Source organism: Staphylococcus arlettae, from assembly GCF_025560845.1.
In the GTDB taxonomy this organism is placed as follows: Bacteria; Bacillota; Bacilli; order Staphylococcales; family Staphylococcaceae; genus Staphylococcus; species Staphylococcus arlettae.
Genome location: NZ_CP094803.1, coordinates 461371 through 519041, shown reverse-complemented (window position 1 = coordinate 519041; position 57671 = coordinate 461371). Strand labels below are relative to the sequence as shown.

The window sequence follows — 57671 nt, the reverse complement described above, 5'->3', positions numbered from 1 at the left end:
GACAGATTTTATTAGCTCATGGGGATATTTAGCCATTACTATTTTAATATTGCTAGAAAATGTTTTACCATTTATCCCTTCTGAAATTATTTTAACTTTTGCAGGTTTAATGACAGTTAAATCAGAGCTTTCTCTGTCATTGTTATTTATTATTTCTACACTTGCCTCATTTGTTGGTCTACTCATTTTATACTTTATAAGTAGATTAGTATCTGAAGCATGGTTATATCGCTTTGTAGATAACTACGGAAAGTGGTTAAAATTGAAAGGTAAAGATGTGGAAAAAGCAAATCAATGGTTTACCAAATACGGTGCTTGGGCAGTATTTATTTGTAGATTTATACCAGTCTTACGCGTCTTAATTACCATTCCAGCTGGCATTAATAAGATGAATGTAGTTAAATTTATTACATTATCCCTTATAGGTACAACGATTTGGAACCTTGTTTTAATTTACTTAGGCAAAATGTTAAGTGGCAGTTGGGATGAATTAATGAATGGATTACATACTTATTCATATGTTATGTACATTATCATTATTATTACAGTAATCTCCATTATCTTTACCTTTTACAAAAAGCGTAATACCGAAAACACAAAAAATTAAAAAAAGCGTGTTAGCCTTTACTGGCTAACACGCTTTTTTATCTTTCTTCTAGGATAAAGCCCCTTTTGCTATCCTAGACACGATCTATTTTTATATTTCTCCCATTGTTTAACAGTGATTTAACCCCTTAAATGCACTGTTATAAAATACAAGACACCTTATGAATCAGCATAAGTTCACGTATCTTTTATTTAGCTTTTTTTACTTCATCACTTACTTCTTTTAATTCTGTTGCAACATCTAAATCAGGTTTTTTCGTGAACATACTCACCACAATTGTAACAATCAAACTTGCTAAGAAACCAGGTATAATTTCGTATAGATTAAAGAAATCATTTGTTGCACCAAGTGGCTTAACAAAAACAATCCATAATACTACAACGACAGCTCCTGATAACATACCTGACACTGCACCAGAACGACTCAAACCTTTCCAATATAATGATAGTAAAACTAGTGGTCCAAATGCTGCACCGAAACCAGCCCATGCATTACCAACCAGATTTAAAATTGTATCATTTGGTGACCATGCAATTACTATAGACACAATTGATACTAAGATAACAGACATTCTACCTACAAACACAAATTCTTTTTCATGTTCTTTTGCTGCTTCTTCACCACGGATTAACTTGTAGAAATCTTCGGTTAAAGAGCTAGATGTAACAAGTAATTGAGAAGAAATCGTACTCATGATTGCCGCCAAAATAGCTGCTAATAGGAATCCTCCTACTAATGGATGGAATAAAACTTGGCTCATTAGAATAAATAATGTTTCCGGATCTTGTAGTTCAACATTTTGTTGATTAATAAATGTAATCCCTACTAAACCAACCCCTACAGCACCTAACAAACTAATAGTCATCCAGCCAATCCCAAAGCGTCTAGCTGTAACAATTTGTTTTACAGATTTAATCGACATAAAGCGTACAATGATATGTGGTTGACCAAAATATCCTAGTCCCCATGCAAAAAACGAAATAATACCAATCACTGTAGTACCTTTAAATAAATCTAAATTGGTAGGCTTAAGTTCGGCTGCTTGAGACAATGTGTCTAAACCATTTAGTTGCATCATTGTTACGATTGGTACCATAACCATAGCGATTAACATAATTACCCCTTGGAAAAAGTCTGTTAATGATACAGCCAAATAACCACCAAAGAATGTATAAGCAATAACAATTACTGCAACTAAAATCAAACCATAATGATAATTTAAACCAAATGCACTATCAAATAACTTTCCGCCAGAAACCATACCTGCATGTGCGTATAACGTAAAGAATATAACTATGATAGTACCAGAAATAATTTTAATTACATTTGCTTTATCATTTAAACGATTTTTGAAAAAGTCAGGTAATGTAATCGCATCGCCAGCTTTTTCAGTATATACACGTAATCTAGGCGCTACTACAATATAATTTATGTATGCTCCGAGCGTTAGGCCAATTGCAAGCCATGCTGCTGAAAGCCCAGTAGTATAAACTTCTCCAGGTAGTCCCATAATCATCCAACCACTCATATCTGATGCTCCTGCAGATAAAGCAGTCACATATGGTCCAATACTTCTTCCCCCAAGCATATACTCACTAATATTGCCAGTTGCTTTTTTATAACCATAATATCCTATTATCAGAAGAATAATAAAATACAAGGCAAGCATAATATAGGTCTGCCAATCAGGATTAACCTGACTCGACAAAGTAGTTCCCAATGTTAGCATGATAATAACTCCCTTAATTCATAATTTTGTTACATGCATTTATTATACAAAAATATCGATAATTTTAAAGTGCTTTTTGCAAATTCTTGTGTAAATTTTTATTACTAACGCATCTGACAACGCTATAAACATTGATATAACAGCATTTATAACCCACAATAATAAAATGTGTATTTATACACTAATGGTGTTTAATAACTTTTTTGTAAATATGAAATTTACTTTTTTATAAAAAGTTATATGTAAATACACGATTTTTTATATTTGAGTAACATCAGATGATTAAGCTTTAACTACTCATTTGAATCACATTTATCCACTAACTCATACTAAATATTAAAAGCAGTTCATTTTTTAGAAAATATTAATTATTCATCATATAATGGTAGAGTAGAAAATAAAATAATGTAGACATAGTGTAAGCGTTTTACAAACATGTTAAAATAATTACAATAATACAACTGGAGTGACAAATTCATATGAGAAAAGCGTCAGAACAAAGTGTAAGAAGTAGGTATTTAGATTTATTGTCTGAGCGATTTCAGACAAAAGCTGCATTAGCTACGGAAATTATTAACTTAGAATCTATTTTAGAGTTACCTAAAGGAACAGAACATTTTGTCAGTGACTTGCATGGCGAATTCCATGCGTTCCAACATGTGTTAAGAAATGGCTCAGGCAATGTTCGATCTAAAATTAATGATATCTTTCAAGATACATTAACACGCAAAGAGATTAATGATTTTGCTGCGTTAGTATATTATCCTGAAGAAAAATTAAAACTTATCAAAAATAGCTTTAATTCCAAAAGTGAATTAAATGAATGGTATATCACAGCCATCAGCCGTTTAATCAAGCTCATTACATACGCATCTTCCAAATATACACGCACCAAGTTAAGAAAATCATTACCTAAAAATTACGTGTTTATTATTGAAGAGTTACTATATAAAAGTAATAAATACAACAACAAAAAATCATATTACGATACGTTAATTAACCAAATTATTGAGTTAGAACAATCAGATGATTTAATTATTGGGTTATCATTCACAGTGCAACATTTAGTCGTTGATCACTTACATGTTGTTGGAGATATTTATGATCGTGGACCAGAACCAGATAAAATTATGGAAACATTGATTAACTACCCTTCTGTAGACGTACAATGGGGTAATCATGATGTGCTATGGATGGGTGCTTACGCAGGATCTAAAGTTTGTTTAGCAAATTTACTACGTATTTGTGCGCGTTACGATAACTTGAACATTATCGAAGATGCGTACGGCATCAATTTACGACCTTTACTAACTTTAGCTGAAAAATACTATAGCCGGGATAATAAAGCCTTTTATCCTAAAAACAAAGTCGCTGACGGGGAACAAGCTTCACAATTAGAACTCGCACAACTAACCAAATTGCACCAAGCTATTGCGATAATCCAATTCAAATTGGAAGCACCGATTATTAAACGCCGTCCTGACTTTGAAATGGAAGAACGTCTTGTACTAGAGAGCATTGATTTTGATAAAAATACAGCAACTCTGTACGGTAAAACATATCCATTAACAAATACTTGCTTCCAAACGGTAGACCCAGAAGACCCAAATCGCTTAACAGATGAAGAAGCAGATGTAATGGATAAATTATTATTGTCAGTTCAACAATCAGAAAAACTAAAACGTCATATGACTTTCTTAATGCAAAAAGGTACGTTGTATTTACCTTATAATGGCAATTTACTAATTCATGGTTGTATTCCTGTTGATCAAGATGGAGAAATGGAAGCTATGACTATTGATGGTGTAAAACATTACGGCCGCGATTTACTCGATCATTTTGAAAACTATGTGCGTGAAGCTTTTGACCATAAAGACCGCCATGATGATTTAGCTACTGATTTAGTTTGGTATTTATGGACTGGTAAATATTCTTCATTATTTGGAAAACGTGCAATGACAACATTTGAACGTTATTTCATTGCTGATAAGGCTGCACATAAGGAAACTAAAAATCCATATTATTACTTACGTGAAGATATTGATATGTGTAAAAAAATGTTGAAAGATTTTGGTTTAAACCCTGAAACTGGACATATTATTAATGGGCATACACCTGTTAAAGAAATAGATGGTGAAAATCCAATCAAAGCTGATGGTAAGATGATTGTTATTGATGGGGGCTTCTCTAAAGCTTATCAATCGACAACCGGCATCGCAGGTTATACCTTATTGTACAATTCATTCGGTATGCAATTAGTCGCCCATCAACATTTCAATTCGAAAGATAACGTTTTATTAAATGGTGAGGATGAACTATCAACACGCCGAGTGGTCGATAAAGAATTGGAACGTAAAAAAATTAGAGATACCAATTCCGGTCAAGAATTACAAGAGAAAATCATCATTTTAAAAGAACTTATGCATGATCGATTTTTAGACTAAATAACTTCAAAATTACTATATTCAACTTATGCTACAAGCATCATTTCACTTATATTAAATAAGCCTGCAACATAAACAAACCCTTCGCAAATTAATGTGAAGGGTTTATTTTTGCATCATCAAAATTTTTTGGCAATGTTTGCCTGCATAATAACCACTATTGTTTAATCATATATTATAAGATGTTGCTATAATATTTATAATATTGGCAGTGGTTTTTGCCGGTGCAAAAAACTGCCAACAAAGTCAGAGACTTTATCAACAGTTTTAAATATAGTATAAATCCAATATGGCATCGACTTATTTTATATAAGATGATTAGTAAATAATCCAGAGATAGAAATGATTTATGTTAATCTCATTTATCAATTAGTTTATTCAACATAATAATCACAACCATTGTTTAATTTAGATCTTATAATATTGGCAGTGGTTTTTGCCGACTCCTGCGGGAATAGCACTAGCCGCAGACTACTGGCTAAGGCAGTGCCCGCGGAAAGCGTGCATAAAAAACTGCCAACAAAGTCAGAGACTTTGTCGACAGTCTAATCCTGAAACATAACACATGTTCTAGGCTTTTTCTTTATAAATTTTGGTTGTTATACGCATCTTTTAAATAACCAATAACACCGTCATTAGTTTCTAATGGTTTTGAATGATGACGTTTAAATGTAACAACACGTGAGTCACTAATATGATATAACACCATGTCATTTGGGGTTAAAGTTGCTTTTTGATTTGCAGGTATTTCTAAAATATTATATTTAGTAATGTAGTTATTAAACCATCGTGAAGTCATTTGATCATCAAATAAGATATGATTTTTAATGGGGCCTTCTACATTACGCCTTGCTTGTTCACTATTAAATGATACAGGCATCATATCTACGTTTTTCAATCCAAATTCGGGCACGAGTTCATTAAATGCTAAGCTGTTAAATACAAAGGATTGTGTCATTAATAAACAAGTATGGTATCGCGATAAATCAGAGTAAATACGATCATTACTAGATAGGAGGTTTCCTTCAAATATTTCGAAACCTAATTCTTGCGCACGTGATTTATTATTTGAAAATAAATTAAAAGTCATAACTGGTATTTGATGTTCTCGTAATTTAGCTCCTAAATGATACGCAAACTCACTTTCACCTACTATAATAACGCCTGGAGGTTCTACACTAGAGACTCTCATTAATTTACTAATTGGTAAGAAACTGAAACCATATATAACTACAGTAACAAATACTAAACCAAAAGTTACAGGTGTAATTAATTCAGCTAATGGTGCTTTTTGTTCAATAAATAGCCCTGCGAAAAATTGTGCCACTGTGAGTACCACAATCCCTCTTGGAGCCATCATTGATACCATCGCGCGTTCCCGCTTCGAAATTTCTGTATTAATAGTTGCAAATAATATAGAAATTGGACGTACAATTAAAATCATTGCTACACAAAATATAAATAGCTTCCAAGAGATTAATTGTGTTAACACCTCAAGTGTTAACGAAGATGTAATTAATATAAATACGGTCGATACCATAATGGAAGATGTACTTTCAATAAAGTGATCAGATTCCTGAAAAATCAAATCATGACGTTTCATTCGTGCCATCATCAATCCAAAAATAGTAACAGCAAGCAACCCTGACTCAGGTAATATCTCATCACAAATAGCAAATATTAATAAGATAAATATTAATTGAATCGACGGCATCAAATTTTGTGGAATCAAATCTTTTTTAATTAACCACATAAATAGATAAGAAGCAGCAAATCCAATAATAATTGCGATTAAAAAGCTCAATAAGAATTTAAATAAAATAGTTATATTAAACCCTTGTTGTACAAGGTCAAAAACATAAAATGCTCCTAATGCTATCATCGGTCCAATTGGGTCTAATATTATACTTTCCCAACGTAAAATAGAATCGACATTTTTATGCACTTTCGCTTGTTTCAATAACGGCTGAATCACAGTAGGTCCTGTGATTAAGAACAGACCACCTAGCACTAAGGAAATTACTAATGAAAAACCTAATATATAATGTAATGCCAGTGTTCCTAATATCCAAGCCAGAATCGCACCTATTGTAATAATACGTATGACAGCTTTTGATATATATTTAATTTCACGAAAGTCTAAATTACTACTACCTTCAAATAAGATAATAGCAACAGCAAGTGATACAAGTGAGCTAAAGACATCTTGCCCCAAACTCTCTTGAGGGTTTATTAATCCAAAAATTGGTCCTACTAACAAACCAACAATTGCCATAACAACTATTGATGGCCATTTGATTCTACTTGCTAACCATTGGCTAAAAATACCTAACGCAAGAAATATTACAATCACTAACATTAACGGCAAGTCTAATAACGACATAATACGTGCCTCCTCATTTTTATACGGACAAGGTGCCATATTATCAAACAATAATCTACAATGCACTCATTTAGTTTTATATGAGTTTACTTCGTAATTGCAATTTAGTAAAAGCAATTACAATCACTCTTTACCACACCTATCAATTAAAAAAACTGAAATTGTGCTATACCGTTTTAGATAAATCTACCTAAAATTTATCTATCTCGATTACACAATCTCAGTTTTCACTGTAATATATCTACTTATATTCTGTTTTATTTATTTAATACTTCTTGACCAGCAACCACACCTGACTGAGTTAATTCATGACTATTGACCCATACTGTTGTCACATCTGCACCACGAGAATTGAAGATATCAATCACTCTTTTACTTTCAGCTAAAGGTACAATCGGATCATTTTCACCCATTGATAGTAAAATTTGAGCATTACTGAAATCTTTATCTGTTGTTACTTCTATTGGATATAATGGTGCATATAACAATGCCTTCTTAAATGTTGTATTTTCGCGCAACATCATACTGATAGCAATATTAGAACCATTAGAGAATCCAACTGGAATTGCTTTACTTAAATCAAAAGCATATTTTTCAGCTGCTTCTGACAGAAATTCTAATAAACGGTCTGTACGATAATTTAAATCTTCTACATCATATTGTCCTTCTCCGTGGCGTTTAAAAAAACGGTTCATACCATTTTCAGATACTTCTCCTCGTATACTTAACACATTGTAGTCGTCATTTAGTACTTGCGCTAATGGTAATAAATCATTTTCATCACCGCCTGTGCCGTGCAGTAAGATAAATGTCGGTGCATCAGGTTGTCCTTGCTTAAAAATGTGTTCCATCGTTATCTCTCCTTTTATTATTTTAAATATTAATAGGTGGTAATAATTGCAATAATTCTTCTCTTCGTTCTTCATATTGTGGTGGTAACATTAAGTGAGTACCTAATTCATCAAATGGTTCATCTACTGTAAAACCAGGGCCATCAGTAGCAAATTCAAAAATAATATCACCATGTTCTTTCATATACACTGCATTAAAATAATTACGATCTTTAACTTCAGTTAAATGATAGCCTTTGTTACTCAACTGTTCACGCCACGCAAGTTGTGTTTCGTTTGTTGGCATAGACCAAGCTATGTGGTGTACGACACCTGTGCCCCAACGTACTCGCTTTTCTGGAGTGGTTTTGTGTACTATAACGTGATGTTGCCATTCGCCTGCAGTCGTCAAGTGTACTGATACATTGCTGTCATTGACTTCTGAAAGACCCATATCATTTGTTAATGTAGCTATAGTTTGTACCGGATTACTAGATAACATAGTGACACCATGAAAGCCTATAATGTCATGATTATCACTCGTCGTTTCACTCTCCACAAGTGCTAAAGGCAAATCATGTGTATCTTTAAACACGAGTGTTTCCTGATCAAAGAGTTGATTGCGTTTAGTCGTAATAGCATGATTATTTAAGTGCTGTTCCCAAAGATCCATAGTACCTTGGGGTATTCTAAAAGCAATAGTCTCAACTTGGCCTGCACCTACTTGACCTTTTACATGGTTTGGCCAATTGAAAAAGGTTAGTATCGTACCATTAGCTACTGAGTTATTTGAAAAATATAAATGGTAAGTCCCTGGATCATCAAAATTCACTGTTTTTTTGATTAGTTTTAAATTTAAAATATCTCTATAAAAACGAATATTCTCTTCTGGATTACCTACGATAGCTGATATATGATGAATGTGTTTAATTGCTTCCAAATCAAGCCCTCCTTTTATTTATCATGATTACGTTTAGTGTTAAATGGACGAATTTCTGATTCAATATAGTCACGTTGATTTTCTAAAAACGGTGGTAATGATAATGCTTCACCTAATGTTTCATATGGCTCGTCACCCATAAATCCTGGACCGTCTGTAGATACTTCGATCAATATATGACCAATGCGTGCATAAAGTGCTTCAAAATAAAAACGATCTACTAAACCTGAGTTACCAATACCTAATTCTGTATATTTGTCGTGCCATGCTTGAATAGCATCATGATCTTTCACTCTAAATGAAACGTGATGTACTTCACCATATCCTTGTCTAGCTTCTGGTGTTTCAGTATCTTTTCTTAAAATGACTTGTCCACCATTGCCACCTTCACCTACATTTAATAGTGCAACGTCAGTTTCTTCAACAATTGTTTGCATACCATAAACATTTTCTAAGATTTTTTTGAAATCCTCAAAATAACTTACAGTAATTTCAATAGGTCCTAATCCATAAATTGCTTTATCTGTCGGTACTGGAGCATTTTCCCAAGGTATACCAGGTGCTACACCTTTGTTATTCTCATCGGAAACTAATTGATATAATTGTCCATCCGCTTCTTCAAATGGTAGTACTTTTTTATCAAATAGACTTTGTACACCGTCGTGTTTCACACCAAATTCATCAAAACGCTGTGCATAATAACTTAATGCTTCATCATTTGGCACACGGAATGACGGTCTACTAATTGAGTTTGTACCTCCAATACCTTTAGGTACATTAGGAAAATCAAAAAATGTCATATCTGTTCCTGCGGATCCAACATCATCTGCAAAGAATGTGTGGTACGTGTATATATCATCTTGGTTTACTGTTTTCTTCACAAGTCTCATACCTAATACATCAGTAAAAAATTTATAGTTACGTTCTGCGTCATCTGTAATTGCTGTAACGTGATGAATACCTAATAATGAATTGTTTGTCATAATAAATCCTTCTTTCTTAGTTTTTATCTCGAAATCGAGATTGTTTTTGTGAAAAAATTTTGCTACCTACTTATTATTTGTAGGAGCACTTAACTTTTTGAGTGTATTTTGCAATGTTTGTAATTCTTCGTCTGTTAAGATTGAAAATGTTGATTGGATGGTCTCAGCATGTTTCGGAAAGATCTCATCCATAATGTGACGCCCTTGTTGTGTCAATGAAGCATTGATTATACGTTTATCCTGTTGATTTCTAATACGGGTCACACACCCTTTTTCCTCTAGCTTATCAACAACGTAGCTAATACTACTACTAGCTATAAGTACACGTTCTCGAATGCGTTGAATAGGTTGATCACCTTTATTATAAAGTAATTCTAGTACCGCAAATTCTGTAATATTTAATCCGTATTGCTTCACATCTTCGCGCACTATTTTTTCCAAATAATCTAAAGTTCTATTTAATCCAATAAATGCATTCATAGATGACTTTGTTCTATCCATCTCATCACCAACTTTCATTTTATTTCGAATTCGAGATAATTGTATAGTCTCTATTAAAAGAAGTCAACACTTTTGAATATAAAAAATATACTACACGTTATTAACCTGCTCATTTATCGATAAACTTCTCATTCAATAACAAATTCTTTTACACCGTTTTTGTACTTCATCACGTGGTACATATATACTGTGGAGGTGTTTAAGATGAATCAACTATTTATCAATAATGAATTTATTGCTAGCGAATCAACAGAAACGATGGATGTGGTAAATCCTGCTACCGGTCAAGTGTTTGATACCATTACTTTTGCAAACGAAAACGATGTTAATATTGCAGTCGCAAAATCACAAGAAGCACAACTAGAATGGGAAAAAGTTCCTCAACCAACACGTGCAGAACATGTTAAAATGCTCATTCCTTTATTAGAAAATAATAAAAATGAATTAGCTGAATTATACGTGAAAGAACAAGGTAAGCTTTTATCTTCAGCACTTGGTGAAATTCATAAATCCATTAAATTTATAGATTATATGTCCAGTCTAAGTATGCAAAATAAGGGTGAGGTGCTACAGAGCAATCGTGACAATGAACTGATTCACTTAACGAAAAAGCCTATCGGTGTTACTGCTGGTATAGTGCCATGGAATGCCCCGATTATGGTACTTATGCGTAAAGTCATACCGGCTATAATTACAGGTTGTTCGGTGATAATTAAACCTAGTGAAGAAACTTCTCTAATCACTCTTAAATTAGCTGAATTATTTAGACAATCTGCTATTCCTGCTGGTCTTATTCAAATTATTCCCGGAACTGGTGAAACTGTAGGTACACAGTTAGCTAAACATCCAGATATTCAACTCATTTCTCTAACTGGAAGTATCCGTGCTGGTAAATCAGTATATGAAGCTAGTGCCAGTAATGTTAAAAAAGTGAATTTGGAATTAGGTGGTAATGCCCCTGCAATCGTTACTGCAGATGCAGATTTAGATAAAGCAGTTGATTATATTGTCACTGCTCGTATTAATAATGCCGGTCAAGTTTGTACATGTCCGGAACGTATTTTTGTTCATGAACAAGTGCATGATGAATTTCTTTCTAAATTGAAAGCTAAAATGGAACAATTAACAGTTGGTGATCCATTTGATGAACAAACCGATTTAGGAGCTATTATTAACCAAAAACAATTAGATCACATTCATAATACCGTGCAACAATCTATTCAAGAAGGTGCCCAATTGGTACTTGGTGGTGAAATTTTAAATAGAGATGGCTACTACTATGCACCTACTATTTTAGATAAAGTACAACCCGAACATGCAGCTTTTACTAATGAAATTTTTGGACCAGTACTACCTATCATGACTTATGATGATTTTCATGAAGTTATTAATTTAGCTAATGATACAAATGCCGGACTGTCTTCATACATTTTTTCAGAGAATCTCCAAGAAGTGATGCGTGCATCAGAATTGCTGAAATTTGGTGAAGTGTACGCTAACTGCGAAGCAGAAGAAGCTGTTAATGGATTCCATGCAGGATGGCGAGAATCAGGCTTGGGTGGCGCTGATGGTGTTCATGGTTTTGAAGAATATTATAATACGACAGTGTCGTATATTCGTTATGATTAAAATTCCTAACTAATCCAACTACATCATAAAATATAAAAAAGCAGCAAGAACAAATATTTTGTTCCTGCTGCTTTAATTTAGTTATTCAATGCTTTGTCTAAAGAATCAATATTTTGATGCATAATAGATTGATAGCTCACATCATTATTATCCTTATCTTCTGGTGCTAATGTAGTTAAGTTGTTAAATGGTACAGGTGTAGTGTTTGTTTCTTTTTTAATCACATCGGTAATTTTCGAAGAAATGTTTTGCTCATAAAGCAAATATGGTTGTTGTGTTTCTTTTACATGCTTGATGATTTCCATTAATTCTTGTTGACTTGGATCTTCATTATTCATTCCTGTAACGCCGACCTGATTAAAATTGTAACGTCGTGCCAAATAACCTATAGAATCATGGGATATTATAACAGTGTCTCTTTTAGGATTTGTCGTAATCGTTTTTAATTGACGATCAATTTGATCAATATCTTTGTTGAGCTTACGGTAATTTTTCTCATAATACGCACTATGCTTAGGATCTTTAGCTACTAATTCATCTTTAATAGTTTTAGTAAATTGTTTATTTAATTTAGGGTCTAACCAAACATGTGGATCTTTACCTGCTTCTTCTTCATGCTCGTGTTTATGTTCATCTCCATGTTCGTGGTTGTGATCGCCAGTAGCCAATAACTCCTCATGATTAATTGCATCCGCTACAGGTAATTTCAATTGTTCGTTAGTAATAGAACTCGCAATTTTTTTCGCTACAGGGTCCATATCTTCACTAGAATAAATAAACAAGTCACTTTTCGCGATATCAATCATATTACGTTGCGTGGGCTCATAACTATGTGTATCTGCACCTGGAGGATATAAACTTTGTACATTTACATATTTTCCACCAATATCTTTGGCAAAGCTTTGAAATGCAAACACTGTAGTGTATATTTCGATTTTGTTCGAAGTACTTACTTTATACTGTTGTTTTGTATTTTGATTACATGCTGTTAAGGTGACACTAAACACTATAACCGCTATAATTAACAAAGTTTTTTTCACATTTGCGCCTCCAAAACGAAATTATTCCGTTAAAACTATAAACTTATTTTCACAATATTTCAATGAAAATTATTTATACTATGTAATCTCTATTTTTTATTATACTTATCTATGTTTTAAAATATAACTTAGTGATATAAGTATTATAAGTTAAAAAACTGGGGGTCTTAATATGACGGAAATTAAACAAGGTCATAATAAATTTTATGTCGGAGAGAACGAAGACAATCGCCAAGCAGAAATCACTTTTACAGAAGTAAGTCCTAATCAAATAGATATTGATCACACTGGTGTACCAAAAGAATTAGGCGGACAAGGACTCGGTTCAAAATTAGTGAAAGCTGTCGTCGACTATGCACGAGACAATAATTTAACTGTATCTGCAACATGTCCATTTGCACAAAATGTCATTGAAAAAAACGAAGCATATCAAGATGTATATACTAAATAACATTGCAATGCAATCATCAAGCGTCGTCGTAATTGGATAATTTAGCCGCTTAAACGCTAATTGGTTTTCAAACCATTGAACAACTACAGTAAAAAAAGGTTGGGATAATATCAATTTGAACTGCACCCAGTCAAGTAGACAAGTAAATAATTAAAAAATTGGTTAGTCTCGTTTTATGCGAGATTAGCCATTTTTAATGTAATTCTTTCATTATTAAAAAACTTTATATATTTATTTATAACTTGAAATGCTTCTTCTATACTTTCGAATTTAAACCGTTTAGAACCTCTATAAATCTCAGATTTAATAATTCCCCAAACACCTTCCATAGGACCATTATCAATACACTTTCCAACACGAGACATACTTTGTATCATCTTATGGTGATTTAACTTATTTTTAAATAATCGGGAAGTATACTGAAAACCACGATCGCTATGAAATATAATACCTTCGGTACTAGTTACAGTCTTGACTGCCTTATCAAATGTTTTAAATACGAGTTGATTGTTATTTGAATTTCCCAAATAATGACTTACGATTTTACCTGTTCCCAAATCATATATTGCACTAAGATATATTTTACTTCCATTTTCAAGTTGGAACTCAGTTACATCTGTTAGCCATTTTTTATTAGCCTCTCTTTCTTGAAACTCACGATTTAATTCGTTTTCGGCTATCGTTTGAGGAGTACAAGGCTTATAGCGCTTGCGTTTACGGCGGATAACTGCTTTTAAATTTAGTTGATTCATTAACCGATAAACACGTTTATGATTTACTTTTTTATGCAAATATAGGCGAATATAAATATAAATTCGTCTATATCCATAAATGCCTTTATATTTTTCATAAATGTGTTTGATTTCTTTTATTAATATTTTATTTTCAAATTCTTTTTGTGTGGGCTTTCGATGTAACCATTTATAATAACTTGCGCGTGAAATATTTAAAGTTTGGCATAAATGTTTAATTGGAAATTCATTTCTTAGCGCTTCAATCGTTTCATATGCTGCGATTTTTTTGCTTGTTGATTTATCATCTCTCTTTCTATTTCTTGATATTTTTTTAAGACTTTATTTTCCATTTCTAATATTTTATTTCGATCTTTTAGTTCTTGGATTTCAGCTTCTCTCTGTTCTTCTGGTGTTAATATAGATTTAGGTTTGCCTTTGCCTCTACCGTCTTGGAGGCCATCACGGCCATGTGATTTATACTTTTGTACCCATTGGTACAACTGACCGTAACTAACATCATATTTTTTAGCACAATCTTTATAACTAATTTCATTATCTAAATAGTATTCTACAATTATAAGACGTTCTTTGAATGTTGTTGTTTTACCTTTCATCGTATACACCTCTTGTTTTGGAGAATAATTGGTATTCTCTTTTCTTCCAGTATAACGATTTACCCATTTGCGTACAGTTTCATGGGCAGGAATATTATATTTAATGGCCAATTTTTTATAAGATATATCATTATCCAAATATTCCTGAACTACATTCATTTTAAATTGAAATGAATACTTATTATTTTGTGAGTTACGTATTAAAGAATATAAGCCGTTTGTTAAATACCTATTGTACATATAACGGAGATATTCTGGAGATAGATTAACATCAACTATTTCTACAATGCTTTCGAAACTCATACCATTTTCATAATTATTAAAAACTGATTGTAATAAATCTAAGTCAATTAATTTTCTAGACATAAAAATACTCCCTTCAAAGTTTTCATTTTTTTAATGTCTACTTTGAAGGGAGCATATCAATTTGTCCCAACCTTTTTTCATTTTGGCAGTAGCTGACTGTATTGAAAATGCGCTTTAAACCAAGCTTTTTTCAATGCTAGTCATCCTTGCCGGGGTGGGACGACAAAATCATTTTTCAAAATCAGATTTCTGTCCCACTCTATGTGTTATTCGAAACCTTTTTTCATAGGGCAGTAGCTGACTGCATTGAAATTGTGCTTCAAACCAAGCTTGTTTCAACGCTAGTCATCCTTGCCGGGGTGGGACGACGAAATCATTTTTTCAAAATCAGATTTCTGTCCCACTCTATGTGTTATTCGAAACCTTTTTTCATAGGGCAGTAGCTGACTGCATTGAAATTGCGCTTCAAACCAAGCTTGTTTCAACGCTAGTCATCCTTGCCGGGGTGGGACGACGAAATCATTTTTTCAAAATCGGATTTCTGTCCCACTCCATGTTTTAGTCGAAACCTTTTTCATATTGGCAGTAGCTGACTGCATTGAAAATGCGCTTCAAACCGAGCTTTTTTCAACGCTAGTCATCCTTGCCGGGGTGGGACGACGAAATCATTTTTTTCAAAATCAGATTTCTGTCCCACTCCCTTTTTGTAATTGATACATTTGATAATATATGCCTTGTTGTGAGATAAGCATATCATGTGTTCCGCGTTCTACGATTTCGCCATTATTTAAGACTAATATTTGATCTGCATCTTGAATTGTTGCTAATCTATGCGCTATAGCAATTGTTGTTCTACCTTGACGCATATGATTTAATGCAGCTTGAATTTGTTCTTCTGTTTCAGAATCAATATTAGCGGTAGCTTCATCAAGTATAAGTATTTTAGGATCAACTGCCATAGTACGAGCAAAAGCTATTAATTGCCGTTCACCACTGGAAAAAGCACTACCTTTTTCTGTCACTTTATGTTCATATTGTCCATCTAATTGCTGAATAAAGCGATCAGCTTGCACAAAAGATGCTGCAGCTTGAGCCTGTTCAAAAGTCATTTTTGGATGATACAGTTTAATATTCGATAAAATAGTGCCGTAAAATATAAAAGCATCTTGTAGTACAAGCCCAATTTTTGATTTTAATTCGTCTTTAGAAAATGATTTAAGAGATTGATTATCAATCATAATTTGACCTCTTTCAAATTCATAAAAACGCATAAACAAATTAATAATAGAACTTTTTCCTGACCCAGTATGACCGACAAGGGCAACTGTTTCACCTGGATTTACTGTAAAACTAATATGCTTAAGCACGTCTGTCTCGCCATTATAACTAAAACTGACATCTTCAAATGTCACTTTTCCTTCTGTGATTTGGTGCTCATTATTCACATCTTGCTTCGGTTCATATGTTTCATCATCTATAAGTTCAAACACACGACTCGCAGATACTATAGCTTGCTGTAACACGTTTAAATTTTGACTCACTTGATTTATAGGTTCAAAAAAACGTTCCATATATTGGATAAAAGCAAACACAACGCCTGCCGTAATTGTTGCACTAAAACTAATAATTCCAAAATAACCTAAAATCATAACCGTCGCAAAAATAGCAAGCATACTAATTGCAGGTCGTAGTAATAAACTATCTAATTTCACTGTTTTTATCATATAATCGTAATGCTCGTCATTAATTTGATTAAACTCATCATTTAATCTTTTTTGTTGATTCAATGCTTGGATCATCGTCATACCTTCAATAGATTCAGCTAACTTCGAATTTAAGTCTGACAACAATTGCCTTGATTTATTAAATAGAATAGCGGAATATTTTCGATAAATAATTAGTAAACATATAATAATTGGCATAAAGATTAATGCGTATAAAGCAAGTTGCACATCTAGGATGAACATCATAATGTAGCTAGAAATCATCATGAATACGGCCATAATTACAGTAGAAAAAACGCCGATAAACATATTAACTATTGTTTCTGTGTCATTTGTCAATCTAGAAACGATGCTTCCACCAGAAACTTTATCAAAATAGCGCATGCCTAATGACCCAAGTTTATTAAATGCATCTATTCTTAATTGCTGAATTACTTTGAAGGCTAAGTATTGAAACATATAATCATTAATATATGTAGCAATTGCGCCAATAATCTGTATCCCTATAAAAAATCCTACTAATAATATTAATTCATTTTGTGGAAAGTTGTTAGGTGTTAAAAAGTCATCAATAAAAACTTTTATTAAGTACGGTGTCAACATACTTGTAACAGTCGCTAACGTTAACATTAAAAATGCCAACGCAATAATACCTTTATATGGTGAGGTATATTTGATTAAACGAAGCACTGTTTTACCTTGATCCTTCGCTGAGAGTGAAGTTATTTTAGACATCTCCTTCATCTCCTTCCGTCAAATCATTGAGGTGTTGCGCATGTTGTTCTTGTAATGCTTGTGCAGTATAAGTATCAAAATACCATCCTTTTCGGTCTAATAATGATTGATGGGTACCACGTTCTAAGATTGTGCCACTATCCATAACAATAATTAAATCCGCATGTTTTACCGCACTCATACGGTGCGCAGTGATAATATTCGTTTTTCCTTGTCGTAACGTATGCATATTAGCTAAAATAGTTTCTTCTGTTTGTGCATCTACAGCTGATAATGAATCATCTAAAATCAACACCTCAGGATCAATAAGAAGCGCACGTGCGATAGCAATACGTTGTTTTTGTCCGCCTGATAATGATACACCTCGTTCACCTACAACAGTTTGATAGCCCTCCGTAAATTGTTGGATATCTTTGTGCACATGACTTAAGCGGCTAACTTCATGAATTTGTGAATCATTGGCTTCCATATTACCGAAAGCAATATTGTTACGGATTGAAGTAGAGAATAAAAAGTGTTCTTGAGGCACATATCCAAATTGTGCGCGTAATTGTCCTAATTGATAATGACGTAACGGTATATCGCCATATGTAATATCATTTGGTTTGTCAGTATCAAATTGTCGCAACAGTAACTTTATTAGTGTACTTTTTCCTGAACCTGTACGCCCTACAATGCCAATAGTCATGCCTGGTTGTATTGTAAAGTGTATATCGTGAAGCCCTTTCGCCTTATTTCCTGGGTAATGAAACTGCGCAATATTAAATTCAATATAACCTTGTGGCTGAGCTGTTGTACTGTAATCTGTCTCAATACTATTCGGCGTATTCAAGATTACTTCTATTCGTTCATAAGAAGCCTTTGCACGCTGTACTATATTAAAAAACAGGCCCAATGCTAATAGTGGCCACACTAGCATGCCAAGATATGTTGCAAACGTAATTAACTGTCCCAAAGTAATTTCATCATTTAGTACCATGAACGAACCAAAAGTAATTGCCAAAAACTCACTTGTACCAAATACTAACATTATCGTTGGGTCAAAAAGTGCATCAACTTTTGCAACATATAAATTCTTTCTAACCACTTCATCACTAAGCCCCTTAAAATCAGCTTGATCTTCTGTCTCATAACCAAATGTTTTAGTGACCTTAATACCCGCAACACTTTCTTGTGTTTTATCATTTAATTTACTAAATGCCGCCTGTGCTTTTTTAAAGCCATGGCTCAATAATTTTCCATAATAGCGCGTCATTATTACCATAATAGGTAGTGGTATTAACACAATTAACGTTAATTTTACACTTACGGTCAGTGCCATAGTTATAATGACCATACCACCAGTAATTAATGAATCTGCAATCATTAAAATACCAGCACCCGCTGCATTTTGGACAGCATTTATGTCGTTAGTAGCATGTGCCATTAAGTCACCTGTACGTCTATTTTGATAAAAATACGGACTCATTTCTGTATATTTACGATATAAATAACGACGCAATATGTTACCTAATTTTTGGCTCGTCCCAAAAATAGATAATCTCCAGACATATCGAGAACCATATAGCAAGAGCGCTGCCAAGACCAAAATGCTTAAATATATCATTAACATTTTGCCTGTTAGCACTTGATTGGTCATACCATCTATTGTTTTACCAATAATTTGAGGTGGTAATAATTCAATTAAAGCTATTGCAATTAACATGATTAAACCTAAGATATAGTTGAATCTTTGGGCTTTAAAAAACCATGTTAATTTTAAAAACACTCCCATTATAGTCACCCCTTTTGGTTTATATTAAATACATCTTACCATACCTTGCATTAACGATTTAAGTGTTTAATTACATACAAAAAGAGCAAATACACGACACCAACTTATTATAGTTAAATGTGTGTATTCACTCTTTTTTTCGTTTGTCTTATTCTTTGACAAAAAAGTTAAATCTAATTTTCACAACTATTGCTTTATTGCTCTTTTTTACTTTCCTCAAATACTACGACTTGTTGTCTTTTTTTATGCGTTGACGTAATTCCCTGTTCTATGGCTAAAACATGCGCTATTTTAGGGGCAGTCCACAGTACCGGCAGCATAATTATTGAGATGGGTACAGCCGTGACGACAATAAATGACTGTAAGGCGTCAATACTACCTTCTCCAATATTAATTAAAATAACAGAAATCACACCCATAATAATAACCCAAAACAAACGGATTAATTTAGGTGGATTTCCTTCACCTGTAACAGCCATTGAAATGGAATATGACATTGAATCTGCAGTTGTAATAACGAAAACAAACGTTAAAATTAATATGGCAAATACTAAAACATCACCTAAAGGCAATTGATTGGCTAATGCGATAACTGCAGCAGGTAAACCATTATCTGCTAATGGTCCACTCACCGAACCGTTATGTTGTTGTTCATAAAATAATCCACTTCCACCTAAAATGGTAAACCAAAAATGAGATACCACTGCAGCTACAACTGATACTAAGAAAAAGATTTCACGAATGGTACGTCCTCGAGATACACGTGCAACTAAAATTGCCATCAATGGTCCATAACCTATAAACCAACCAAAAAAGAATAACATCCACGCGCCAGCCCATTCGTCATCTCCTCTAAATGTGCCTATTTCAACAAAATCAGAAATATACGTTCCATAAGATGATATAAATGTATCAATAATGAAATGACCTGGACCAAATAATAATATAAATGCTCCAATAGCTAATGCTAACCAAATATTCACTGTACTTAAAAATTGAATTCCTTTATTTATACCTGTAACAGCTGAAATAGTTACTAATACCGTCAAGCCTCCTACAGCAACAATCTGTGTGACCAAATTGTCGGGTACACCTAAAATACTATGTAACCAAAAGCTAAATTGGAAGCCAAAAAATCCTATCGTTCCTATCGTTCCGGCTACAGCACCTAAAATACAAAAAACATCAGTTAAAGAACCAATTTTATTATTTTCAATCTTTGCTCCAAATACTGGATATAATAATGTACGTGGTCTCATTTTCAACCCTTTATTATAATGTGCGTACATAATTACAATACCGCTAATGGCACCGTAAACTGCCCAAGCAGTAAATCCCCATGATGTGAAGCTTTGCGCCATTGCAGCAGGAACTGCTGCTGCAGATTTATCTTTGATGCCGTCATCCATAGTTGGTGGCACATCTAAAAAGTAATACATAGGTTCTGCTGCCGCCCAAAATATCGCACCTGCACCTAAACCTGACGTGACAACAATTGCTGCCCATTTAAAGTAACTCATTTCAGGCTTATCAACATTGCCCAAACGGACCTTGCCGTATTTTGAAATAGCTATCACTAATCCTATAAAAAATGTTGCTAATAATAATAGTTGCCAAAAAGCCCCAAAATATTTAATAGAAATCTCAAAACTTTGTTGCACAAACTTTGCAGTGCCACCTGTAAAGAACGCTGACATAATTACAAAAATAACTAAAACACCAGCACTTATTAAAAATACCGGCCAATCTAACTTTTCTTTTACTAACTTAGTTTTCATTAAAGTTTCCTCGTATCCTTTATATAGATTTATCTATTTTCAAATCTTTATGCAAGTTTCTAAAATATTATCAAGCTATATAATGATGCTAACGAATTTTAATTTTAAAAGTTTCCACGTTTAAAGTGTCGCTCCTTGTATGTACACACAGACAATTAAGCCATGTTTATTTGTTAGAATAAACCTTTACTATTTTTCAATTTATACTTAAGTCGTTATCTTACCACTCTTTTTGCAATATGCCTAATTATCACTATACACAATATATTTTTTTAAAATCGAAATTTAAAAATAAAACTTACACATTGACTTAATACTTAAAATCACTTATATTTAACTTGTATCTAAAACAAATACATGTTAACCACAGGAGGTTATTATGACTTTTCATGATTCGACTGCAACGCAAGTCACTAATATCACATTAAATGTCGCAAATTTAACTAAGATGACACAATTTTATACAGAAGTACTCGGTTTAACACTTGCTAGTAAAGACGATGCACTAGCTATCCTAAATATTGGGAATTCTGGTCACACAGTAACTTTAAGAGCAATTACTGATGCTAAAAAACCTGCAATGTCAGAAGCTGGACTTTTTCATATCGCTTTTTTAGTCCCTACTAGAGCAGATTTAGCAAATTTTTTATATCATGCAGCTAGCCTAGGTATACAAGTTGGTGGTGGTGATCACTTAGTAAGTGAAGCACTCTATCTTTCTGACATTGAAGGTAATGGAATAGAAGTCTACCAAGATCGTGATGCAACTACATGGCAATGGGAAGATGACTATGTCAAAATGGATACGTTACAAGTAGATGCTGAAGATTTAGTTAACCAGCGTACTACAGAAGGCTGGCAAGGTATGCCATCACAGTCAAAATTAGGTCATTTACATCTAAAAACAGCAAATCTTGAAAGTGCACGTAATTTTTATATAACTCAGTTAGGTTTACAACATATTTCTCATTATCCTCAAGCTTTATTTATGTCAACAAACCAATATCATCATCATATTGCTGTCAATGTTTGGCAATCAACCCAACCGCGACTCGATAATGATCATAGTTTAGGCCTTTATCATATTGATATTTATAAACCAAATGCACAAAATGAAACATCAATCAGTCCTGAAGGATTCAGTGTCACAGTGCATAGCAATCGTACTACTGTCCCTGAATAAAAATTAAAATGAATTCCAGACATAAATAGCTCTGACTAAAAAATAAACGTCAATTTCTATTGAGAAGATATAGAAATTGACGTTTTTTAATTATATGAAATGCCTTTAAGATAAAAAGATGTTGTTTAACTTTTGTTTTCGAAATTTCTTATTTTTTGAATAGCCAAATATAAATTCTATCGATTTGAAACGTGTTGACGCCCAGAGGAATAGTATGCGTGAGAGACTAGGACGAATCAATGTTGTCCCAGTCTCCTCTTATTTGAAAATAGGGATTTTTATCCCATCTTCATTTTTATTCAAACCACTCGATAACATCTGCTTGTGGTTGTCTCGTTTTGGCTTTAGGTTCTGTTTCTCTATAGCCAAATGCTACCATATATGAAGGCACAAAATCATCTGCACCGATAATGTTTTCTGATTTTAATAACTCAGTAACAGCATCTAAATCAAATCCTTCAATAGGACAAGAATCAATGCCTAATAATGCTGCTGAAGTCATCATATTTCCTAAAGCAATATAAGTTTGCTTACTTGCCCAATCTACAAGAGTGCGTTCATTATCATTGATATGAAAATTTGTTTGAAAATCATCATATTTTTTCTCGACTGCAGGAATTGTCTCCGCTGCATATTGCTTAATATTACGAATGATATGTTGAACATACGGTGATTGAGACGTTACATTTTTACGTGCTAACGCTAATACAAAATGGCTAGCAGTGTCCAGTTGCCCTTGAGCACCCCAACTAATATCTCTTAATTTATTTCGTAAATCAGCATTTTGAATCACTAAAAATTTCCAAGGCTCTAATCCTAAAGAACTTGGTGATAATCTACCTGCTTCTAAAATTGTAGTAAAATCTTGTTCACTAATTTTTTTAGTTGCATCAAAACGCTTTGTTGCATGTCGAAATTGAAATGCTTCAATAATTTTATCATTCATGTCTGCCATTACTTTAGTGCCATCCTTTCAAATTAAAGATTTATTAAGTAAGTCTAGTATAAGCTAAATAATATTTCCGATAAAAGTAATCTGTTTATAAAAAAATAGAAGTAATATCGAAATGTACTGTTAACTATTTCGAATACCACTTCTATATATAGATTTTATCATTGTACTAGTGTAGTTCACGCATTATTCACCTTATATTGTCAGCATTAATACCAATGAATTGGTAATTGCTCATTACAATTCAGGCGCTAATACCGTTTCTTCAATAACTGATAACACACCTTGTTTATCATTAGACGGTGCTACAAAGTTTGCTACGTCAAATAACATCTGATCATGACTATTTTCCATAACATAGCTATGTTCAGCAAGTTCTAACATATCATAATCATTATTTGCATCACCGAAAGCCATTAGATTATCTGCAGTCAATTCCCATTTCGCTAAAAGACGTTTAAGTGCATTGCCTTTAGTCATTTCTGGAATAATAATATCAATACTGTCGTGCCCACTAGATACTATACTAATATCATCTGCAAATTTCACAGCTAAATCCTGATCTAATTGTGGATGTGTATCTCTATTAATATTCAATGCGACTTTAACATATTCATCATTTGGCAAATGAGCAAAAGAATCAATTTCTTCTAATTGACGATAATAAAAATGTGCTACTTTTTTAAAAGTTTCACTGGTATCTTTTAAAATATAGGCACTCTTTAATCCACAAACAATTAGTTCTTGCATACTACGTTCATAATGTAAGTAATGGATTAACTCCTGATAAAAATCAAAATTAAATGCACGATAATCATATAATTCTTCACCGTCGTATATAACTGCTCCATTTTCTGCGACAAAAAACATCTCTCTCTGTCCAAAAATAGAAATCAATTTAGCATATTGATTCCCACTAGCAGCAATAAATTTCACATTTCTTTGCTGTAATTGATTAAAAATATTGTTAAAACGTGCAACATCATAACTTTTGTTAGTATCTAAAAAAGTGCCATCCATATCAACCGCAATTGCTTTTATCATATTGTCCCCTCAAACTTTCAATTATGTATGTGCTTTCATTATAGCTATTTTAACGATTGTTGAAAAGTATAAGATGACAAGTTAAGCTGTTGTCACCTTATACTCACACAATAATTATACTTGTTGCGTTATTTGATTTATAAAGCTGAAATAGTCTGCGATATTATTATTGAGTTGCGCTTCATTAACATTAAAAGTGCCATACAGTGCATGTGCCCCTATAAATTTCGCACCTACAAAGCGACTCGTCGCATCTAAAGGAGCTAACAATTGTGCTAAAGTGTAGCCTACCGCACCCTCAGCGTGATAATCTTCTTCTGCACTTCCTACAGAAACTGCTGCAGCAAACTGTTTTCCTTGTAATTTATCCCCAGTTGAACCGTAAGCCCAACCATACTCTAATACTTCATCAAAATATTGTTTGAATAAAGGCGGATAACTATACCAATACAATGGAAATTGGAAAATAATAGTTTCGTATTGCTCTAACAATTGTTGCTCCGCTTCAATATCAATAACTTCATTTGGATAAATCGAATACAAATCATGTACAGTGACCTCATCACGTTGTTGCAAAGCTAATTTCCATGCTTTATTTACTTTTGACTGTGTCATATTTGGATGTGCGATAATAACTAAAGTTGACATTTTTCCCTCCTAAAAAGACTCATTTAATAAGTTAATATTAAATGAGTCAATATTATAGATACAATATATTTGTTTGAAACTACAATAATCACTACTGCTCTTTAGAATAGTCAGTATTTGTTGCATAATCTGCAATTGCCTTTTTTTGTTTCACTTTAGAAACGTAAGTAACGGCTTCATTTCTATCAAAAATAGTTAAACCAGTAATATCTTTGCCCTTGTTAGGTCGAATAAAACTAGCTAAATATGAAATAATAAACGCAATTAAAAATGAGATGATAGATACAAAGAATGGTGAATTGTCCCCACCAATATTGTTAAAAATATAAGCAAAAATAACACCAAAAATTAAACCAATAATTACGCCGAATGCGTTTGTACGTTTAGTGAAAATACCAACTGCAAATACACCAGCTAGTGGCACACCAAATAATCCAGTAATAAGTAAGAATAAATCCCAAATATCATTTGAATCAGCAGCAATTAAATAGATAGACATTGCATAACCAAATAAGCCTGAAATAATTATGATATAACGTGCAAACGTTACTTCACTTTTTTCATTACCCTTCCCAAAAAAGCGATGTTTTATATCTACAGAAAAACATGCTGATATCGAGTTCAAACTTGAAGATATCGTTGATTGGGCAGCAGCAAAAATTGCTGCAATTAATAATCCACCAACAAAAGGAGGCATTTCAGTTAAAATAAAATACGGTACGATAGACGACGTATTAAAATCATTAGGTAGTGCGCTACTATGATTATAAAACGAATATAACATTGTTCCCATACCGTAAAATATAGGTGCTGATATTAGTGCCAATATACCATTTGTCCACAATGATTTAGAAGTTTCTTTCAACGAGTCTGATGCTTGGTAACGTTGAACGACGTCTTGACTTGCAGTATATTGATGTAAATTATTAAAAATGTTACCTAAAAATATAATCGGTATAGCCGCTGCTGCTGTATTGAATTTCCAATTGTCAGCGCTAATTATTTTTTTATTGTTCATTGCATCTGTAACCAATGTCCCTATACCATTTGGTAAATGAACAACCCCTAAAATAATAATGACAACAGCGCCACCAAGTAAAATGACACCTTGAATAAAGTCACTCCACACAACACCTTCAAAACCACCTAAAAACGTATATAAGATACATAAAATACCTACGAGTGAAGCTACAACAAATGGATTTAAATCCGATACAGATGTAACCGCTAAAGTTGGTAAATAAATTACAATAGCTACTCTTCCCAAATGGAATAAAATAAACAACAAAGAACCAATCACTCGTATACTAGGTCCAAAACGCGCTTCTAAATATTCGTAAGCTGACGTGACATTCAATTTCTTGAAAAATGGTACATAGAAAAAGATCAATAAAGGTATTATTGCTACAATAGTAATATTTCCAACTATATAAGACCAATCTGTTAAAAAGGCTTTTTCTGGTGTTGACATAAAAGTAATTGCACTTAAAGTTGTCGCATAAATAGAAAAGCCCACAGCCCAAGATGGTAACCTACCACTGGCAGTAAAAAAGCTATCAGTATTTTGTCCTGCACGTTTAGTGAAGTACACCCCAATTAGCAACATGATAAAAAGATAGAGTAAAATAGCTACCCAGTTCCAAAACCCAAACCCCACTTGTTCCATGAACAATCAACCCCTTAAGTTAAAAATTATAAGTTATATTTATCTATAAGTGTCTCTAACTGTGCTCTATTATTTTCATTAAATGGTTTAAATGGTTTTTTTGGTAAACCACAATCTAGACCACGTGCTTTTAATATTTCTTTTAACGTAGGATAAATCCCCATGTCTAAGATGCCTTCAATAATATGATTAGTGTCATGTTGAATAGCATAAGCTTTAGCAACGTCACCTTGTTGCGCATTTTCAAAAATAGCACGTGCACGCTTACCATTAACGTTATACGTTGACCCAATAGCACCATCAACTCCCGAAATAGCTGCTTGTACCAACATTTCGTCAAACCCCGAGAAAATTAATTTATCCGGGAAATGTTCACGGATTCTTTCAAGTAAAAAGAAATTAGGTGCTGTATACTTTACACCAATTACTTTGTCATGTGAAAATAACTCTTCAAATTGTGTCATTGATATATTAACTCCAGTTAAATCTGGAATAGCGTAAACAATTAAATTATTTTGTGTTGCTTCAATGAGTTCAAAGTAATAATCTTTTATTTCTTCAAAAGAAAATGGATAATAGAACGGCGTAACAGCAGAAATTGCGTCGTAGCCTAATTCAGTTGCGTATTGACCTAATTCTATAGATTCGTTTAAATCTAGTGCACCAACTTGTGCGATTAATTTAGCGTCATTTCCAATGACATCTTTGACTACTTTAAAAATTTGTTTCTTTTGTGCAGTGTTAATTAAAAAGTTTTCTCCTGAACTTCCATTAACGTATAAACCATCTAACCCTTCTTTATCTATAGCATTACGTGCTATTTGTTTTAATCCCTCTTCTTTTACCTGACCATCCTCATCAAAGGGAACTAATAACGCTGCATACAAACCTTTCAAATTATCTTCCATGTTATAAACCTCCATTATTTTCGCTATTTAACTATTTTAGCTACGCTCAAAACTTAATTTTTTAAGTACATAACTAAACGTTACCTTTTAGAAATTTTACTTTACAGCTAGAATTGTAAACGCTACCATAAAACTTAGCAATAGAATTCTGAAAATTATATACGTTTAATAAGCACATTAATGAAAATATTTTTCACAAATAGTCTAAATGGAGGTCATCGCATGTCGTACAAAATTGTTTTAGATGTAGGGGGTACACAAATAAAATCTGCTGTACTTGATGAAAATGCTAATTTAGTAACCTTTAATAGCATCCCAACGCCTAATAACATTACTGATTTTATTTTAGATGAGGTCATCCAAATAGTAGAACAATATAAAGAACTGTATCATTTAGATCCAGTCTACGTTGGCATCTCTAGCGCTGGCGTTATAAATCGCGATACAGGAACGGTAGTTTATAGTAGTCCCACGATTGCTAATTTTACAGGGACAAACTATAAGCAAGCATTAAGTCATATTACTCCGTTTGTCTATGTCTGCAATGATGTTGATGCCGCACTATTAGGAGAACTACACACATATCAATATGCACAACAACAAATATTTTGTTTAACTTTAGGCACAGGTATTGGAGGCGCATTTTACACTTCAGAAACAGGTTTATATCAAGGTGCCAACTCTCGTGCCAATGAAATTGGTTATATGCTATACCGTCCTGATAGTGAAACGACTTATGAACAACGGGCAGCTACTTCAGCATTACAAACCCAAATTACTCATCAATATAGTTCAACTGATGTAGATGTTAAATCGTTATTTCTTCAAGCTAAACAAGGAGATGAAACAGCAAGTGCTTTATTACACACTTGGGGTAAAGACGTCGCAGAAGGCGTAGCACAAATTCAATTACTTTATGATCCTGCGTTAATTTTAATTGGTGGCGGAATTTCTGCACAAGGTGATCAATTATTGCAATATATTGTACCTTATGTCTCTTATTTTTTACCTGCCAATTATGAACATGCACCTATTCAAACTACGCATGCGTTAAATAATGCTGCATTACTCGGTGCAGGTAGTTTAATAACACTTTAACCAACTAACCTAAATTAAATAATTGTCGTAACTTCCGTTTATACAATACTTAGGGCCAGAACATTAATAATGTTCTAGCCCTATATATTACGGTTTATCATGTAAAATAACATCTTTTGTTTTTTGATAGACTCGATGTAAATGCTCATCGTCTAATAATAAGTAACTGACAATATCTATTAAAAAATGTGTCGCAATTTGTGTATTAATAAACCTTGTATCATTATTTCTGGATTGGTCTGTCGTAATCAATACTAAATCTGCACATGCTGTAAGTGCACTACCTTCATAGTTAGTAATTGCTACTACAAAAGCACCTTGTTGCTGTGCAATCCCTGCAGCTGAAATTAACTCTGTAGTTTCACCACTGTTCGAAATAGCGACAAACGTATCCGAACCTGTTAATAATGACGCTACAATTTTCATTTGATGAGAATCTGTCGATACATTCCCTTTTAAGCCCATACGCATCGTTCTATAATAAAATTCAGTTGCTGTTAATCCTGAACTCCCTAATCCAGCAAAAATTATTTGTCTACTACGCATAATTTGATTTACAAAATTTTGAATATCAATATCTGAAATAAACTCGCCAGTTTGTTGAATTGTATTTTGATGATAGTTATGAATTTTTTGGATGAGCGGGCTATTCTCAATTTCTTGATTAGTCATTTCCTGTTGCAAATTAAATTTCATATCTTGAAAGTTTTCATAGTCTAATTTATTGGAAAAACGTGTAATGGTGGCAGGTGAAATGCCTACACTATTCGCCAATGAATTAATAGTAGAAAAGTTATCATCAAATTGATTATTTTTTATATAGTTAACGATTTCTTTATCTGCTTTAGTAAATAAATGTTTATAGCGTTGCACTCTATTATCAAATTTCATCTGTGCGTCTCCCCTTTTTAATATAGCCATATTTTACTATAAACGAAAAGTTTTTTCATTAATACTATAACTATTGATTATTTTTTTCCTAATGTTATATTGATATTACTTTAATTAAATCACTATATCTTAAAATTAAATGTTATGGAGTGTGTATTTTATGTTACCTAATGGATTAATCGTATCTTGCCAAGCTTTACCTGATGAGCCACTACATTCATCTTTTATTATGTCAAAAATGGCATTAGCAGCTTATGAAGGTGGTGCTGTTGGAATTAGAGCAAACAGCAAAGCAGATATTTTAGAAATTAAAAAAACAGTTGATCTACCTATCATTGGTATTGTTAAAAGAGATTACGATAATTCCAATGTTTTTATTACTGCCACTAAAACAGAGGTACAAGAATTACTTGAAAGTGGTTGTGAAGTCATTGCACTTGAAGCTACGAATCAACCTCGACCACAAGAAAGCTTAGCAGAATTAGTAGCATATATCCGTCAAGAAGCACCACACATTGAAATAATGGCTGACATCTCTACTGTTGAAGAAGCAAAACAAGCAGAAGAACTTGGTTTCGATTATATTGGCACAACGTTAAGAGGCTATACAACATATACATCTGGTCATGTTTTATATGAAAATGATTTTGCCTTTCTAAAAGAAGTAATTGCTAATGTGAATACTAAAGTGTTTGCTGAAGGAAATGTTGTGACACCAGATATGTTTGCGCGTGTAAGTGAATTAGGTACGCACTGTACAGTAGTCGGTGGTGCTATTACACGTCCAAAAGAAATAACACAACGCTTTGTATCTGCTGTTGCTACTCCCAAACATTAATTTAACTTAAAAAGCGTAGCTATCTATATTCAACGAACGTTTCATTGAAATAAGATGGCTACGCTATTTTTTCATTTATAACTTTATTGTGAGCTATACCGCTTCTGCAATAAATATTTTTCTATCTTCCCATTCGCCTGTTTGGTAATTATAGTTGTCACAAGTAATTAGAGTTAATTGCTTTTTATTGCTGTTTTGTTCCTCTAATACATGAACATCACTGGGCTTCACATCATATATTTTCGTTATTTGGTAATGACGCTTGTCCTGTCCTACTTTAAAATACACATCACTACCTATTTTTGAGGCAGTTAAATTAGTAAATTGATAATGTCGAAGATTCGTATGTGTATGACCTGCTATTGCAATATTTTGATCATCTAATGATTCATCAGCTTCTGCAAAGCTGATGCCTTTTTCTAACTGTTTAGGTGTTGCCGGCCCTTGATATACAGGCTCTTTAATATCAGCATCAGGTACAGTTAAATATCCTACCATAGTTGATGCATTTTGCTGTTTCGTAGACTCAGTAGACTGATGTTGCTTAGCATCATACTGTTCTACTTTATCTGATGCTTCCTTGTTATAAAAATAATTAGCTATATAAGGCTGTACCAATAAATAAACAGCTACTAACAAACATACTATTCCTAACAACGACAGTAATATATTAATCCTTCGTTTCAACTTAACTACACCTCTTTCACTTGAATTACTTATGGTTAATATAGCATTGTTTTTTTATAAATCATACCTCTGTTTACAAAACGAAAAAATTGCTCACTAATTACAAAAATTATCACAAGCTTGCAACAATAAAGGGTTCAAAAGTGCACATCAATTTTGTAAAATTGCTGTCATCTTCTAAACCCTAAAAGTTAAAATCATATTCACCATGATTTCCATAATATATATGCTTCACATTAAACATCTTATAGTTAAATTACCTACCTATTTATTTCAATCCATTTCACTAATTCATGCAAATTATTTACTGCAATTGTAGGTTTCACACCATTATCATCAAATAAGTCATTGCGTCTATTAACCCAAGCTGTATCAAAACCAAAGTTCTCAGCTCCTGTAACGTCCCACGAATTTGACGACACAAACAATATTTCACTTCGTTTTACTTTATAATAATTTAATACTAATGCATAACTGGCTGGACTTGGCTTATATTGTTTAACTTCGTCGACACTCATAACTGAATTAAAGTATTCAGCGATTTCAGAGTTATCCACTAATGCACGTAACATATTATCATTTCCATTAGACAATATAGCTAAATCTAATGGCTTGTCATTTAACTCAGCTAGAGATTTGGGCACTTCTTTAAAGTATTCTAAATTTTGATAACCATTAAACAATTCATTAATATCATCTCTATTATACGGTACATTATAAACTTCTAAAGTATGTCGTAATGCATTTTTGGTAATTTCATCATATCTTGTATAACGTTCCATAACTTGACGTAGTGTTGCATGATATAATTGTGTCTTACGCCATAAATTAGTTATTTCTGTAGCATGTTCTTTGTTTAACTCTGCAACTTTATCTTTAATTGACATAACATCAAATAATGTGCCAAAAACATCAAAAACAATAACTTTATACATAAAATACCCCTTTCTCTATAAAACAATCCGTACTTATTATTTATCACTAAAGTTAAACGTTGAAACAATTTTTTAATTAATTTTAATACTAAAAAATAAAAGGTAAAATGTATAATCATAAAATGATACATTCTACCTTTTATATTTAAATAATTACATTAACAATTAATATAAATCCTAATCCTAATATAGATAATATAGATTCTAATAAAGTCCATGTTAAAAATGTTTCTTTCATGCTTAAACCAAAATACTCTTTAAACATCCAAAATCCAGCGTCATTAACATGTGAACAAAAAATACTTCCTGCACCTATAGCAAGCACAACTAATGAGAGAATCTACGGTTTGTAATAAAGGTAATACAATACCAACTGATGATATAGCTGCAACTGTAGTAGAACCTAATGCTACACGTAAAATAGCTGCTGCTAACCATGCTAATACAAGGGGTGACATTTGTGAGTCATGAAATAATTGTGAAATAGTGTCGCCAACACCACCATCGATTAAAATTTGCTTAAATGTACCGCCACCACCGATGATTAACAGTAGCATGGCAATTGGAGTAATAGCATTTGAGACAGTGTCCATTATTTGATTCATTGTTTGTTTACGTCTGATTCCCATAGTATATATAGCGATCAAAACTGCAATTAACATCGCCGTTGTAGAAGAACCTATAAAATAAATAAATCCTTCTAGACCTTGAGCGTGTCCGTCTTCATTACCTGTAATCAATTGAACAACTGTCGCAAATAACATCAATACTACAGGACTTAGAGCCGTTAACAAACTTAGTCCAAAACTTGGCATCTCTGATTCATCGATATTCTTAATATCACCCGTAACGGCTTGATTCCCCTCTTTTGCAAAAGCGCTTGGTGCCAATTTATACGCAATTTTAGGAAAAATACCACCAACGATAATTGCTAATGGAATACCAATAATGATACCGTACATTAATACATGGCCGATATTCGCATTTAGTGCTTCAGATATTGCGACTGGTCCAGGATGTGGTGGTAAAAAACCATGCGTTACAGCGATTGAAGTCGCCATAGGTAAACCTACAGATAAATTAGAAATCGACATTCTTTTAGCTAGTGTAAATACTAATGGTACTAATAGAACAAAAGCAACCTCTAAAAATAAAGATATTCCGATAATGAATGATGCAATAATCATTGCCCAAGTAACGTATTTTTTACCAAATGTATTAATTAATGTGTCAGCAATGCGAGTAGCACCGCCACCATCGGATAATAATTTACCTAGGATGGACCCTAATCCAAAAATAATCGCGATATGTCCTAATGTATCGCCCATCCCTTTTTCAATAGTTTCTACAATTTTATCTATAGGCATCCCTAAAATCATACCAGTTGCCATAGAAGTAATAATTAATGCTATAAACGTATTTAATTTAAAGACCATGATTAATATTAGTAATATGGCTACGCCTATAACGACACCTATAATTGGCCAAAACTCTCCCAACATAAACATCCCAACTTTCATTTTTATTTATTTAATTGATATACTTCAGTTAATGTTTCTGTAGCTCCAACATTTCCTGGGAAAATAACATATGGCATATTTTCATATTTTGCTTCACTACCAGTTAGCCAAATTGGTACGCCTTTAGTAATTTGGCCAATAACTGTCGCTTTTTTAATATTCAATCCTTTAGTGGCAACATCACTTGAAGTAATACCGCCTTTTGCGATAATGAAATTAGGTTTAAGTGTTAAATTACTAACAATTTCGACTAAACAATTAGAAATATTTGTCGATATACTTAAATTATTAGTTAAGTCAGCTGTCTTAATTACATCTCTAGACGTATAAACAACAACGTCTTCACCTTGTGCAATCAACCTTTCGACCTGTGCAATGATAGATTTTATATAGTCAGTTAAACTTGGTTTTGTTACTTCTGTCACATCAAATTCAATAGTCTGAATATCGGAATGAGCAATTAAATGATTCAACTGATCCGATGATTTTTTGACATGTGATCCTACAATAATAATGCCGCCATGTGAATTGTCACTGACATCATTTAAATTTATAATTTCTCCAGGTGTTTCACATATTGCTTTTACAAATGATGCTGCTGTACGGAACATAAATTGCTTTTTATGTGTACTTAAATAAGAAGTAAGACAAGCTACAAAGAAATCTAAATCTTCATCATTTAATGCATCAACAACTACTGCATCAAAATGTTGCAAGTCATCGAAAAGAGACATTATCGTCTCACTCTCACGATTACGCAATTGTTGTAAAGTAATGTGATATACATCGTCTGACTTGATATCACCATTACTTTTTTCTGCTATAAAATCATCCATACGTTCAGCACTAAAGCCAAATGTTGTATCTTGTGCAAATTCACTGTTGGCTACCGGAATATAGGCATCATCTTCTTGTAAATAATGTATTCCGTTATACGTATACCTTTGTCCTTCGAAAAATGCTGGTATATAAAATACGCCATCAAAACCATGACTTGCGCTATCATTAAGCACTTTAGGTTCAAGATAAAAATGACCGCGTAACGTTGAGTCACCTCTACTAATAACTATAAAAGGTTGATTTAATTCTTTAGAAATTTGTTCAATGTTCGTCATTATTTCTTTATGCACAATTGTAGTTTCTTCTTGATTAAGCGCACGGGAATTAGTCAAAATATAGAACATTTGATTTGCTTGTTGAAAGCCATCTTTAATGTATTCTAATGACCAATCTGTATAAACTGGTAAATCTTTCACAGTTTGTGTACCAGTAGGATCGTCATCTAACACAATTATTTTATACGTTAAACTTTCTAAACCTTTGTCTATTTCATCTTGTTTTTGTTCTAAAATTAAGTTTTTATTTAGCATATTTCCACCTACATATTGTTGATTTTTTCAAAATATTTAATAATTCCAGAGTGATCATTAAGACCATTGCCTGCAATTACTTCAGCTTTGTAAATTTCTTTTACTTGGTTAGTTAGCGGTAACGTTAAATCAACTGTATCCGCAGTAGACACTACATTTTTTAAATCTTTCAGATTAATGTTTAAAGTGCCACCAGCTTGATAATTTTGCTCAATCATTTTTGGAAATTTAGCATCCATCACAGAAGAACCGGCCAAGCCATCTTTAATAGCGCTGTACATCGCTTCTAAATTGATATCAAATTTTTTCGCTAACACCACTGCTTCTGACAGTGCTGAAATGTTCATATTAACGATTATTTGGTTCGCTAATTTTACAACACTACCAGCTCCAACATCTCCTACTCTAATAACAGATTGTGCTACGGGATCTAATATTTTTGTGATGACATCTAAGTCTACTTCTTTACAACCTACCATGACCGATAGTTCTCCAGTGATTGCTAATGGTTCCCCACCACTTACTGGTGCATCAACATATTTCACATTTTTTTCTTCTAACACTTTACTTATTTCCAATGACTCATTGGGCGTTAACGAACTCGTATCAATTACATGTTTTACTGCAATATCTTCATACTTTAATACAGCATTTTCTCCACTATATAATACAGCTTTAACAATAGCCCCATTTGGCAATGACGTAATTAAACCGTCAACTTGCTGTGCTATTTCTTTAGTTGTTGCTATCACAGCACCATATTGTTGCATTTCTTGTTGTGCTTCATTATTTACATCATTTACTAAAACTGTTTGTCCTGCTTTCAACAAATTTTTCACCATAGGTTTCCCCATAATTCCTAAACCAATAAATCCAATTTTCATATTTTTACCTCAACTGAAAACGTTTACATATTATTGTATACCAAAATCATTAAAATGTATACATTTTGTTCTAATTTTTTTTATAGTACACTATGTATAGTGAGGTGACAGTAGTGAAAAACGTAGAACAATCTATTTATCAAAAAATCAGAAATGACATAATTAACGGGGATTTAATTCAAAATGAAAAAATAACAGAGACTAAGTTAGCTAAAAAATACAATGTTAGTAGAACTCCTATAAGAGAAGCATTAACACAATTAGAATTAGAATATTTTATTAAAGATGGTTATGTCTTTATACCGACATCAGAAGAGTATCGTCAAATTTTCGAAATGAGAATACTGCTAGAATCTTACGCTTTGCGTAATGCAGCTGTAGTGTATACCGAAGAAGATTTATTAGAATTACAAAGTTATACCGAAATTGATATGGATTCCTTAGAAGAAGAACAAATTATTCAAACAAACGATGCTTTTCATAAAAAAATTATGGCAGCTACTAATAATCAATTTATCTTAAACAACTATCAAAAATTACAAAGTTATATTTATTTGTTTAGTAAAACTGTTATAAACAAACGTAGACCTGGCTTAATTGAGGAACATGCAGAAATAGTTGCCGCCTTACGTAATAGAAATACTGATAAAGCTGTAGCATTATTAGAACAGCATTTGAACAATGATTTAGAATTCAGTTTATATTACTTAAATAATAAATCTTGATGTATACAAGCCACAGTTTGTTAAACTTTTGTAAATCTTCACTTTTCATGCTTTTTTACTTTTAAAGTGGTTATAAATAAGTAAGAGAGGATGTGGAGATAATGAGCAAACAAATTTTCTTGGATATCGTAAACCTTTGTAGTATCGGCTTGTTTTATTTATTACTTATTGTCTTAACGCTATTTACATTAGATTATTTTAATATGCACACAAGTGGATCTTTATTTTTATTATCATTAAGCTCTATGACTGTTATTCAAATATTTAACCATGCGGAATTTAATGGCTTACTCACACTATTTTCACTTGTAACTGTAGTTGTTATTGCATGCAAATCAATACACCTCTATATCATGGAACGCTAATCGCAATAAGATATTGAGTAAAGAAATTATACGGTTTGCCAGTACATCTTCAAACATATTTAATCTTGTTTATATTCGATAAAAATTATATAATAATCTCGAGGATGGTAAGCGCAAACATTATAGTTTATTATAGTCTAAATTATTTACTTTGCTTTAGCGCACCTAAATCAATTGCTCATATAATCAATGTTATACCATTCTCAACAATGGTCTTACTCAGACTGATTGGACAGACTTAAAACTACCTTCAGGCAGTAGTTTTAAGTCTTTTTTATGTTAATTAACTTTTTAAAATTCCCCCACTTTTTTTAGTGCAACACTATAAAATTTTAATCACTTTTTTAATAATTTTCTCCTTTACCATTACAACGATTAAAAATATTAGTATTTACTATGTTTTTATTAATCTTTCTTGTAGACACTCCCTATAGATTGTTTAAAACGGTACACTTGATATAAATGAAATTATAATTTGAGGTATTTACTAATGAAAAGTACACTTACCATCCTTCATCACATCAAAGCGCCTATGCGTAGATGCTTAAATGAAGTTATAGTTTTACTGCCTTTAGCGGAATCTAATATCGTCAATATTAATGGCAATCTCCACACTTTTAAGCATGGTCTAATTATTAATCACGGTGACCTTTACCAACATGTACAGACAAATTATCTACTTTCGTTATCCATACCATTAGCATCGTTTATTGAACGTGATGCTTTATTCTCCCATAGTTATCTAAACTATAATTTAATTCGGTCAAAAACTAAGTTACACCAATGGTTAACTTATTACTTAAAAACCAAATTTATCGATAAAACCATCGACACATCAATGGTATCTGACGTTATAACTTTATTACTAGCTGAAGCACAAATTAAATTACAACAACCTTATTTACCTGTTTGCAATGTTACTTCTAAATTATTGAAAAATATTTTGGTATTTATTAATAATCACATTACTGAACCGTTATTAGCCAAAATATTAGCCCAACGTTTTTATATTTCACAGTCTTACATCTCAATACTTTTTTCCACACATTTACAAATGCAATTTAAACCTTATATTACAAGTTTAAAAATTAAGCAAGCGCTCATTGATTTATTGACTGGACAGCATAATATACATGATTTAGCACTAAATTATAGTTTTTCCAATGTTTCAACCTTTTCTAAACAGTTTAAAAAATATATTCAGTTACCACCTAAAAAATTTTTTTACTACTACAAGTATCACAATAATATGGATCAAGATAGCTTGACTATTTCACCTATTAGCCATCAAATATGTCTAAGTCTACATAACTACATGTATAATATTACGACACCTAAATCATATACTTTAGAGTTGCAGCACAATTATCCTACGATGTATTTCAAACCACCGCAGACGATTATAAAATTGGCAAATTTCCATGAATTTCTTAAGTTTACGCATACTCAGCTTGATTATTTTGACTTATCTTACCTCCCAAATCCAATTTTATATATAGAACATATTGAACACTCTATATTTAATACGATTGATAAAGCTTATTTTATTAAGTTGCTACAGCAATTAAAAAGTTATAATTGCAGCCTTTTATTACCGGTAAACTCACTATTTATGTTTAATAAAATGAATGACAGTTTTCTTGTAGAACTTAAAAATGATAGTTTATGTCGAGAATACTTAAGCACTATACAACTTCTTTTTAATCCGCAACTTTTACCACTAAACAAAATTAGAGTTTTAAAAAATCTTATTTCACGGAAATATGCAGCAGTTAACTGTGGTTTATTAGTAGATGATTTCTTTCAAACCACTGACGTCACTCACAACCATTTAGTGGCACACTTAAATACCTTGCCTATGGATTTTTATATTATCAATATGGATTTAACGATGTTAGCACAACAGTTAGCTAAAATATATAATATAGACTCAACTAACATAAAAAATATTATTGCCTATTTTCTCGATGATTTAAAAGAGCATGCACATAAATTAATTTTCATTCATTTAACCTATAATGCGTTGCAACAATATTACTCACCAACTACTAAAATCACGCATGCCCACTTAGTAGATTTTATTGTATCTTTATCTTCGCGCATACGTGGTTTAGGATTCCCGTTATACTGTGATAACCATAATAAATTAATGTTAATGACAGTGCATGAAAATTATTTACCAATAATGCATATTTACCAAATGTTAGCTCCTTTTATGAATTGTCATGTATGTCTTCATAACATGGGACTGCTTCGTAAACACCATCAAAATTATGAACTGTTAGTCCATAATGGAGATTTGATTAATAGCGATTCCGAAACATCTACTGCCCTAAATATTAATCATCATTTTCATACAACTTTTTCAGTTTTTAGCAAACTGTTAAATGATTCTTTTGGTTCAATTGATTATTTGTTACCATCAGCAATACAAATGCAAAACTTACAACTCGACACATTTATAATTAAACAAATCAATCAATCAAACCATCCACAGTCACAGTACAAATTATTTTCCGTACATGAGCCGTTAACATTTTCACTTCAATCTAATGCATTGTTATATCTCATATTAGCGCCTACTAAATAAGAGTCTGGGACATCAAGTTCTTGGACAAGTAAAAAGAATCATTGTTCTTGTATCTGTCGGATTTTGATACACATCCTAATTTTATAAAAGTATTTTATTATAAAATCACATATGAATCCGACGTATTTTAGCGAGATTCTTGAGGGAACAGGAGAAACTGAAGACTTCACACTAAGACAGTGTACGAGTAAAGCATGTACAAAAACTACCCACAAGATCGGAAACTTCTTCTGTAACCTCTTATTTTATTGTCAGTAAAATCTTAATTATTAGTTATCCTAAACGCTTTCTATAGATTGGCAGGGCTTTGGGACGACTCTTGCGGGAATAGCACTTGCCGAAGACTACAGGCTGAGGCAGTGCCCGCGGAAAGCGTGCACAAAAACTGCCCACAACTCCTAAACACAAAATAGCACTCAGGTGACTTGAATTAAATCATCTGAGTGCTATTTTTCTGATATTTATGTCATAAATTTTTATATTAATTATCAAACTCTAACTTAAGAGATGGTGTAGCAATAACAAAATCTTTTTTCAATACACTAGCTTTTAACTTGTCAGTAGTTGCTAATTCATACGTCCAACTATTTTTTGTTGGTTTCTGTGATAAATAACCAGTAACAAAGCTATCTTGATATAACAATGAAGCCATACCAGTGCTCAATATATAATTGAATTCAATTGGTTCGATTGTCACAGTTAATTTGCCTTTTGTTGTTACTTTTAACATGTTTGTTAATTCATTTTCTGTTAAATAGAACGATAAATTATCAAAGTCTTTCGTAAAATATGGCGTAAATCGATAATATTTGCCATTTTGTTGCACGATAGTACTTGTTTCTTTTGCATAAGGATATTTATTACGTTTGTTCCCTATACGTTTATCAATAGTCATATTACCTATACGCATTTCTAAAAATGCATCCCAAACCTTTTCTTTTAATAAATAAGGTACGACATCATTTAATTGCGTTGTAAACTTGAAGTTAGTTTGATTGTTCACTGTTAATGGAACATACACAATTTCCTTTTTATTACGTGATACCAATTTAAGTTGTAACTGATTGGCAATTTGGTTTGGATTAATCATTGATTTTAAAAATGTTAATTCTAATGAAAATTGTTGATCGTCAAAGTTGAATTGCGTCATTTTTATGTCCGGTTTAGTAACATTTTCAAAATCAAAAAACGGTTCATGTTGTGCAAACTGTATTTGCAATAAATTTTGGTTTGCTTTGAAGTTATAATAGTGACCATTGCGATAACTTTCTTCCACTATTTGATAATGGTCAAAATCTTTTTGTCGTGCATAATACAATAATGGACGGGTTGCAGCATTTACCAACGCATCTACTTCTTTCGGCACTCTTAAAATAAAGTCACCTAAAGCTTCAATCCATTGTTGTTGCTGTTCAGCTTTAATATTGAGCGAAAAGTTTTTTGTACGTGAAAATGAAAAATGTCGATCTATAAATTTAGCTAAAATTTCATTCGTGTGCTCTAAATTACGCTGTAATATTTCATCAACAATTAGTGACATCACTTGGTAAAATTCATTAGGTGCAACATATGCTGAACTCATATGTTCACCTTCTCTTTTCGTTGCATAATAATATGATTTGTCCGCTAAAACTGCTATTTTCTGAGCGTTGATATACGCTTTCATTGTAAATAACTGGTCTTCAGCACTCTTTAATTCTTCTGGGAAATAAATGTTATTATTACGCAATAAAGACGTACGATAGAATTTAGTTGGGCTTAAAGTATAAATAATACGTGAATCAAGCAAAGTAACTTCGTCTCGTGTTTCTTGGAACATCGACTTCGGTACACCTCTACCATTAACGCCTTCCATACGAACTAAGACAACGTCCGCATTATTTTGATTTACAAATTTTGACACATCCAATAATGTATCTTTGTGGATATAATCATCTGAATCTACAAAGAAGACGTATTCCCCTTGAGCTAAATCAAACGCTGTATTTCTCGGTTTTCCTGGTCCACCAGAGTTTTGATCTAGTTGATCGACTATTAAATTCAATTTCTTTTTGTAAGACTCGACGAGTTTAAGTGTATTATCTGTCGAACAATCATCTACTACAATAACTTCAAAATCTTGTTTATTTAATGTTTGTTTAACCAAACTATTCATTAATTCTTTAATGTATGCTTCTGAATTATATGTCGGTACTATTATTGAAAATTTCATGTTACAAAGTCACCCCTAATTTAAAAAACTGAAGATACACAATAATATAATACATCGCTTACTGGTGTATACTATTGTTATCCTCAGTTTATATTATAAAAACACCGTCTACTAACTGCCAAATAAGTTACGAACTAAGCGTTCACTAGAACGGCCATCTTGATATTTAAAATGTTTATCTAAGAATTTTGGTACTTTTTCTTGTTCAAAATCTTCGTTATCAAGCGCGACGATTAAATCGTCAAATGATTCCACAATTTTTCCTGGAACAAAAGTTTCATACGGTTCATAAAAGTCTCTAGAAGTTATATAGTCTTCAAGATCAAATGCATAAAATAGCATTGGTCGTTTGAACACTGCAAACTCATAGACTAATGAAGAATAGTCACTTATCAGTATGTCTGTAACAAATAGTATATCATTTACTTCTCGGAAGTCTGAAACATCTATAAAATACTCTTGATACTCTCTAGGAATTGTTAACTTATTTTTAACAAATGGATGCATTTTGAATAATACAACTGCATTATTCTCTTTACAATAACGTGCAAATCGTGCAAAGTCGATTTTAAAGAATGGATAATGCGCAGTATGATGTCCATTCCCTCTAAACGTTGGCGCAAATAAAATTACCTTTTTGCCTTTTATTATTGGTAATGTTTCTTCCATTTCAGCTACAATTTGTTGTTCGTATGTTTTATCAAATAAAATATCTGTTCTAGGAACACCTGTAGGTATAATATTTTGTTCTTTAATACCAAAAGCTTCGCCATAAAATGGAATATCTGTTTCAGAAGAAACAAATGCTTTAGTGTAGTTACGGTGATTCACAGAATTAAAGAATGGACCACCTTTTTTACCAGTACGACTATAGCCAACTGTTTTAAATGCACCGACTGCATGCCATACTTGAATAATTTCTTGGCTCTTTCTAAATTTCACTGTATATAATAACGGATGGAAATCATCAACAAATATGTAGTCAGCTTTACCTAACAAATATGGGAACTTAAATTTATCAATAAAATCACGACGTGCAGAAATATTAGATTTAAACAACGCATGTATATTATACGTTTTATCTAAATTTTGTCGTAACATTTCATTGTATACATATTCAAAATTACCAGACATTTCAGCACGTGAATCTGAAGTGAAAAGTACAGTGTTTCCTTTTCTCAAATGGAAAAATTTAGAAACTCCAAATATGGTTTTAAATATAAAATTACGTATATTAAATGATATTTTGTTGTACTTCAAACGATACTCTTTTATTTTTTGTTGTATTAAACTCTCTTTTGGTTGAGGCGCCTTAAATGAAATATCAATAACAAATTCATTTACTTCACTAGAAATCATAGGTGTTACCGTATAGGTTGTTTTTTTAGAATTACCACCTCTTTTAAACACATGTTTGAAATATTCTAGTAAAAAGTTATTTTTGCCATTTTTCGTTTCTAACTCTTCATATTTTTCGATGTCTGTTTCATCTAATTCATACTGAGTAGGATCTAGAAGCTTATGATTAATGTTAGCTATATAATCATATTCTCCACGGTACACAAGCAAATATTGCCCAGATGGTAAATAGTTGCCATCATTCAATATAGCAACATTAAAACGTGCTTTAAATGTTTTTCCGCTAATCTCTACATTATTTGCAGGCAACACTTTGGTTTCTGTTAAATTTCTTAGGATAAAATTACGTTTATTTAGCTCTTGTGTAGCATTTTCTACATGTCCTTCAATAAAAAGCTGAATACGCTCCCAATATATATCGTCAATGATTATCTTCGATTTACTCAATTTTAAAATCCTTTCTTATGCAATTGCATGGTCGTGTGCGTTACTTTGCAATATTTCAATATTACATCGTCCATTTTATAACAGTTTTCCCCCATGATGTTGATAAATCCTGTTCAAAAGCATTAACTGCATCATTTATCGTTTTAACTTCAAATTCATTTCCTTTAAGCAGCGATAATTTATCTACTACATCTGGATGTGCTTTATAAAAGTTCGCGACATCTTGAAAATCTTGTGCACCGCTTCTACTACTTCCAATCATTGTAATACCCTTTTCGAGTACAAGTCGGGTATTAATTTCAACTGGATATTCACTGACACCCAAAAGCGCAATACTGCCTTCAGGTGAAATTAAATCAATTATTTGATCAATGGCAGATTGACTTCCTTTACCACCTACACACTCGAAGCCATGATCAAAAGTTACATCTTCTGGCACATTATGAATATGATATACTTGCTCCACAAATGAAAAATGGCTCAGCTTAAAATCAGTTTTACCAAATACATAGATTTTCGCTTCTGGGTATAATTTATGTAATAAGATGGCAGTTATATAGCCTAAATTACCATCACCCCATATACCAAAGCTATTTTTATTTTTTATTGATTTTCGTTCAAAACGTTGAATCGCATGCCAACTTACTGAAACGAGTTCAGAGTAAGCAATCGTACTTAAATCAATATCACCTTCCACTGCAACAACACGATCGTGGTCTAAAAAGACATAATCCTGCATAAAACCATCATAACCACTCGATCTAAACTTACTACTTGGCAAATAGTTTTCCGCAATGACTTCATCTTCTTCGACAGGCATATTTGGCACCATTATAACTTTAGTCCCAATTTTATACTCGCCTTTACTATCATAAACAACTTCGCCTACACCTTCATGAATTAAAGACATAGGTAGTTTTTTTTCTAGCACAGTTTGATTTCTACTACCTGTATAATAGCGTTGATCTGCTGCACAAATTGATAAATATAACGGACGTACAATAACTTTGTCACGTGTTATATCCTCATTATTATAAGTAACTTCAATTTGTCGTGGTGCCACTAATTGATACACTTGATTAATCATATATCATCCCACCCTTAATGATAGAGTTTGCTACTTTAAGATCATAAGGTGTTGTTATTTTAATGTTGTATAATTCTCCTAATACTAGGTTTACTTTTTTGTTAGACACAACTAATATTTTGCAAGCGTCTGTGAGAATTTTTTTCTCATCTGCACTTAGCTCATTATAACTATCACGTAATAAATTTATATTGAAAGATTGTGGCGTTTGCCCTTGATACATCTTATCTCGAACAGGGATTTCATCAATTACCTGTCCTCCTTCAGATGTGATGATAGTATCTGTTGCTGTTATAACTGTATCTACTGCGCCATATTTAATAACATTATCAATATTTTCTTTGATAATACGTCTTGTTAAAAATGGACGCACTGCATCATGAGTAACAATTACATCGTCGTCTGTAATTTTATGGTCTTGTTCTATAACATTAATTATACTCATAATGGTTTCATTTCGATCAGAACCACCTTGTACCACTTCTACACGCTCATCTGTAATATGAAATTTACGTAATGTATCTCGTGTATGTGAAATCCATTTTTGAGGCGTAGCAATGTATATTTTATCGAACTCACTTGTTAATAAAAATTTTTCCACTGTATGCACAATGATTGGCTTCCCATCTAAATCTAAAAATTGTTTTGGTAACGGAACATTCCCCATTCTGGATCCGACGCCACCTGCTAATATACCCGCATATATCATATGTATTTCCTCCTCTGTAATAATTCATTTAAGACACTATCAAACATGTATACCGAAGGCTACTTATATTTTAAGTCCATATATACCTTCCTTGTCCTACCTAGACAGTTATTTGTTCAAGTGACTCAAAGAAATTTAAGTTGTGTTAGGCTTGTGATTATCATCATCATACCAATTATCATTTTTCTTTGCTAGTTTTATCCATTTAATTTAAATCTATTTAAATGGTAACTATTTACTATTATTAAAGCATAGATACTGGTTTCACTTGTAATTAAATAATTGACTCACCTTAGATGCCAACATCTCGACTAACTAAATTTACGTTATACTATTCCCGATATTAATTAAAATAAAAGTTGTACAAATAAAAAACTTCTATCGCACTAACCATACGGTTTGTACGACAGAAGTCATTAAAGTCTATATTATCTGTTACCTACGTCTTGTCCTATTTCAACAGTCTTATCATTTTTATTGTAAATGACACCTTGTACACTGCCAAAGTTTGGATCATTACGCTTTTCTTTTACACTATAACCAAGACTTTTGAAAATATTAATATCTTCATCACTCATAGCTTTTTCATAAAATACAGTGGATCCATCATTATAAAATCTCGGTTTATCGATAGATTCTTGTAAAGTCCCATCACCTCTTAAGTAATCTATTAATACTTCATTAAGCGTTGTAGGGATTTTGTTACCACCAGGCGTTCCTATACCCATATAATAATCGGATCCCACCACAATTGAAGGTGCTGTGTATGACCGCGGTATCTTATGCTTACCATGGAAGTTAGGACTATTCGGGTTGTTAGTGAAGTTAGACAATGAGTTATTCATATAGAAACCTTGTTTCATATATTTACCTGAGCCAAAGAAACTAGATAGTGTGTTTGTTGTACTAGTCATTTTACCTTCTTTATCTACCACAACAAAATGTGTTGTACTTGTATTATCTATATTATTTGTATTGAAGTCACTACCCATACTCGTATTCATATTCAACTCATTTAATTTACCAAGCAAGTAATCTTGTGATAAATATTCATCATAATCTTGGTCTTGTCCATTCACAATGTCTCTGTTTCGATACATTAAAGCACGTGATTTCAAAATGCCTGAAATATAATCGGTACGATTTTCAGGCGTAGTTGCATCACCAGTTGCTTCATCCACTTTTAAACCTTGTAACATTAATGTCCCACCTAACGGGTTAGAGGCAGAGTATATTTTATGATTTAAGTACGTCGTACTCACCGGTTCTTTCTTTTTAGTTTTATAACTTTCAAAATCTTTTTCTGTTAATTTATCATCTAATTGACTGGATATTTTATCACCAATTTCATCATAAAAATATTCTGGACCATTGTCGCGAATACCTTTTAACGTTTTAGCTAACTCCGGTTGCTTAATGACATCACCTTCGCGTTTTGTTTTTTCATCATCAAAGAAAGGAGAATCTCTATCAACATCAGAACCATAAAGTTTCAAACTTCGTTCTAATTCTGAATCTACTTCAAAACCTTCTTCGGCTAATGGAATAACATGATTTAAAATATCTTTTTCAGACATTTTCCCAGCATCTTTATGTACTGTATGCATGCCATCTACAAATCCTGGCGTACCAATTTTATCCCCTTTTTTATATTTAAAAGAAGAGATATCTTTATATTGCCACTGTTTAGGTGGTACATTTTCTTGTCCATCATAATACAACATGGCACCACCGCCACCTAAACCAGAAGAGTGAGGCTCAGTCACTGCCAATGCATATGAAACACCTATTGATGCATCAACTGCGTTACCTCCATCTTCAATAATTTTATTACCCACTTTAGTAGCAATAGGATTGTTTGACGCTACACCATACTTCTTATTCGCATTTGTTTGATTATGATCTGCAATTTTATTTTCATATAATTCATCTTTATCATAATTATCTTTTTTGGTAATCATAAAAAAGAGTATCGATATAAGCATAGTTAAAATCAATATGACGATGAGTGTTTTCTTATTGTATATACTCATATTAGCTTGCCCCTTTAGATAAATATTGATGGTGTTTAGCTTCTAGTTCGTTTTGTTCATATTTATCTAAACCTTCATTGGCATTTGCAAACACAATCATCAAGAAAATAACTAAAATGATTGAAATTACCGTAATACTTAACCAATTATTTTTTAGGTTCATAATGGTAGCCTCCTTTCTCTTTTTTAAGATTAATAGTGTCACTTTCAAGTGTGTTTAATAATTTCTTTTCTTCTACCTTATTTGGATTTGCTTTAGAAACTTTTCCAGCTTTCGAACGTAATGGGGTTACTTTAAAGTCTGATGTTTTACCATTCCAATTTTGTTGAACTGCTAATCCTTGTTGGTTTTTTGAAAGGAAGTTTTCAGATGTTACGTTACCTAAACTGTAGAAGATATCAGTATTTTTATATTTTTCAATTTCTTGTACTACTGTATTATGGCCGATAATAACATCTGCACCAGCATCTGCTAACGCGTGTGCATATTTTTGTTGGCGTGTTGTTACATGTCTTTCATCTGGTATCCCCCAGTCAACATTAACTACAACATAATCATTTTGTTCTTTTAATTTCTTGATTAATGGTATAAATATGCTTGGTTCTAAACTAATTGATGTCGTATTTTTTAATGTGTCACTGTAATCTGATTCAATATCAGTAAAGGAGACATTAGCTACCTTTTTACCTTTAATATCTTGTTGTACTGTTTTACTATTGATTGGATTAGAACCATTCCCTGTCAAGAAGTTATATCCTGTCTGTGCTTCAACTGCTCTTTGTAAATCTCGTGCTTGCACGTTATCTAATGTTTCATTTATCAAATTAACACTTTTCATATTCAATGATTTCAAATACATGATATTATCAATATTTTCTTGCATATTCACTTTTTGATCATCTGAAAATTGGGACAAATGTAAACTAGTTGTTGAATAATCACTTCCTTTCAAGATATCTTTAACTGCACCAAATGTGTCATTTAGATTATTTTTTCTGATATGGTCATTCATATTGATATTTCCTAGATAAGTCATCCTTAATTCATTATTAGGTTTAGCCATTACTTCTACTGGTGTAATTTTTTGTGCTTTCATAGCAAATATCAATAACACTACAGCAATAATCAAAATAATTGAAGTGTACATCAAATTATATTTTTTATGCCGCTTCGTCCATTTCAGAACACGTTCATCTATTGTAAATCGTTTTGATTTCTTCATATTCCATGCTCCTAACTAGTTGATAAAGCTGTAAAAGAATAGGATGACATATGTAATACATGTCAGTAACATACATGTAGATAATGTGATAATTGCACCTTGCTTTTGAATTGTATTCGCAATAATGCCAGGAATTACCACCCCTATGCCGGACATTTCAACCATCTCAAAGGGGGTTATGGGGTACATCAAGTCAAATATAAATTTCAGTACCATACCAGTTAAAATCATTGCCGCAAACTTCCTACGGCCGTATAAAATAACCACCCTACTAATTCCATGATTGACTATAAAATATGTAATACAACTGATAATTAATACTGATAATAACATTATCGGTTGATCGAAAATTAACGCTAGATAACCAGGAACAACTAAGCCCGCTGGACTAATACCAAATTTTTCTGCAAATAGTAGACTTAAGACGATGCCTACAAACAATGAAAAGTATAACTCTGAACCTATCATATTATTTTATCCCTTCTATGAATTCTGCTATTTTTTTACCTGGGCCATGAATATTACCCACACAGAACACTAACGCATTTTCACATTCTTGATATAACGCTTGTTCTATTTCTTTAAAGTCACTACCTTCAAAATTCAAATAATTTTTTTCTGGATATTGTCGCATCACATCAGTAACCATTTGCGTACTTTTACCTGTACAAATCAACGTATCAAATGGCACATCTTCGATAAAATTTTCAGCAAATGCTTTCGTTCTATCCACCCTATCCGCACGACAATTCAAAATAATAATCCGTTTACTATATGGATAGTTATAAGATTCAATTTTATTTAAAATAGCTTTAGTTGATTGTGGTTCGTTGGCTGCAAAAGCGTTAACATAGACATTAGTTGTTTGATTTGCATTGAAATATTTCACTTCAACTGCTCCAGAATCTGGCGGTGCATCTAACATACCTTGTAGTGCTACATTTCTATCTATACCTAATGCCTCTGCAACTCCCATAGCAATCGCAACATTATCAGGGAAAACTAAATAATCAAACTCTCTTAAAAATGATTCAGGTACTTCATCTTTATCTACAACAATAAGTTTCGTTTTACGTCGTTTCGCAACTTTGGCGAAATATTCCGTATAGTCATCTTTCATGACAACAAGATGTCCTTTATACGGTATGGTTGCTGTAAATGCCTCAGCAACTTCCTTTAATGTAGGCCCTAACACATCCATATGGTCTTCCATCACATTCACAATAACTCCAATATTGGCTTTTACCAAATCCCTTTGGAATGTGATTTGATAGTCTGGGTTAACCGCCATACATTCATTTACGAGTGCGTTCGCTTTTTGTTTTACTACTTTGCGAATAATATCACGTTGCTCACCTATATTAGCCCCTTGTGGCTTTCTATATACCGGATATTCTCTTGGTGTAAACCAATACAGCATACGTGCATCTGTGCCAGTAGTTTTACCAATGACTCGATATTGATCTTCACGTAATGTTCCATAAATTAATCTTGTAATAGTGGATTTCCCCCTAATACCATTAATATTAATTCGAACCGGGATTTTGGATAATCGCAAGGAATGTTTCTTTTTTTCTACAATTCCTAACCATAATATTAAGCCAACGCAAATGATGATAAGTAACAAACTTAGTCCCTCTCTTCGTTAAACACAGTAATTGTATTGCTTTTATTTTAAGGTGAAAAATTAATTGCCGACGGTATAAACGACTTCGTGAAATATTTAAATCGTAAATAATTAATTTCTACCATCTATTAACGCTATGCTACCATGCAGTTATTTAGCTAGTTTTAATCGTATAAATTACAAGTAAATAAATTGTAAAGTTAAATTTACAATTCCATTTAATATCTTATCAACACTAATTTAATACGACTTTAATAATCATTCAAAAAAATGAAAATATTTTTTTAATTTTTAGAAGGTAAAATATAAAGCAATAAAAATTCACTTCAAGAAATATAATTTTTACTAGATTTTTACAATCAATTAAAGTTCACGTGTTACCTTTAAGTTGAAACATATCATATACTTATTTTGGAGGTAAACATGAATAAATCTGTAAAGTTAGCTGTTGCAATTTATCTTGGTGCAATTCTAATTGTTTGTGGTGGTTATTTGATTATGATTTTAGTCGGCAGTGTCCAAGGAAATGATATGCGAGGTTCTGTTTTGGATGCGGATAACACAAAAAATATTGAAAACATCGATTACAATGAAAGTGCAACTAAGAAGACTAGTGTTAAATTAAATGCTTTGCCTTCGACTATTGAATTACCAAATGAAGTAAAAACTAATATTCAACAAAATACAACGGCGTCATTCAGTCAGCCTGCTTAAAATATGATATAAACATTCCAGTTCATAATATACAAAGTATTGAACGATTCCTTTTATTTTATATTTATGATTATTTTTCTATATACTAGTAATCAAAGGTTAAATTTTATAAAACAAAGGGGATTTTTATATGAGTAAATTTAGTGAAAATGAAAAAGTTCAAATTTTGAGAGATTTAGTAGAAATTAAATCCGTAAATGACAATGAGCTGGAAGTATGTAACTACTTACATCAACTGTTTTCTCGTTATGGTATAAAATCTGAAATTATTAAAATAAATGACACGCGTGCGAATCTTGTAGCTGAAATTGGTTCAGGTAGTCCTGTCTTAGGTGTTTCTGGTCATATGGATGTCGTGTCAGCTGGTAATGAAGAGAAATGGACGTATGATCCTTTTAAACTTACTGAAGTTGATGGGAAATTATACGGTCGTGGCTCTGCTGACATGAAATCTGGTTTAGCTGCTTTAGTAATTAGTATGATAGATATTCATGAACAAGGTTTATTAACCCAAGGTACACTCCGTTTACTCGCTACTGCTGGAGAAGAAATAATAGGTGAAGGTGCGAAAGCATTTCACTCAAAAGGTTATATGGATGATGTTGAGGCACTATTAATTGCTGAGCCTTCCGAAGATCGTATTATTTACGCACATAAAGGCTCTATGGATATTCGTGTCAGCTCTAACGGCAAAGCGTCACATAGTTCTATGCCTGATTGGGGCTTCAATGCCATTTCTCCATTAGTAGCATTCATCTATAAAGCAGAAGAACAGTTTTCACAATTTAACCAAACTAATGATTTATTAGGTAAACCCTTAATGAATGCCACATTATTCAGTGGTGGTACTCAAGTAAATTCTATACCTGAATACGCTGAAACTGATTTTAATATTAGGACGATACCTGAACATGATAACAAGCAATTTATATCCTATTTCAATGATATTCTAAAACAAATCGAAACAACTCAAACAGACATTACAATTGATACTTATATGTCTAGACCTCCTGTTTATACTACAGGTGACAATAAGTTAGTGAACTTAGCATATGAACTGGGCCAAACGTATTTAAATACTGATTTAGAAACATTAGCTTCTCCTGGCGTTACTGATGCTTCTGATTTATTAGTAGGTAAAGATGAAAACTTCCCATTTATTATGTATGGACCAGGTTTAATAACTCAAGCACATCAAGTAGATGAGCATGTGGACAAAGAAAAATATTTAACTTTCATTAATTTATATACAGAATTTATTCCACGCTATTTATCAGCACATTAAGACACAAAATAGGTGACTGTTTTTGAGACGCTATAGTTTGCGTCTTAACGACAGTCACCTTTTAATATATTATAACTATAAAATTATTGCGTTGTTGCGCAGTCTCACCTTAAATTTAATTGTCGCAGTTGAAACTGCTTTGGTGTTTCTTGATAGTGCGCTTTAAATGCTTTAATAAAATAACTAGTTGTGGCAAAACCACAATTCATGGCAACTTCTGTCACAGAGTATGTTGCTAATAACAACTGTTCTTTACTTTTTTCTAAACGATAGTTTAATAAATAGCTCAATGGTGTGTAACCTACATATTTTTTGAAGAGCTTGATGGTCTCTGCTTTGCTCATATGTATGTGCTCACTTAAATCAGTTAATGTTATCTTATGATGATAATTTTGTTGCATCAATGTTATCAAGTGTTTTATACGATAATCAAATTGATAACGCTGTTGATTCACATGTTGACCCATGTAATCGTATAACCATTTTAAGCAATTATAATAGTAGTTTAATATCGTTAGTTGATAATGTGTAGACTGTTGATCATACGTTTGACCTGCATTTTTAATAAAACTAAGTATATCTTCATATTTAGTTTCACTTTGACGAAGTACAATATATGGTATGTGCTGGGTATGTTGCAAAATATAATCTACATATTCAAATTCTACATATTGACTTATGTGAGGTAACTCCACATTCCAACAGTAATATTCAGTATATGGTTGTTGTTCAGCTATTTCATGGATAATATTAGAATTAATAAATATCCCGTCTCCTGCATTCAAATAATGCTTACTTCCACTAATGTGTACTATCAATTCACCTTTTATGACATACATAAATTGTAATGCGTGATGCCAATGTAAAGGTATATAACCAAACATAATATCTGTCATCACATTATGCAGTATGACATGTTTCCATTGCTTATCTGGATAGTGTATTAATTCTTCTTGTTGTTCATTTATAATGATTGGCTCCGGCATGACCTCACCTCAATATTTTGCTATTTTCGACTCATTTTTAAGTATTTTATCAAAAAATATCTGCTTATAATATAATTAACTTACATGATTGAAGATAAATGATGTCATATTTTTTTACTAAACGATTTCTTGGCATTTGTTTTGCTATTATTGGTGCAACATTTTGGGGGCTCGGAGGTACTGTATCTGATGAACTTTTTCGTCATCATGGTATTAATATGAACTGGTACGTCACGGCTAGACTAACCATTAGTGGAATTCTATTATTGTCGTTATATAAGCTTATGTATAGACGTCACTCACTATTTGCTATTTTCAAAAACAAATCAACCTTACTTGCATTGATGTTATTTTCAATATTGGGCATGTTGTTGGTTCAATATTCATATATGGCTTCCATCAATTATGGTAATGCTGCCGTTGCAACGTTATTACAATATATCGCGCCAGTCTACGTGATTATTTGGTATGTAATACGCAAAAAAGAAGTTTTGCAACTGTTTGATATTATTGCCATAGTATTAACTTTAACCGGTACATTTTTATTGTTAACGAATGGATCTATTAGCCAAATCGTTGTGGCCCCACCAAGTCTTATATGGGGTATAATTTCAGGATTATCGCTTGCCTTTTATACAATATATGCACCTAGACTGCTTAATAGTTTTTCTCCCATTTTAGTTGTGGGTTGGGCTATGATGCTGTCAGGTATACTCATGAATTTTCAAACACCTATTTGGCATTTCAACTATGAGAGTTTAAACTTTGCTACGATAAACTACTTACTATTCGGTATTATTGCTGGAACAACTATTGCTTTTTTCTTTTTCATCAATAGTTTGCAATATTTATCTGCCAAAGAAACTACGCTATACGGTACTATCGAACCAGTGGTAGCAGTAGTTGCCAGTGTTTTATGGTTAAAAATTCAATTTTTGCCATTCCAGCTTGTTGGTATGTTGTTAATTTTAATTTTGATAGTTATACTATCATTAAAAAAACAGCCTGACAGCTAAGAAAAATAAGGATTCAGTTGAACATTAGTAAGTTCACTGAATCCTTGTTTTTCTATATGTCTTAATTCTCTTAATCATATATCCATACTAGCTCATTAAGTAGTTTAATCTTAATGTTTACTAATAATATTTTTTAATTTTACTAATAGTTGTTGTCGTTCTGGTATAGGGAATATTTGATGAATATGGAATAACTTATAACCAGGTAAAAAGTCATGCGTAATATTTTGTTCATTTAACATATTGGACAATTTGACTGCATCCGGGTACAGTGTTTCTTTAGTTCCTATTGATATTGTAATATGACCTAAATCTGCTAAATCGCCATTAATCGGAGATACTTTCCAATTGCTGAGTGGTAAAGAGTCAGCCCATAATTTTAAGAAAAATTTACTGCCATCAATACCTAACATAGGATCTATATGTTCATATAATCTTGCTTGTGGATTACTAAATGTTGCATCCAACACTGGTGATAATAATACTAAATTGCTTGGTTGCGGTAATTGCAATTGTTTCAAATATTGCGCAAACGATAGCGTAAGTTGGCCACCAGCCGAATCACCCATTATCGTTAGTTGATGTGTATGTTCTACTTGATGCAACATCTTACTATATAGTGCCTCCAATAAGTCAAAAGTATCTTGGTAAGTCCCATGAGGTACCTTAGGATATATCGGCATAATGACTTTAGCATCCATTGTCGATGCTAATAAATCTATATATTCAAAATGTTGCTTTAATGGATTTTGGAACCATGCGCCACCATGTAAATATAGTATAACGGGTTGCTGACGTGATTGTTGTTGATTAATCACATATACCGTCGATTCATGAACTTGCTCAGTTAAAACTTCATTATTAAAATCATAGCTTGTCCCTTTATAAGGTGCTTTTGTCGTATTTTCAACTTGCTTTAAAGCTTGTTGAGCCGCTTCTACTGTCATAAAAGTACGTTTCATATTCGTTATACGAAACATCATTTCATATAAAAAACTAGAATAACTCCTTTTCTCTAGTATTTTAGCGTAACCGTAAGATGCTAAAAATGTTGCACTAGTAATAGCTGTTAATTTTTTTATCATACATAAACCTCCATACAAACTATTACCTTTATTTTAACTAATTTTGCGATCAAATATTAGTCAAACCCCTTTAACGTTACTAAATACTCTCTATCAGTTCACTCATTTGCCCTTCTAACAGTTTTGCCATATATAATTCATCATGATACAAACCATCCATATAAACTGATTCACGTTTTATACCTTCAATTTTAAATCCAATTTTTTCATAAAAATTGATAGCTGGGCTATTATAAGTAATAACCGTCAATTCTAAACGTCTTAATCCTCGGGACATAGCCCATTGTATACTTTCATTAAACATTTTTGTGGCAAATCCTTGTTGATGAAAATCTTCCATTAGTCCTGTATGTATATAACCAATATGTTTGATTTTTTTAATTTCACTAATATGAACAGATAAATAACCAACAATAGTATTATCATTTTGCTTTACACCGATATAGTAATTTTCTGCTAAATCTTGATATAGATTCGAAGATTCGAAAGTTCTTTCATCTGGCAAGTACAACATGTATTGTGATTCTTGATCTATTTTCTTCATACAATGATATAAGTTAATAGCTTCGTCTGGTGTTATACGTTCTATTTTCATCGTTAACCCCCATATTCTATTTGATAATACTTATATCATACATGATACAATTCAATTGTGAAACATTATATTTATTTTAGTGATGACCTGTAGTCGCAAAGGGAGTGGGACAGAAATCTGATTTTGAAAAAATGATTTCGTCGTCCCACCCCGGCAAGGATGACTAGTATTGTAAAAAGCTTGGTTTGAAGCGCATTTTCAATGCAGTCAGCTACTGCCCATATGAAAAGAGGTTTTGAATAAAATATGGAGTGGGACAGAAATCTGATTTTGAAAAAATGATTTCGTCGTCCCACCCCGGCAAGGATGACTAGTATTGTAAAAAGCTTGATTTGAAGCGCATTTTCAATGCATTCACCTACTGCCAATATGAAAAGAGACTAGAACGAATCTATTTTGTCCTAGTCCCTACACTATATACACATAGTTTGAATTTTGTAAAAAATAAAAATGATTATAACACTTTCTCTAATGCTCTAAACTGTTATACATTAAAGATAATTGCTTTTCAAATTGTTGCATATCAATGAATCTGCCTTGACGATGCATTTCTTTGCCATTTAAAAAAATCAAATCTACAGGTACTGTAAATATTGTAAGTTCTCCTGCTATAGCTTCAACTTCACTTTGATTAATGACACCAAAAGCGACATTGGGATATTCACTAACTACACCTTCTATTTGAGGTAGCACTGCATGACAAACACTACAATTGTCTCTCATTACATGTACTACAGCAATTTCATGGTTATTTATAAATTGATAAAATGCTGTAACTGAATTTAAATTTATCGTCATTGCTTACACCTTCTTTTGTCAGCTATATTTTGTGAAACATTCATGACTTACGGTACAATTCACATATGCTTTCAGCGCAGCGGATTTTTTCAAAATAAGTTATGACATCTCACTTTAGTCATAAGTCTTTTGCGACTTTGGAATAAATACAGCACGTTCACTATTACCCGGGTAATAATATCCATGAGGCACTGTTTGTAATTCTATCAAACTCCCCCATGGAGTTTTAATGTACACAGTTTGATTATCTGCTGTGTCTTCGTATTTAGTATTGCTATGAGGTTCAGAAATAGGCTGTCCTCCCGCTTTTTTTACACGTTGCAATGCAGCTTCAAAATTATCAACATAAAATGAAATATGTGTAAAACCGATATCTTGTAATCGCTGTGCTGGTTGCTGTTGCGCATTTTCAAACTCGAACATTTCAATATTAGGTCCATTACCAAAAACCATCATACGTTTTTTGACAATTTGAGCACCCGGTGTTAACCCAAGCACATGTTCCACAAAATTTCCATCTCTTGGTGGTTCTAATTTTGTTTGGCTATCATATGCGATTTGTCCTTCTAATGCATCAGTAAAAAAACGTGTCGCATCATCAATATTAGGTACTGTCAAACCAATATGATTTATTCCTCTAGTTATAGACACCTTTAACACCCCTAACATCAACGCTTGATTAATCTTACATTTTACCTTTATTTAAATCACATTACAGTTCAATTTCATTAAGTAAGCGTCTAACCTATTATAGTTTGCTTCTATTTAATAAATATTTTTACTATCAGTATACAATTTGTACCTACCATAACATCGTAACTATAAATACACATTAATTCCGCTCATAGTTTTTCTACACACCATTTACAAATTATAATTCGTTGTCTATATTCTCATCTAATAAACTAAACACAGCATTTTTAGAAAGATAACCAATTTTTTAATTATTTACTTGTCTACTTGACTGGGTGCAGTTCATTGATTTGTTC

47 protein-coding genes and 2 pseudogenes (1 of these 49 running past the window's edge) are annotated in these 57671 nt (G+C 32.4%); 13 read left to right on the top strand and 36 right to left on the bottom strand.

The genetic code is table 11. The features are described 5' to 3' along the window. A protein-coding gene (locus MUA37_RS02315) for an undecaprenyl phosphate transporter UptA (protein WP_204171435.1) crosses the window boundary here: on the top strand, positions 1 to 607 show its 3' portion. 14 nt of this gene lie to the left of the window's left edge; the window shows 607 of its 621 coding nt (coding positions 15-621); its start codon lies off the left edge, out of view; its stop codon occupies positions 605 to 607. Between the two features lie 187 nt (positions 608 to 794). On the opposite strand, the gene putP is transcribed toward MUA37_RS02315, so the two are convergent. Continuing rightward, the gene (gene putP, locus MUA37_RS02310; protein WP_142019387.1) at positions 795 to 2336 is read right to left on the bottom strand and encodes a sodium/proline symporter PutP; all 1542 of its coding nucleotides are present in this window, start codon (positions 2334 to 2336) and stop codon (positions 795 to 797) included. 479 nt (positions 2337 to 2815) lie between these two features. On the opposite strand from putP, the gene MUA37_RS02305 reads away from it, so the two are divergent. Then, entirely contained in the window at positions 2816 to 4780 is a 1965-nt protein-coding gene (locus MUA37_RS02305) for a fructose-1,6-bisphosphatase (protein WP_262624796.1), read from the top strand. 583 nt (positions 4781 to 5363) lie between these two features. On the opposite strand, the gene MUA37_RS02300 is transcribed toward MUA37_RS02305, so the two are convergent. From MUA37_RS02300 to MUA37_RS02280, 5 genes are all read right to left on the bottom strand, one after another. Further along, entirely contained in the window at positions 5364 to 7163 is a 1800-nt protein-coding gene (locus MUA37_RS02300) for a cation:proton antiporter (RefSeq protein ID WP_262624795.1), read from the bottom strand. 257 nt (positions 7164 to 7420) lie between these two features. Next, positions 7421 to 8014, bottom strand: a complete 594-nt coding sequence (gene mhqD / locus MUA37_RS02295; RefSeq protein WP_204171438.1) for a methylhydroquinone degradation carboxylesterase MhqD — start codon at positions 8012 to 8014, stop codon at positions 7421 to 7423. A 22-nt stretch (positions 8015 to 8036) separates the two neighbouring features. Continuing rightward, the gene (locus MUA37_RS02290; protein WP_135024567.1) at positions 8037 to 8933 is read right to left on the bottom strand and encodes a ring-cleaving dioxygenase; all 897 of its coding nucleotides are present in this window, start codon (positions 8931 to 8933) and stop codon (positions 8037 to 8039) included. Between the two features lie 14 nt (positions 8934 to 8947). Further along, positions 8948 to 9916, bottom strand: coding sequence for a ring-cleaving dioxygenase MhqE (gene mhqE, locus MUA37_RS02285; RefSeq protein WP_262624794.1), 969 nt, complete (start codon positions 9914 to 9916; stop codon positions 8948 to 8950). Between the two features lie 66 nt (positions 9917 to 9982). After that, positions 9983 to 10417, bottom strand: a complete 435-nt coding sequence (locus MUA37_RS02280; RefSeq protein WP_021459775.1) for a MarR family winged helix-turn-helix transcriptional regulator — start codon at positions 10415 to 10417, stop codon at positions 9983 to 9985. A 204-nt stretch (positions 10418 to 10621) separates the two neighbouring features. On the opposite strand from MUA37_RS02280, the gene aldA reads away from it, so the two are divergent. After that, on the top strand, positions 10622 to 12046 hold the full coding sequence (aldA, locus tag MUA37_RS02275; protein ID WP_204171440.1) for an aldehyde dehydrogenase: 1425 nt from the start codon (positions 10622 to 10624) through the stop codon (positions 12044 to 12046). Positions 12047 to 12123: 77 nt separating this feature from the next. Here the strand turns inward: aldA and MUA37_RS02270 are convergent, their stop codons facing one another. Next, positions 12124 to 13086 carry a metal ABC transporter solute-binding protein, Zn/Mn family gene (locus tag MUA37_RS02270; protein WP_262624793.1) on the bottom strand — a complete coding sequence of 321 codons (963 nt, stop codon included), beginning with the start codon at positions 13084 to 13086 and terminating at the stop codon, positions 12124 to 12126. Between the two features lie 172 nt (positions 13087 to 13258). On the opposite strand from MUA37_RS02270, the gene MUA37_RS02265 reads away from it, so the two are divergent. Next, positions 13259 to 13537: a GNAT family N-acetyltransferase gene (locus tag MUA37_RS02265; protein WP_002509877.1), complete on the top strand. Its 279-nt coding sequence runs from the start codon at positions 13259 to 13261 to the stop codon at positions 13535 to 13537. Positions 13538 to 13710: 173 nt separating this feature from the next. Here the strand turns inward: MUA37_RS02265 and MUA37_RS02260 are convergent. From MUA37_RS02260 to MUA37_RS02245, 4 genes and pseudogenes are all read right to left on the bottom strand, one after another. Next, positions 13711 to 15277, bottom strand: a pseudogene (locus MUA37_RS02260) (IS3 family transposase). Between the two features lie 594 nt (positions 15278 to 15871). After that, complete coding sequence (locus MUA37_RS02255) at positions 15872 to 17650, bottom strand: ABC transporter ATP-binding protein (protein WP_262624792.1); 1779 nt, start codon at positions 17648 to 17650, stop codon at positions 15872 to 15874. Then, positions 17643 to 19424, bottom strand: a complete 1782-nt coding sequence (locus tag MUA37_RS02250) for an ABC transporter transmembrane domain-containing protein (RefSeq protein ID WP_262624791.1) — start codon at positions 19422 to 19424, stop codon at positions 17643 to 17645. The genes MUA37_RS02255 and MUA37_RS02250 overlap by 8 nt, the downstream gene beginning before the upstream one ends. A gap of 194 nt (positions 19425 to 19618) precedes the next feature. Continuing rightward, complete coding sequence (locus tag MUA37_RS02245; protein ID WP_262624790.1) at positions 19619 to 21202, bottom strand: BCCT family transporter; 1584 nt, start codon at positions 21200 to 21202, stop codon at positions 19619 to 19621. Between the two features lie 379 nt (positions 21203 to 21581). Between MUA37_RS02245 and MUA37_RS02240 the strand changes: the two genes are divergently transcribed. After that, entirely contained in the window at positions 21582 to 22385 is an 804-nt protein-coding gene (locus tag MUA37_RS02240) for a VOC family protein (protein WP_002509540.1), read from the top strand. A gap of 295 nt (positions 22386 to 22680) precedes the next feature. Here MUA37_RS02240 and MUA37_RS02235 read toward each other — a convergent pair whose 3' ends face one another. The 5 genes from MUA37_RS02235 to MUA37_RS02215 all read right to left on the bottom strand — a co-directional run bounded on the left by MUA37_RS02235 (position 22681) and on the right by MUA37_RS02215 (position 27603). After that, positions 22681 to 23340, bottom strand: a complete 660-nt coding sequence (locus MUA37_RS02235) for an NAD(P)H-dependent oxidoreductase (protein ID WP_142019381.1) — start codon at positions 23338 to 23340, stop codon at positions 22681 to 22683. 234 nt (positions 23341 to 23574) lie between these two features. Beyond that, positions 23575 to 24381, bottom strand: coding sequence for a Cof-type HAD-IIB family hydrolase (locus MUA37_RS02230; RefSeq protein WP_002509542.1), 807 nt, complete (start codon positions 24379 to 24381; stop codon positions 23575 to 23577). Positions 24382 to 24495: 114 nt separating this feature from the next. After that, positions 24496 to 25029: an NAD(P)H-dependent oxidoreductase gene (locus tag MUA37_RS02225; protein WP_103388563.1), complete on the bottom strand. Its 534-nt coding sequence runs from the start codon at positions 25027 to 25029 to the stop codon at positions 24496 to 24498. A gap of 91 nt (positions 25030 to 25120) precedes the next feature. Next, positions 25121 to 26695: a sodium:solute symporter family protein gene (locus MUA37_RS02220; protein WP_262624789.1), complete on the bottom strand. Its 1575-nt coding sequence runs from the start codon at positions 26693 to 26695 to the stop codon at positions 25121 to 25123. Positions 26696 to 26721: 26 nt separating this feature from the next. Further along, a complete protein-coding gene (locus MUA37_RS02215) occupies positions 26722 to 27603 on the bottom strand; it encodes an N-acetylneuraminate lyase (RefSeq protein WP_103388562.1) in 882 nt (293 codons plus the stop codon). 222 nt (positions 27604 to 27825) lie between these two features. Here MUA37_RS02215 and MUA37_RS02210 point away from each other — a divergent pair, with 222 nt between their 5' ends. Then, on the top strand, positions 27826 to 28701 hold the full coding sequence (locus MUA37_RS02210) for an ROK family protein (RefSeq protein ID WP_107377157.1): 876 nt from the start codon (positions 27826 to 27828) through the stop codon (positions 28699 to 28701). 87 nt (positions 28702 to 28788) lie between these two features. Here MUA37_RS02210 and MUA37_RS02205 read toward each other — a convergent pair whose 3' ends face one another. Continuing rightward, entirely contained in the window at positions 28789 to 29592 is an 804-nt protein-coding gene (locus tag MUA37_RS02205) for a MurR/RpiR family transcriptional regulator (RefSeq protein ID WP_002509547.1), read from the bottom strand. 160 nt (positions 29593 to 29752) lie between these two features. Between MUA37_RS02205 and MUA37_RS02200 the strand changes: the two genes are divergently transcribed. Beyond that, the gene (locus MUA37_RS02200) at positions 29753 to 30430 is read left to right on the top strand and encodes an N-acetylmannosamine-6-phosphate 2-epimerase (protein WP_262624788.1); all 678 of its coding nucleotides are present in this window, start codon (positions 29753 to 29755) and stop codon (positions 30428 to 30430) included. Positions 30431 to 30523: 93 nt separating this feature from the next. Here MUA37_RS02200 and srtA read toward each other — a convergent pair whose 3' ends face one another. From srtA to MUA37_RS02175, 5 genes and pseudogenes are all read right to left on the bottom strand, one after another. Next, a complete protein-coding gene (gene srtA / locus MUA37_RS02195) occupies positions 30524 to 31117 on the bottom strand; it encodes a class A sortase SrtA (RefSeq protein ID WP_031266757.1) in 594 nt (197 codons plus the stop codon). A gap of 260 nt (positions 31118 to 31377) precedes the next feature. Continuing rightward, positions 31378 to 32052 (bottom strand): haloacid dehalogenase type II, encoded by a 675-nt coding sequence (locus MUA37_RS02190; RefSeq protein ID WP_002509550.1) that lies wholly within the window; start codon positions 32050 to 32052, stop codon positions 31378 to 31380. A gap of 145 nt (positions 32053 to 32197) precedes the next feature. Continuing rightward, positions 32198 to 33554, bottom strand: a pseudogene (locus MUA37_RS02185) (gluconate:H+ symporter). A 20-nt stretch (positions 33555 to 33574) separates the two neighbouring features. Further along, positions 33575 to 34942: a four-carbon acid sugar kinase family protein gene (locus MUA37_RS02180; protein ID WP_002509552.1), complete on the bottom strand. Its 1368-nt coding sequence runs from the start codon at positions 34940 to 34942 to the stop codon at positions 33575 to 33577. A gap of 8 nt (positions 34943 to 34950) precedes the next feature. Further along, positions 34951 to 35826: an NAD(P)-binding domain-containing protein gene (locus tag MUA37_RS02175; protein ID WP_142019379.1), complete on the bottom strand. Its 876-nt coding sequence runs from the start codon at positions 35824 to 35826 to the stop codon at positions 34951 to 34953. A 113-nt stretch (positions 35827 to 35939) separates the two neighbouring features. Here MUA37_RS02175 and MUA37_RS02170 point away from each other — a divergent pair, with 113 nt between their 5' ends. The 3 genes from MUA37_RS02170 (at position 35940) to MUA37_RS02160 (ending at position 39506) form a co-directional block, all read left to right on the top strand. Next, positions 35940 to 36551, top strand: coding sequence for a GntR family transcriptional regulator (locus MUA37_RS02170; protein WP_262624787.1), 612 nt, complete (start codon positions 35940 to 35942; stop codon positions 36549 to 36551). 101 nt (positions 36552 to 36652) lie between these two features. Then, positions 36653 to 36916 carry a hypothetical protein gene (locus MUA37_RS02165; protein ID WP_002509555.1) on the top strand — a complete coding sequence of 88 codons (264 nt, stop codon included), beginning with the start codon at positions 36653 to 36655 and terminating at the stop codon, positions 36914 to 36916. A 490-nt stretch (positions 36917 to 37406) separates the two neighbouring features. Further along, positions 37407 to 39506 carry a helix-turn-helix domain-containing protein gene (locus tag MUA37_RS02160; protein ID WP_262624786.1) on the top strand — a complete coding sequence of 700 codons (2100 nt, stop codon included), beginning with the start codon at positions 37407 to 37409 and terminating at the stop codon, positions 39504 to 39506. A 481-nt stretch (positions 39507 to 39987) separates the two neighbouring features. Here the strand turns inward: MUA37_RS02160 and MUA37_RS02155 are convergent, their stop codons facing one another. The 9 genes from MUA37_RS02155 to pgsB form a co-directional block, all read right to left on the bottom strand. Next, positions 39988 to 41718, bottom strand: coding sequence for a glycosyltransferase family 2 protein (locus MUA37_RS02155; RefSeq protein WP_002509557.1), 1731 nt, complete (start codon positions 41716 to 41718; stop codon positions 39988 to 39990). Between the two features lie 111 nt (positions 41719 to 41829). Further along, entirely contained in the window at positions 41830 to 43524 is a 1695-nt protein-coding gene (gene tarL / locus MUA37_RS02150; RefSeq protein ID WP_021459589.1) for a teichoic acid ribitol-phosphate polymerase TarL, read from the bottom strand. A gap of 61 nt (positions 43525 to 43585) precedes the next feature. Beyond that, positions 43586 to 44611 (bottom strand): ribitol-5-phosphate dehydrogenase, encoded by a 1026-nt coding sequence (locus tag MUA37_RS02145; RefSeq protein WP_142019377.1) that lies wholly within the window; start codon positions 44609 to 44611, stop codon positions 43586 to 43588. Next, positions 44604 to 45320 (bottom strand): D-ribitol-5-phosphate cytidylyltransferase, encoded by a 717-nt coding sequence (locus MUA37_RS02140; protein WP_142019376.1) that lies wholly within the window; start codon positions 45318 to 45320, stop codon positions 44604 to 44606. Before MUA37_RS02140 ends, MUA37_RS02145 begins: the two co-directional genes overlap by 8 nt. Before the next feature lie 428 nt (positions 45321 to 45748). After that, positions 45749 to 47353 carry a gamma-glutamyltransferase gene (locus MUA37_RS02135; RefSeq protein ID WP_142019375.1) on the bottom strand — a complete coding sequence of 535 codons (1605 nt, stop codon included), beginning with the start codon at positions 47351 to 47353 and terminating at the stop codon, positions 45749 to 45751. 1 nt (position 47354) lies between these two features. After that, entirely contained in the window at positions 47355 to 47516 is a 162-nt protein-coding gene (locus MUA37_RS02130; RefSeq protein ID WP_002509562.1) for a hypothetical protein, read from the bottom strand. Continuing rightward, on the bottom strand, positions 47500 to 48576 hold the full coding sequence (locus MUA37_RS02125) for a CapA family protein (RefSeq protein WP_232191042.1): 1077 nt from the start codon (positions 48574 to 48576) through the stop codon (positions 47500 to 47502). Before MUA37_RS02125 ends, MUA37_RS02130 begins: the two co-directional genes overlap by 17 nt. A 15-nt stretch (positions 48577 to 48591) precedes the next feature. After that, positions 48592 to 49044 (bottom strand): poly-gamma-glutamate biosynthesis protein PgsC, encoded by a 453-nt coding sequence (gene pgsC / locus MUA37_RS02120; protein WP_021459592.1) that lies wholly within the window; start codon positions 49042 to 49044, stop codon positions 48592 to 48594. 1 nt (position 49045) lies between these two features. Beyond that, positions 49046 to 50203 (bottom strand): poly-gamma-glutamate synthase PgsB, encoded by a 1158-nt coding sequence (gene pgsB, locus MUA37_RS02115; RefSeq protein WP_002509565.1) that lies wholly within the window; start codon positions 50201 to 50203, stop codon positions 49046 to 49048. Between the two features lie 423 nt (positions 50204 to 50626). Here pgsB and MUA37_RS02110 point away from each other — a divergent pair, with 423 nt between their 5' ends. Further along, the gene (locus tag MUA37_RS02110; protein WP_021459593.1) at positions 50627 to 50917 is read left to right on the top strand and encodes a hypothetical protein; all 291 of its coding nucleotides are present in this window, start codon (positions 50627 to 50629) and stop codon (positions 50915 to 50917) included. 130 nt (positions 50918 to 51047) lie between these two features. Further along, positions 51048 to 52202, top strand: coding sequence for an ArgE/DapE family deacylase (locus MUA37_RS02105; RefSeq protein ID WP_142019373.1), 1155 nt, complete (start codon positions 51048 to 51050; stop codon positions 52200 to 52202). A gap of 104 nt (positions 52203 to 52306) precedes the next feature. Here MUA37_RS02105 and MUA37_RS02100 read toward each other — a convergent pair whose 3' ends face one another. Beyond that, complete coding sequence (locus MUA37_RS02100; RefSeq protein ID WP_142019372.1) at positions 52307 to 53188, bottom strand: AraC family transcriptional regulator; 882 nt, start codon at positions 53186 to 53188, stop codon at positions 52307 to 52309. Positions 53189 to 53289: 101 nt separating this feature from the next. On the opposite strand from MUA37_RS02100, the gene MUA37_RS02095 reads away from it, so the two are divergent. Next, positions 53290 to 54204, top strand: a complete 915-nt coding sequence (locus MUA37_RS02095) for a DMT family transporter (RefSeq protein ID WP_021459594.1) — start codon at positions 53290 to 53292, stop codon at positions 54202 to 54204. Positions 54205 to 54314: 110 nt separating this feature from the next. Here MUA37_RS02095 and MUA37_RS02090 read toward each other — a convergent pair whose 3' ends face one another. The 4 genes from MUA37_RS02090 to MUA37_RS02075 form a co-directional block, all read right to left on the bottom strand. Beyond that, complete coding sequence (locus MUA37_RS02090; RefSeq protein WP_142019370.1) at positions 54315 to 55289, bottom strand: alpha/beta hydrolase; 975 nt, start codon at positions 55287 to 55289, stop codon at positions 54315 to 54317. Between the two features lie 79 nt (positions 55290 to 55368). Continuing rightward, a complete protein-coding gene (locus MUA37_RS02085; RefSeq protein WP_142019369.1) occupies positions 55369 to 55884 on the bottom strand; it encodes a GNAT family N-acetyltransferase in 516 nt (171 codons plus the stop codon). 468 nt (positions 55885 to 56352) lie between these two features. After that, on the bottom strand, positions 56353 to 56682 hold the full coding sequence (locus MUA37_RS02080; RefSeq protein ID WP_142019368.1) for a thioredoxin family protein: 330 nt from the start codon (positions 56680 to 56682) through the stop codon (positions 56353 to 56355). Positions 56683 to 56796: 114 nt separating this feature from the next. Continuing rightward, positions 56797 to 57333: a VOC family protein gene (locus tag MUA37_RS02075; protein ID WP_142019367.1), complete on the bottom strand. Its 537-nt coding sequence runs from the start codon at positions 57331 to 57333 to the stop codon at positions 56797 to 56799. Between the last annotated feature and the right edge of the window lie 338 nt (positions 57334 to 57671).

Coding starts and splice junctions, on each gene's coding strand:
- MUA37_RS02305 (WP_262624796.1), top strand. CDS start 2,816: ATGAGAAAAGCGTCAGAACAAAGTGTAAGAAGTAGGTATTTAGATTTA.
- putP (WP_142019387.1), bottom strand. CDS start 2,336: ATGCTAACATTGGGAACTACTTTGTCGAGTCAGGTTAATCCTGATTGG.
- MUA37_RS02145 (WP_142019377.1), bottom strand. CDS start 44,611: ATGATTAATCAAGTGTATCAATTAGTGGCACCACGACAAATTGAAGTT.
- MUA37_RS02190 (WP_002509550.1), bottom strand. CDS start 32,052: ATGTATAAAGTTATTGTTTTTGATGTTTTTGGCACATTATTTGATGTT.
- MUA37_RS02265 (WP_002509877.1), top strand. CDS start 13,259: ATGACGGAAATTAAACAAGGTCATAATAAATTTTATGTCGGAGAGAAC.
- MUA37_RS02095 (WP_021459594.1), top strand. CDS start 53,290: ATGTCATATTTTTTTACTAAACGATTTCTTGGCATTTGTTTTGCTATT.
- MUA37_RS02110 (WP_021459593.1), top strand. CDS start 50,627: ATGAATAAATCTGTAAAGTTAGCTGTTGCAATTTATCTTGGTGCAATT.
- aldA (WP_204171440.1), top strand. CDS start 10,622: ATGAATCAACTATTTATCAATAATGAATTTATTGCTAGCGAATCAACA.
- MUA37_RS02240 (WP_002509540.1), top strand. CDS start 21,582: ATGACTTTTCATGATTCGACTGCAACGCAAGTCACTAATATCACATTA.
- MUA37_RS02210 (WP_107377157.1), top strand. CDS start 27,826: ATGTCGTACAAAATTGTTTTAGATGTAGGGGGTACACAAATAAAATCT.
- MUA37_RS02180 (WP_002509552.1), bottom strand. CDS start 34,942: ATGCTAAATAAAAACTTAATTTTAGAACAAAAACAAGATGAAATAGAC.
- MUA37_RS02135 (WP_142019375.1), bottom strand. CDS start 47,353: ATGAGTATATACAATAAGAAAACACTCATCGTCATATTGATTTTAACT.
- MUA37_RS02130 (WP_002509562.1), bottom strand. CDS start 47,516: ATGAACCTAAAAAATAATTGGTTAAGTATTACGGTAATTTCAATCATT.
- mhqD (WP_204171438.1), bottom strand. CDS start 8,014: ATGGAACACATTTTTAAGCAAGGACAACCTGATGCACCGACATTTATC.
- MUA37_RS02100 (WP_142019372.1), bottom strand. CDS start 53,188: ATGCCGGAGCCAATCATTATAAATGAACAACAAGAAGAATTAATACAC.
- MUA37_RS02175 (WP_142019379.1), bottom strand. CDS start 35,826: ATGAAAATTGGATTTATTGGTTTAGGAATTATGGGGAAACCTATGGTG.
- MUA37_RS02280 (WP_021459775.1), bottom strand. CDS start 10,417: ATGGATAGAACAAAGTCATCTATGAATGCATTTATTGGATTAAATAGA.
- MUA37_RS02160 (WP_262624786.1), top strand. CDS start 37,407: ATGAAAAGTACACTTACCATCCTTCATCACATCAAAGCGCCTATGCGT.
- MUA37_RS02200 (WP_262624788.1), top strand. CDS start 29,753: ATGTTACCTAATGGATTAATCGTATCTTGCCAAGCTTTACCTGATGAG.
- MUA37_RS02255 (WP_262624792.1), bottom strand. CDS start 17,650: ATGTCTAAAATAACTTCACTCTCAGCGAAGGATCAAGGTAAAACAGTG.
- MUA37_RS02250 (WP_262624791.1), bottom strand. CDS start 19,424: ATGGGAGTGTTTTTAAAATTAACATGGTTTTTTAAAGCCCAAAGATTC.
- MUA37_RS02235 (WP_142019381.1), bottom strand. CDS start 23,340: ATGGCAGACATGAATGATAAAATTATTGAAGCATTTCAATTTCGACAT.
- mhqE (WP_262624794.1), bottom strand. CDS start 9,916: ATGACAAACAATTCATTATTAGGTATTCATCACGTTACAGCAATTACA.
- MUA37_RS02085 (WP_142019369.1), bottom strand. CDS start 55,884: ATGAAAATAGAACGTATAACACCAGACGAAGCTATTAACTTATATCAT.
- MUA37_RS02220 (WP_262624789.1), bottom strand. CDS start 26,695: ATGGAACAAGTGGGGTTTGGGTTTTGGAACTGGGTAGCTATTTTACTC.
- MUA37_RS02215 (WP_103388562.1), bottom strand. CDS start 27,603: ATGGAAGATAATTTGAAAGGTTTGTATGCAGCGTTATTAGTTCCCTTT.
- MUA37_RS02125 (WP_232191042.1), bottom strand. CDS start 48,576: ATGAAGAAATCAAAACGATTTACAATAGATGAACGTGTTCTGAAATGG.
- MUA37_RS02090 (WP_142019370.1), bottom strand. CDS start 55,289: ATGATAAAAAAATTAACAGCTATTACTAGTGCAACATTTTTAGCATCT.
- MUA37_RS02080 (WP_142019368.1), bottom strand. CDS start 56,682: ATGACGATAAATTTAAATTCAGTTACAGCATTTTATCAATTTATAAAT.
- MUA37_RS02300 (WP_262624795.1), bottom strand. CDS start 7,163: ATGTCGTTATTAGACTTGCCGTTAATGTTAGTGATTGTAATATTTCTT.
- MUA37_RS02155 (WP_002509557.1), bottom strand. CDS start 41,718: ATGAAATTTTCAATAATAGTACCGACATATAATTCAGAAGCATACATT.
- pgsC (WP_021459592.1), bottom strand. CDS start 49,044: ATGATAGGTTCAGAGTTATACTTTTCATTGTTTGTAGGCATCGTCTTA.
- MUA37_RS02205 (WP_002509547.1), bottom strand. CDS start 29,592: ATGAAATTTGATAATAGAGTGCAACGCTATAAACATTTATTTACTAAA.
- MUA37_RS02230 (WP_002509542.1), bottom strand. CDS start 24,381: ATGATAAAAGCAATTGCGGTTGATATGGATGGCACTTTTTTAGATACT.
- MUA37_RS02245 (WP_262624790.1), bottom strand. CDS start 21,202: ATGAAAACTAAGTTAGTAAAAGAAAAGTTAGATTGGCCGGTATTTTTA.
- MUA37_RS02165 (WP_002509555.1), top strand. CDS start 36,653: ATGAGCAAACAAATTTTCTTGGATATCGTAAACCTTTGTAGTATCGGC.
- MUA37_RS02225 (WP_103388563.1), bottom strand. CDS start 25,029: ATGTCAACTTTAGTTATTATCGCACATCCAAATATGACACAGTCAAAA.
- MUA37_RS02105 (WP_142019373.1), top strand. CDS start 51,048: ATGAGTAAATTTAGTGAAAATGAAAAAGTTCAAATTTTGAGAGATTTA.
- MUA37_RS02140 (WP_142019376.1), bottom strand. CDS start 45,320: ATGATATATGCGGGTATATTAGCAGGTGGCGTCGGATCCAGAATGGGG.